The following is a 43,983-nucleotide window of genomic DNA, read 5'->3' on the forward strand; positions in this document are numbered from 1 at the left end:
CGGAAATACGTCCAGTTGGAGAATTGAAGCGCCGCGAGCGCTTGCAGCGTCGACTGCGGCCGCGAAATTTTCTTGGAACTTTTTTCCCATTTGGCGCAAATGCGCTTGAAAGCGTCCGGCAAACTGAATATGAAGCCGCTGACCTGAGACGCGTGCGGGCCATTTGGCCGGTCGGCGTTTCGGTCTAGGGGTATAGCTCAGTTGGTAGAGCGGCGGTCTCCAAAACCGCAGGTCGGGGGTTCGAGCCCCTCTGCCCCTGCCAGTTTCGTCATTCTTGCCTCATCGTCTGAATTCGGCCAGAATGAAAAAAGGGTAGGGCGGCGCGGCCGTCTTTTTATATTCACAGAAAGACTGATTGGCTCTTGTGGTTTTCGGAATCGGTCTTTATGTAGGGTCCAAACAGACACGCGGTGCGTGGGGCTGAATCATCGGCTTTACGCGCCGTAATGGCGTGAGCATTTTATGGCATCCAAAACGAATCCGTTCACGTTTCTGCAGCAAGTTCGCTCCGAAACGTCAAAAGTGACTTGGCCCTCACGGCGCGAGACGATGATCTCGACGCTGATGGTCTTTGTCATGGTCTCTTTTGCCGCCGCCTTTTTCTTTGGTGCGGACCAGTTGATGGGCTGGCTGATGAGCCTCGTCCTCAACGTTGGCGCTTGATTGGGTGGAGAGTAGCATGGCTGCGCGCTGGTATATCGTTCACGCCTATTCGAATTTCGAAAAGAAGGTCGCCGAGTCGATCGAGGAAAAGGCCAAGCAGAAAGGTCTGGATCACCTTTTCGAAAAGATTCTCGTTCCGACGGAAAAGGTCGTCGAGATCCGTCGCGGCCGCAAGGTCGACGCGGAACGCAAGTTTTTTCCGGGCTACGTGCTTGTTCGCGCCAATCTGACCGATGAGGCCTATCACCTCATCAAGAATACGCCGAAGGTCACGGGTTTCCTCGGGACCGATAGCAAGCCCGTTCCGATTCCGGATCATGAGGCCGAGCGGATCCTTGGTCAGGTCCAGGACGGTGTCGATCGTCCGAAGCCGTCAGTTTCTTTCGAGATCGGCGAGCAGGTCCGGGTATCGGATGGTCCGTTCGCATCCTTCAACGGCATCGTCCAGGATGTCGATGAAGAGCGGTCGCGCCTGAAGGTCGAGGTTTCCATCTTTGGTCGCGCGACCCCCGTCGAGCTGGAATATGGCCAGGTCGAAAAGGTCTGAAAACCATAGGTTTTAAAAGGGATGGGCGGGCCGACTGGCCTGTTCCGGCGGAGTGATCCGCATGCGCGTGGGAGGTGTCCGGTCTTAGCCGGGTCGGATTGTCCGCACCACGCAACCGCAGCCGCCGGTCGAGAGACCGGTAAATGGCCGGGCGACCGGCTCAACAGTTCCTCTTCCGGTCTGATCGTGAAGGGGCATTCAGAGGCAGAGAGAAATGGCTAAGAAAGTTGCAGGCCAGCTCAAGCTGCAGGTGAAGGCCGGCTCGGCGAATCCGTCGCCGCCGATCGGTCCTGCGCTTGGTCAGCGTGGCATTAACATCATGGAATTCTGCAAGGCGTTCAATGCCGCCACGCAGGAAATGGAAAAGGGTATGCCGATTCCGGTCGTCATCACCTATTACCAGGACAAGTCCTTCACTTTCGTCATGAAGCAGCCGCCGGTCAGCTACTTCCTGAAGCGTGAAGCAAAGATCCAGTCGGGCTCGAAGACCCCGGGCAAGGCCAGGGCCGGCTCGATCTCCAAGGCTCAGATCCGTACGATCGCAGAGGCCAAGATGAAGGACCTCAACGCGGCCGATATCGAAGGCGCAATGGCAATGGTCGAGGGCTCTGCCCGCTCCATGGGCCTGGAAGTGACGGGCTAAGACCATGGCGAAGATTGCAAAGCGTGTACAGAAGTCCCGCGAGGGCATCGATCCGGCAAAGATCTACGGCCTCGGTGAAGCCGTAACGCTGGTCAAGGAGCGTGCGACGGCAAAGTTCGATGAAACCATCGAAGTCGCCATGAACCTCGGCGTCGATCCGCGCCACGCCGACCAGATGGTCCGCGGCGTTGTCAACCTGCCGAACGGCACCGGCCGCTCGGTTCGCGTTGCCGTTTTCGCGCGCGGCGCGAAGGCTGACGAAGCCAAGGCTGCCGGTGCTGACGTCGTCGGTGCCGAAGACCTCGTCGAGATCGTCCAGGGCGGCAAGATCGACTTCGATCGCTGCATCGCCACCCCGGACATGATGCCGCTCGTCGGCCGTCTCGGTAAGGTACTCGGCCCGCGTGGCATGATGCCGAACCCGAAGGTCGGCACGGTCACCATGGACGTAGCCGCTGCCGTCAAGGCCTCCAAGGGTGGTGCGGTCGAGTTCCGCGTCGAAAAGGCCGGTATCGTTCACGCCGGCGTCGGCAAGGCGTCCTTCGATGCCAAGGCGCTGGAAGAAAACATCCGCGCCTTCGCTGATGCCGTGATCAAGGCCAAGCCGGCTGGCGCCAAGGGCAACTACGTCAAGCGCGTAGCGATCTCCTCGACCATGGGTCCGGGCCTCAAGATCGACCCGGCAACGCTCAGCGTTGCCTGACAAATTCCGGGCTTCGGCCCGAAACTGAATTTCCGGCCTTTCGAGGCCGGAAATAACCGGACTTCGGTCCGGAACTCCTGTCCGAGATTGCGGGTGGTTTTACCTTAATCACCATTGCCCGCATGAGACGGGTAAGATCTGAATTTTGAACAACGCCTTCGGCGTCGAAATTCGGTTCGAACCTCGCTTGCCTTGTGTCAGACCCGGCTCTTCCGGGAACGCCAAGGGACAGGATCCTTAAGCGTTGCTTGGGATCGAGCATGATCCCGGGTGACAAAGGCAAACCCGGCAGGGCTGCGTGAAGCAACCCTGTCAACTGGAGACAGACAGTGGAAAGAGCGGAAAAACGCGAATTCGTCACGGAGCTGAACGAAGTCTTCAAGGCTTCCGGTTCGGTTGTCGTGGCCCACTATGCTGGTGTCACAGTCGCGCAGATGAACGACTTCCGTTCGAAGATGCGCGCTGCTGGCGGCACCGTCAGAGTCGCGAAAAACCGCCTGGCCAAGATCGCTCTTCAGGGCACGGAGTCTGAAGGGATGACCGATCTCTTCAAGGGGCAGACGCTGATTGCATACAGCACTGACCCTGTAACGGCTCCGAAGGTCGTCGTGGATTTCGCCAAGACCAACGACAAGCTCGTTGTGCTCGGCGGCGCCATGGGGACAACCACGCTCAACGCCGAAGGTGTCAAGTCGCTTGCGACCCTGCCTTCGCTCGACGAGCTGCGCGCGAAGCTGCTGGGCCTTCTCAATGCCCCGGCAACCCGCGTCGCGACGGTTGTCGCAGCACCGGCAAGTCAGCTTGCTCGCGTGTTCTCGGCCTATGCCAAGAAGGACGAAGCCGCCTGAGGCGGAATTTCGCTGTTGTATTTAAAACCAGTTCGAACCGAACAAAGGAAAAGTAAAATGGCTGATCTCGCAAAGATCGTTGAAGACCTCTCCTCGCTGACCGTTCTGGAAGCTGCAGAACTTTCGAAGCTTCTCGAAGAAAAGTGGGGCGTTTCTGCCGCTGCTCCGGTAGCTGTTGCTGCCGCTGGCGGTGCTGCTGGTGCGGCTGCCCCGGCTGAAGAAGAGAAGACCGAGTTCGACGTCATCCTGACGGATGCCGGCGCGAACAAGATCAACGTCATCAAGGAAGTCCGCGCCATCACCGGCCTCGGCCTCAAGGAAGCCAAGGATCTCGTCGAAGGCGCTCCGAAGGCTGTCAAGGAAGCTGTTTCCAAGGCTGAAGCTGCGGACCTCAAGAAGAAGCTCGAAGACGCTGGCGCCAAGGTTGACGTCAAGTAATTCGACGAAATGCAAAGGAGGGGTGGCCGTTTGGCCGCCTCTCTTTGACCGTTTTTAGAACATATTACCCAAAAGCCTGTCGAAAACGGCTTTTGGGTAATGGGTTCTTCAAGAGGATGGTCTCAACGGAAGACAGCACAGCAATCCGCGCTGGGCGTTTTCCGGAAGTTGGACGAGATTGAACTACCCATTGATTGACGGGGTCGACTGGCCATCGGTTCCCGTCCGTTGCAGGCCCGGATGCAAGATTGACAAGGAGCGACGATGGCTCAGACCCTTTCGTTTAACGGTCGCAGGCGCGTACGCAAGTTTTTTGGTAAGATTCCAGAAGTCGCGGAGATGCCGAACCTGATCGAGGTTCAAAAGGCATCTTACGACCAGTTCCTCATGGTGGACGAGCCCCGCGGGGGGCGCCCCGACGAGGGACTTCAAGCAGTTTTCAAGTCGGTATTTCCGATCAAGGATTTCTCGGGCGCTTCCATGCTCGAATTCGTCTCCTATGAATTCGAGCCGCCGAAGTTCGACGTCGAAGAATGCCGCCAGCGTGACCTGACCTATGCGGCGCCGCTGAAGGTGACGCTGCGCCTGATCGTGTTCGATATTGACGAAGATACGGGCGCGAAGTCGATCAAGGACATCAAGGAACAGAACGTCTACATGGGCGACATGCCGCTCATGACGGACAACGGTACCTTCATCGTCAACGGCACCGAGCGCGTCATCGTCTCGCAGATGCACCGGTCCCCAGGCGTGTTCTTCGATCACGACAAGGGCAAGAGCCACTCGTCCGGCAAGCTGCTCTTCGCAGCGCGCGTCATTCCGTATCGCGGTTCGTGGCTCGACATCGAATTCGACGCCAAGGACATCGTGCACGCCCGCATCGACCGGCGCCGCAAGATTCCGGTGACGTCGCTGTTGATGGCGCTCGGCATGGACGGCGAAGAGATCCTCGACACCTTCTACACGAAGTCGCTCTACCAGCGCGACGGCGAAGGCTGGCGCGTGCCGTTCCAGCCGGACGCCCTCAAGGGTCAGAAGGCGATCACCGACATGGTCGACGCCGATACCGGTGAAGTCGTTGTCGAAGCCGGCAAGAAGCTCACCCCGCGTCTGTTGCGTCAGTTGCAGGACAAGGGCCTGAAGGCACTCAAGGCGACCGACGACGATCTCTACGGCAATTATCTTGCCGAAGACGTCGTCAACTACGGAACCGGTGAAATCTACCTGGAAGCCGGCGACGAGATCGACGAGAAGACGCTTCCCGTCATTCTCTCGGCCGGTTTCGAAGAGATCCCGGTTCTCGACATCGACCACATCAACGTCGGCGCCTATATCCGCAACACGCTTGCCGCCGACAAGAACGAAAACCGCCAGGACGCGCTGTTCGACATCTACCGTGTCATGCGCCCGGGCGAACCGCCGACCATGGATTCTGCCGAAGCCATGTTCAACACGCTGTTCTTCGACGCCGAGCGCTACGATCTCTCGGCCGTTGGTCGCGTGAAGATGAACATGCGTCTCGACCTGGACGTTCCGGATACCGTTCGCACGCTCCGCAAGGAAGACATCCTCGCTGTCGTCAAGATGCTCGTCGAGCTGCGTGACGGCAAGGGCGAGATCGACGACATCGACAACCTCGGCAACCGCCGTGTGCGGTCGGTCGGCGAACTCATGGAGAACCAGTATCGGCTGGGTCTCTTGCGCATGGAGCGTGCGATCAAGGAACGTATGTCCTCGATCGAAATCGACACGGTCATGCCGCAGGATCTGATCAACGCGAAGCCGGCCGCAGCCGCCGTTCGCGAGTTCTTCGGTTCCTCGCAGCTGTCGCAGTTCATGGACCAGGTGAACCCGCTTTCGGAAATCACCCACAAGCGCCGTCTTTCGGCTCTTGGCCCGGGTGGTCTGACCCGCGAGCGTGCGGGCTTCGAAGTCCGCGACGTTCATCCGACCCACTACGGCCGTATCTGCCCGATCGAGACGCCGGAAGGTCCGAACATCGGTCTGATCAACTCGCTCGCAACCTTCGCCCGCGTCAACAAGTACGGCTTCATCGAGAGCCCGTACCGCAAGATCGTCGACGGCAAGGTCACGAGCGACGTGGTCTATCTGTCGGCGATGGAAGAAGCGAAGTACCACGTCGCGCAGGCGAACTCGGTACTGAACGACGACGGCTCCTTCGCGGAGGAATTCGTCGTTTGCCGTCACTCCGGTGAAGTCATGCTGGCGCCGCGCGACAACATCAACCTGATGGACGTTTCGCCGAAGCAGCTTGTCTCCGTCGCCGCGGCGCTCATTCCGTTCCTCGAGAACGACGACGCCAACCGCGCGCTGATGGGCTCGAACATGCAGCGTCAGGCCGTGCCGCTGCTGCGTGCGGAAGCCCCGTTCGTCGGCACCGGCATGGAGCCGGTGGTCGCCCGCGACTCCGGTGCTGCGATCGCTGCCCGCCGCGGCGGTGTCGTCGACCAGGTCGATGCGACACGTATCGTTATCCGCGCCACGGAAGACCTCGATCCTTCGAAGTCCGGCGTCGATATCTATCGCCTGCAGAAGTTCCAGCGTTCGAACCAGAACACCTGCGTCAACCAGCGCCCGCTGGTCACCGTCGGTGACGTTCTCAACAAGGGCGACATCATCGCGGACGGTCCTTCGACCGACCTCGGCGATCTGGCTCTCGGCCGCAACGCGCTCGTCGCGTTCATGCCCTGGAACGGCTACAACTACGAAGACTCGATCCTGCTTTCCGAACGGATCGTGCGCGACGACGTGTTCACCTCCATCCACATCGAAGAATTCGAAGTGATGGCGCGCGACACCAAGCTTGGTCCGGAAGAAATCACCCGCGATATTCCCAACGTTTCGGAAGAAGCGCTGAAGAATCTCGACGAAGCCGGTATCGTCTACATTGGTGCCGAAGTTCAGCCGGGCGATATCCTCGTCGGCAAGATCACGCCGAAGGGCGAAAGCCCGATGACGCCAGAAGAAAAGCTTCTGCGCGCGATCTTCGGTGAGAAGGCCTCGGATGTCCGTGACACGTCCATGCGCATGCCTCCGGGCACCTTCGGCACGGTTGTCGAAGTGCGCGTCTTCAACCGCCACGGCGTGGAGAAGGACGAGCGCGCGATGGCGATCGAGCGCGAGGAAATCGAACGGCTCGCCAAGGACCGCGACGACGAACAGGCGATCCTCGATCGTAACGTCTATGCGCGTCTGGTCGATATGCTGCGCGGTCACGTCGCGGTGGCCGGTCCGAAGGGCTTCAAGAAGGGCACCGAGCTTTCAAACGCCGTCGTCAGCGAATATCCGCGCTCGCAGTGGTGGATGTTCGCCATCGAGGACGAGAAGGCTCAGGGCGAAATCGAAGCGCTCCGCGGCCAGTACGACGAATCCAAGTCGCGCCTTGAACAGCGCTTCATGGACAAAGTCGAGAAGGTCCAGCGCGGCGACGAAATGCCTCCGGGCGTCATGAAGATGGTCAAGGTCTTCGTCGCTGTGAAGCGCAAGATCCAGCCGGGCGACAAGATGGCCGGCCGTCACGGCAACAAGGGTGTCGTGTCGCGCATCGTGCCGATCGAAGACATGCCGTTCCTCGAGGACGGTACGCATGTCGACGTGGTGCTGAACCCGCTCGGCGTGCCGTCGCGCATGAACGTCGGTCAGATCCTCGAAACCCATCTCGGCTGGGCTTGCGCCGGCATGGGCAAGAAGATCGGCGCGATGCTCGATGCATACCGTGATAACGGTGACATCAAGCCGCTGCGTGCAACGATTGACGACGTGATTGGATCCGGTCCGAAGGGCGAGCCGATCAAGCAGTACGACGACGAGTCGGTGGTTCGGTTGGCCGAGCAGACCCGCCGTGGCGTTTCGATCGCGACGCCGGTCTTCGACGGCGCTGTTGAGGCCGACGTGAACGAGATGCTGAATAAGGCAGGTCTCAAGGTGACCGGTCAGTCGACCCTCTTCGACGGCCGCACCGGCGAACCGTTCGACCGTCAGGTGACCGTGGGCTACATCTACATGCTGAAGCTCAACCACCTGGTCGACGACAAGATCCACGCCCGTTCGATCGGTCCTTACTCGCTCGTTACCCAGCAGCCGTTGGGCGGCAAGGCGCAGTTCGGCGGTCAGCGTTTCGGGGAAATGGAGGTCTGGGCGCTGGAAGCTTACGGCGCGGCCTACACGCTCCAGGAAATGCTGACGGTCAAGTCGGACGACGTTGCTGGCCGTACCAAGGTCTACGAGGCGATCGTCCGGGGCGACGACACGTTCGAGGCGGGCATTCCCGAGAGCTTCAACGTTCTCGTCAAGGAAATGCGCTCGCTGGGCCTCAGCGTCGAGCTCGAAAACTCGAAGGTCGACGACCTCGGCGCCACGGCACAACTGCCGGACGCAGCAGAGTAAGACGACATCAGGTGCGTGCCGTATCGCGGCACGCACCGTTTCCGCCGCAGGGCAGCGTGTTGTCCGCGGTAGGAACAGGGCCGCACCCGATGCGGTTTTAGCTGTTTATAGGGCAGGGGCCGGCGCCCGGGATTTGCCGGCACCCCCGCCAAGCTCAGGGCGTAATGCCCGCAAAGGAGACAGGCATGAACCAAGAGGTCATGAATCTTTTCAATCCGCAGGTGCCTGCACAGACTTTCGATTCCATCCGGATTTCGATCGCCTCGCCGGAGAAGATTCTTTCCTGGTCTTACGGTGAGATCAAGAAACCGGAGACGATCAATTACCGTACTTTCAAGCCGGAACGCGACGGCCTGTTCTGCGCCCGCATCTTCGGTCCGATCAAGGATTACGAATGCTTGTGCGGCAAGTACAAGCGCATGAAGTACAAGGGCATCATCTGCGAAAAGTGCGGCGTCGAAGTCACGTTGTCGCGCGTTCGTCGCGAGCGCATGGGCCACATCGAGCTCGCCGCGCCCGTTGCCCATATCTGGTTCCTGAAGTCGTTGCCGAGCCGTATCGCCACGCTGCTCGACATGACGCTGAAGGATATCGAGCGCGTTCTCTATTTCGAAAACTACATCGTCACCGAACCGGGCCTGACTTCGCTCAAGGAGAACCAACTCCTCAGCGAAGAAGAATACATGCTCGCCGTTGACGAGTTCGGCGAAGACCAGTTCACGGCGATGATCGGCGCAGAGGCGATCTACGAGATGCTCGCTTCGATGAATCTCGAGAAGATCGCTGGCGATCTGCGCTCGGAAATGGCCGAGACGACCTCGGATCTGAAGCAGAAGAAGCTGATGAAGCGGCTGAAGATCGTCGAGAACTTCATGGAATCCGGCAACCGTCCGGAATGGATGATCATGAAGGTCGTTCCGGTGATCCCGCCGGATCTGCGCCCGCTCGTTCCGCTCGACGGCGGCCGTTTCGCGACGTCTGACCTAAACGATCTCTATCGCCGCGTGATCAACCGTAACAACCGTCTGAAGCGGCTGATCGAGCTGCGCGCGCCGGGCATCATCATCCGCAACGAAAAGCGCATGCTGCAGGAATCCGTCGATGCGCTGTTCGACAACGGCCGCCGCGGCCGCGTCATCACCGGCGCCAACAAGCGTCCGCTGAAGTCGCTCTCCGACATGCTGAAGGGCAAGCAGGGCCGGTTCCGTCAGAACCTGCTCGGCAAGCGCGTCGACTATTCCGGCCGCTCGGTCATCGTGACCGGTCCGGAACTCAAGCTGCATCAGTGCGGCCTGCCGAAAAAGATGGCGCTCGAGCTCTTCAAGCCGTTCATCTACGCCCGCCTCGACGCCAAGGGTTACTCCTCGACCGTCAAGCAGGCCAAGAAGCTGGTCGAAAAGGAAAAGCCGGAAGTCTGGGATATCCTCGACGAGGTCATCCGCGAGCATCCGGTTCTCCTGAACCGCGCGCCGACGCTGCACCGCCTGGGCATCCAGGCCTTCGAACCGATTCTGGTCGAAGGCAAGGCGATCCAGTTGCATCCGCTCGTCTGCACCGCCTTCAACGCCGACTTCGACGGCGACCAGATGGCCGTTCACGTGCCGCTGTCGCTCGAAGCTCAGCTTGAAGCACGCGTTCTGATGATGTCGACGAACAACATCCTGCATCCGGCAAACGGTGCGCCGATCATCGTTCCGTCGCAGGACATGGTTCTCGGCCTTTACTACCTGTCGATCATGAACCAGAACGAGCCGGGCGAAGGCATGGCTTTCTCCGACATGGGCGAACTGCACCATGCTCTGGAAACCAAGGCCGTAACGCTGCATGCCAAGATCCGCGGTCGCTACAAGACCGTCGATGCCGAGGGCAACCCGGTTTCGAAGATCTATGAAACGACACCCGGTCGTATGATCATCGGCGAACTCCTGCCGAAGAATCCGAACATTCCTTTCGATATCTGCAACCAGGAGATGACCAAGAAGAACATCTCGAAGATGATCGACACGGTTTACCGCCACTGCGGTCAGAAGGACACGGTGATCTTCTGCGACCGGATCATGCAGCTCGGTTTCTCGCATGCCTGCCGCGCCGGCATTTCGTTCGGCAAGGACGACATGGTGATCCCGGATACCAAGGTGAAGATCGTCGGCGATACCGAAGCGCTCGTGAAGGAATACGAGCAGCAGTACAATGACGGCCTCATTACCCAGGGCGAGAAGTACAACAAGGTTGTCGACGCCTGGGGGAAGGCGACGGAAAAGGTCGCCGAAGAAATGATGGCGCGCATCAAGGCGGTCGAGTTCGACGACAACGGTCGCCAGAAGCCGATGAACTCGATCTACATGATGTCTCACTCGGGCGCCCGCGGTTCGCCGAACCAGATGCGCCAGCTGGGCGGTATGCGCGGCCTCATGGCGAAGCCGTCGGGCGAGATCATCGAAACGCCGATCATCTCGAACTTCAAGGAAGGCCTGACCGTGAACGAGTACTTCAACTCGACGCACGGTGCCCGTAAGGGTCTGGCGGATACCGCCTTGAAGACTGCGAACTCCGGTTACCTGACCCGTCGTCTCGTCGACGTGGCGCAGGACTGCATCGTCACGCACACGGATTGCGGCACCGACAAGGGCCTCACCATGACGGCGATCGTTGACGCCGGTCAGGTCGTTGCTTCGCTCGGCCAGCGCATCCTTGGTCGTACCGCGCTCGACAACATCGACAACCCGGTCACCGGTGAGCGTATCGTCGACGCCGGCAAGATGATCCTGGAAGCCGATGTGGTCGAGATCGAGAAGGCCGGTATCCAGTCGGTCCGCATCCGCTCGGCGCTGACCTGCGAGATCCAGACCGGCGTCTGCGGCGTCTGCTACGGTCGCGACCTTGCTCGCGGTACGCCCGTCAACATGGGCGAGGCCGTCGGCGTCATCGCGGCGCAGTCGATCGGCGAGCCGGGCACGCAGTTGACCATGCGTACGTTCCACCTGGGTGGCACGGCAACCGTGGTCGACCAGTCGTTCCTCGAAGCGTCCTATGAGGGCACGGTTCAGATCAAGAACCGCAACATGCTGCGCAACTCCGAAGGCACACTCGTTGCCATGGGCCGCAACATGGCGATCCAGATCCTGGACGAGCGCGGCGTCGAGCGGTCCTCGCAGCGCGTCGCCTATGGTTCGAAGATCTTCGTTGACGACGGTGACAAAGTGAAGCGCGGCCAGCGTCTCGCCGAATGGGACCCTTACACCCGTCCGATGATGACGGAAGTGGAAGGTACCGTTCACTTCGAGGACGTGGTCGACGGCATCTCGGTGCTCGAAGCGACGGACGAGTCAACCGGCATCACCAAGCGCCAGGTTATCGACTGGCGTTCGACGCCGCGCGGGACCGACCTCAAGCCGGCGATCGTCATCAAGGACAAGAACGGCGCCATCGCCAAGCTGTCGCGTGGTGGTGAAGCTCGCTTCATGCTGTCGGTTGATGCGATCCTCTCGGTCGAGCCGGGACAGAAGGTCAGCCAGGGCGACGTGCTTGCGCGTTCGCCGCTCGAGAGCGCCAAGACCAAGGACATCACCGGTGGTCTGCCGCGCGTTGCCGAGCTGTTCGAGGCTCGTCGTCCGAAGGACCACGCCATCATTGCAGAGATCGATGGTACGGTTCGTTTCGGCCGCGACTACAAGAACAAGCGTCGCGTGCTGATTGAGCCGGCGGAAGACGGTGTCGAGCCGGTCGAATACCTGATCCCGAAGGGCAAGCCCTTCCATCTTCAGGATGGCGACTACATCGAGAAGGGCGACTATATCCTCGATGGCAACCCGGCGCCGCACGACATTCTGGCGATCAAGGGCGTGGAAGCGCTTGCTTCCTATCTCGTGAACGAGATCCAGGAAGTCTATCGTCTGCAGGGCGTTGTCATCAACGACAAGCACATCGAAGTCATCGTTCGGCAGATGCTGCAGAAGGTTGAAATCACCGACGCCGGTGACTCGACCTATATCGTCGGCGACAACGTCGACCGCATCGAGCTCGAGGATGTCAACGATGCGCTGCTCGCGGAAGGCAAGAAGCCGGCCGTTGGCGATCCGGTTCTGCTCGGCATCACCAAGGCATCGCTGCAGACGCCGTCCTTCATCTCGGCCGCTTCGTTCCAGGAAACCACCAAGGTCCTGACCGAGGCCGCTGTTGCGGGCAAGATGGACGGTCTGCAGGGTCTCAAGGAAAACGTCATTGTCGGCCGCCTCATCCCGGCCGGTACCGGCGGTACCATGACGCAGATCCGCCGCATCGCAACCGCGCGCGACGAGATGATCCTCGAGGAGCGCCGCAAGGGCACCGGGGCGGATGCTGCGACTCCGATGCTCGCCGACATGGCGAACGAGAACGCCGCGGCCGAATGATCGCAAGGGGAGGGCGACCAGCGCCCGTTCCTCCAGAGAATAAAGAAGCCGCCCGGAGCGATCCGGGCGGCTTTGTCATTCCGTCTGTGCAGACAATACGAGCCGCGCAGTGCCGTTATGCGAAGCGGATGATCGCTACCTCACCCTCCAGTGCGCCCTGGTAGGCAGAGGCGTGCGGCTCTTCATCCGGGATATCCGTCAAGGTTCCGATCTGATCGAGATCCGCCTGGAGGAAGCCTTCCTCGGCCAGCGCATTGAGTGCCTCGCGCACGGCGGTATCGTCGTCGGGCGCCCGCAGCATCACATGGATGTCGATACCCTCGTCGTCGCCGTCGGCTTCGTAGGCCTTGCCGATGATGATGAAAACCAGCGGTTCGTCTGGCACATTGTCGTTGTCCGGCGTAACGGGCATGGGATGTCCTTTCGAGTTTTGCTGAGATCTTAGCGCGCTTTTCGACAGCACGCGAAAAAAATAGGGAAAATAGAAATGGCCGTGAGAATCAGTCGACCGGCGTCGCCGACGCATGATCGTGGAAAAGATTCAGAAAGAAGTTGCTGATTCCTTAATTGCGAAGGACAATACCGGCGTTAAGGCGCTACCTTTGCGACCGCCACCGGACCGAACTGCCGCCAAAGCCTTGTTTTCCAGGCAGGGCAGGGCTGCGCAAGCCAGAATATTTCTTAATTGCCCTTGACGGATGGCCCCGAAATCAGTACACCCCGCCGCATCGGAGCCCATGTGAGGCTGGCTGGTTCGGAACGTCGCGTTCTGGAGTTCGCCTCAAACAAGGTTCGAAACGCACGCTGAAGACAAAAATGCTGCACGCAAGACGCGCGAGATAGTGCGTCCTCTGCTTTTGGTGGGGCCATCTGCGGAAAAGCGGATCGGCCCTCCTTTTGCGCATTTCATAGGCGTTCGAGACCGCCGGCGACGGCAACGATCCGCCCGAAAGGGTAACGAGACAAGATTTTGCAAGGGATGGTTACATGCCTACCGTAAACCAGCTGATCCGCAAGCCGCGTCAGGCACAGGTAAAGCGCAACAAGGTTCCTGCTCTGCAGGAAAACCCGCAGAAGCGCGGCGTTTGCACCCGCGTCTACACGACGACCCCGAAGAAGCCGAACTCGGCTCTGCGTAAGGTTGCAAAGATCCGCCTGACGAACGGCTTCGAAGTTATCGGCTACATTCCGGGCGAAGGTCACAACCTGCAGGAGCACTCCGTGGTTATGATCCGCGGCGGCCGCGTAAGGGACCTTCCCGGTGTTCGTTACCACATCATCCGTGGCGTTCTCGATACGCAGGGTGTGAAGAACCGCAAGCAGCGCCGCTCCAAGTACGGCGCGAAGCGTCCGAAATAACATCGCAACCGGCGCCATTTCGCTGGTCAAGTTTTTAAAAGTTGAGAGACGAGAAGTATGTCCCGACGTCACAGAGCAGAAAAGCGTGAGATCAACCCGGATCCGAAGTTCGGTGATCTGGTCGTCACGAAGTTCATGAACGCAATCATGCTGCACGGCAAAAAGTCCGTTGCCGAAAGCATCGTCTATGGTGCTTTCGATGCGGTCCAGTCGAAGCTGAAGCAGGAGCCGATCGCCGTGTTCCATTCCGCGCTCGACAACATTGCTCCGCATGTCGAAGTGCGTTCGCGCCGCGTCGGTGGTGCTACCTATCAGGTTCCGGTCGATGTCCGTCCGGAGCGTCGCCAGGCCCTCGCCATCCGCTGGCTGATCGCGGCCGCACGCAAGCGCAATGAAACGACCATGGTTGATCGCCTCTGCGGCGAACTCATGGATGCAGCGAACAACCGTGGTAGCGCCGTGAAGAAGCGCGAAGACACGCACAAGATGGCGGATGCCAACCGTGCGTTCTCGCACTATCGCTGGTAACCCGAACACGTCTCGAAAGGCAGTCTCTCATGGCTCGCGAATATAAAATCGAAGACTACCGCAATTTCGGTATCATGGCGCATATCGATGCGGGTAAGACGACGACGACCGAACGCATCCTTTACTACACCGGCAAGTCCCACAAGATCGGCGAAGTCCATGACGGCGCCGCAACGATGGACTGGATGGAGCAGGAGCAGGAGCGCGGGATCACGATCACGTCTGCTGCCACCACGACCTTCTGGAAGGGCCGTGACGGCAAGACGCGCCGCTTCAACATCATCGACACCCCCGGCCACGTTGACTTCACCATCGAAGTCGAGCGTTCGCTGCGCGTTCTCGACGGCGCCATCGCGCTGCTCGATGCCAACGCCGGTGTCGAGCCGCAGACCGAAACCGTCTGGCGTCAGGCCGAGAAGTATCATGTTCCGCGCATGATCTTCTGCAACAAGATGGACAAGACCGGCGCGGACTTCTACCGCTCCGTCGAGATGATCAAGACCCGTCTCGGTGCAACGGCCGTCGTCATGCAACTCCCGATCGGCGCCGAAAGCGACTTCAAGGGCGTTGTCGACCTGATCGAGATGAACGCTCTTGTCTGGCGCGATGAGTCGCTCGGCGCCCAGTGGGACGTCGTCGAGATTCCGGCCGACATGAAGGAAAAGGCTGAAGAATACCGCGAAAAGCTGATCGAGACCGTTGTCGAGATCGACGAAGCGGCTATGGAAGCCTACCTGGAAGGTACCTATCCGGAAAACGACAAGATCCGTGAGCTGGTTCGTCGCGGCACGATCGACGTGAAGTTCCACCCGATGTTCTGCGGCACGGCCTTCAAGAACAAGGGCGTTCAGCCGCTGCTCGATGCCGTCGTCGACTACCTGCCGTCCCCGGTCGATATCCCGGCGATCAAGGGCATCGACGTCAAGACCGAGGGTGAAATCACCCGTAAGGCCGACGACAACGAGCCGCTCTCGATGCTGGCGTTCAAGATCATGAACGACCCCTTCGTCGGTTCGCTGACCTTCGCCCGCATCTATTCCGGCAAGCTCGAAAAGGGCACGTCGGTCATGAACACGGTCAAGGAAAAGCGCGAGCGCGTCGGCCGCATGCTGCAGATGCACTCGAACTCCCGTGAAGACATCGAAGAAGCCTTCGCTGGCGACATCGTCGCTCTGGCTGGCCTCAAGGAGACCACCACCGGCGATACGCTCTGCGATCCGCTGAAGCCGGTTATCCTCGAGCGCATGGAATTCCCCGAGCCGGTCATCCAGATCGCGATCGAGCCGAAGACCAAGGGCGACCAGGAAAAGATGGGCCTCGCGCTCAACCGCCTGGCAGCAGAAGATCCGTCCTTCCGCGTCAAGACCGACGAGGAATCCGGCCAGACGATCATCGCCGGCATGGGCGAACTTCATCTCGACATCATCGTCGACCGCATGCGTCGCGAGTTCAAGGTCGAAGCTTCGGTTGGTGCTCCGCAGGTTGCTTACCGTGAAACCATCACGCGTCAGCACGAAGAAGACTACACGCACAAGAAGCAGTCCGGTGGTACCGGTCAGTTCGCGCGCGTCAAGATCGTCTTCGAACCGAACCCGGAAGGCGAAGATTTCGTGTTCGAATCCAAGATCGTCGGCGGTGCTGTTCCGAAGGAATACATCCCAGGCGTTCAGAAGGGTATCGAAAGCGTTCTGTCCTCGGGTCCGCTCGCTGGCTTCCCGATGCTGGGCGTCAAGGCGACGCTCATCGACGGTGCCTTCCACGACGTCGACTCGTCGGTGCTGGCGTTCGAAATCGCGTCGCGTGCCTGCTTCCGTGAAGCTGCAAAGAAGGCCGGTGCTCAGCTCCTCGAGCCGATCATGAAGGTCGAGGTCGTCACGCCGGAAGATTACGTCGGTGACGTGATCGGTGACCTGAACTCTCGCCGTGGCCAGATCCAGGGCCAGGAAGCGCGCGGCGTGGCCGTGGTGATCAATGCCCACGTGCCGCTCGCGAATATGTTCAAGTACGTGGATAACCTGCGCTCGATGTCGCAGGGCCGCGCTCAGTACACGATGCTGTTCGATCACTACGCGCCGGTTCCGTCGAACGTCGCGCAAGAAATCCAGGCGAAGTATTCCGGTCAGAAGTGACCGGAATAGCCTCGCGCTGAAACAGAATGAAAAGATTTCCCCTCTAGGGGGCAGAAAACGGAGAGCCGGAAATGGCAAAGAGCAAATTTGAGCGCAACAAGCCGCACGTTAACATTGGCACGATTGGCCACGTTGACCATGGCAAGACGTCGCTGACGGCAGCGATCACGAAGTATTTCGGCGAGTTCAAGGCGTATGACCAGATCGACGCTGCGCCGGAAGAAAAGGCCCGTGGTATCACCATTTCGACGGCGCACGTCGAGTATGAGACGCCGAACCGTCACTATGCGCACGTCGACTGCCCCGGCCACGCCGACTACGTCAAGAACATGATCACCGGCGCGGCGCAGATGGACGGTGCGATCCTGGTTGTTTCGGCTGCCGACGGCCCGATGCCGCAGACCCGCGAGCACATCCTGCTCGCCCGCCAGGTCGGCGTTCCGGCAATCGTCGTGTTCCTGAACAAGGTCGACCAGGTCGACGACGCCGAGCTGCTCGAGCTCGTCGAGCTGGAAGTGCGTGAACTGCTGTCGTCCTACGAATTCCCGGGCGACGACATCCCGATCGTCAAGGGCTCGGCGCTCGCCGCGCTTGAAGATTCGGACAAGAAGATCGGCGAAGACGCGATCCGCGAGCTGATGGCAGCGGTTGACGCCTACATCCCGACGCCGGAGCGTCCGATCGACCTGCCGTTCCTGATGCCGATCGAAGACGTGTTCTCGATCTCGGGCCGCGGTACGGTTGTGACCGGTCGCGTCGAGCGCGGCATCGTCAAGGTCGGTGAGGAAGTCGAGATCGTCGGCATCCGTCCGACGACGAAGACGACCTGCACGGGCGTTGAAATGTTCCGCAAGCTGCTCGACCAAGGCCAGGCCGGCGACAACATCGGTGCGCTCTTGCGCGGTGTCGACCGCACCGGCGTCGAGCGTGGCCAGATCCTGTGCAAGCCGGGTTCGGTCAAGCCGCACAAGAAGTTCAAGGCGGAAGCCTACATCCTGACGAAGGAAGAGGGTGGCCGTCATACGCCGTTCTTCACCAACTACCGTCCGCAGTTCTACTTCCGCACGACCGACGTGACCGGCATCGTGACGCTGCCGGAAGGCACGGAAATGGTGATGCCGGGCGACAACGTCACGGTTGACGTCGAGCTGATCGTGCCGATCGCGATGGAAGAAAAGCTGCGCTTCGCCATCCGCGAAGGCGGCCGCACCGTCGGCGCAGGCATCGTCGCCTCGATCATCGAGTAACAAGAAAACGGCTTTGCCGTTTCGGCAGGGACATGGTCGCCCATGTCCCTGCGATTTTTGAAAGAAGCGGCAGAGCGTAACGAATTCAGAAGTTTAAGTGTGTGCCTTAAGAGGCATACCGGAAACACGAGCAAGGACAAGTCGAATGAACGGCCAGAATATCCGCATCCGCCTTAAGGCGTTTGATCACCGGATCCTCGATGCCTCCACGCGCGAAATCGTGTCGACGGCCAAGCGCACCGGTGCGAGTGTGCGCGGGCCCGTGCCGCTTCCGACCCGGATTGAAAAATTCACGGTCAACCGGTCGCCGCACGTCGACAAGAAGAGCCGCGAACAGTTTGAGATGCGCACGCACAAGCGCCTTCTCGATATCGTTGATCCGACCCCGCAGACGGTTGATGCGCTGATGAAGCTCGATCTGGCCGCTGGTGTCGACGTCGAGATCAAGCTCTAAGGTCCGGCGCAAGCCGAAATAACAAGGAAGGTACGTGGAGTTTTCCAACGGCTTCCAGGAACAGGAAACCGGAAGGTGCAAGAGGCACCGGACGGGAACCCTAAACAAGAGGCGTGAACCGATGCGTTCAGGTGTGATTGCACAGAAGGTGGGAATGACCCGCGTCTACAACGACGCCGGCGAGCATATCCCGGTAACAGTATTGCGGCTGGAGAACTGCCAGGTAGTGGCCCACCGCACGGAAGAGAAGAACGGCTATACCGCAGTTCAGCTGGGTGCCGGCCGTTCCAAGGTCAAGAATACGCCGAAGGCGATGCGCGGCCATTTTGCCGCTGCAAACGTTGAGCCGAAGGCAAAGCTCGTGGAGTTCCGCGTTTCCGCGGACAACATGATCGACGTCGGCTCCGAGCTGACGGCCAGCCACTTCGTCGCGGGCCAGCTCGTCGACGTGACCGGGACGACGATCGGTAAGGGTTTTGCCGGCGCCATCAAGCGCCATAACTTCGGCGGTCTGCGCGCCACCCACGGCGTTTCTGTGTCGCACCGCTCGCATGGTTCTACCGGTTCCAACCAGGATCCGGGCCGTGTTTGGAAGGGCAAGCGCATGGCCGGCCACATGGGCCAGACCCGCGTTACCACCCAGAACCTGGAAGTCGTATCGACGGACGAAGACCGTGGCCTGATCCTGGTCAAGGGTGCAGTCCCCGGCTCCAAGGGTGCCTGGATCGTCGTTCGCGACGCAATCAAGTCAGGCATTCCGGAAAGCGCTCCGCGCCCCGCCGGCGTGCGCGCCGAAGCATCGAAGTAAGGGAGCCGAATTATGGATCTCACCGTCAAAACCCTCGAGGGCAAGGACGCGGGAAAGGTTTCCCTTTCTGACGCCATTTTCGGCCTCGAACCCCGTGAAGACATCATCGCCCGCGTCGTTCGCTGGCAGCTCGCCAAGAAGCAGCAGGGCACGCACAAGGCAAAGGGCCGCGCAGAAGTTTCGCGCACCGGCGCCAAGATGTACAAGCAGAAGGGTACGGGCCGCGCCCGCCACCACTCCGCTCGTGCTCCGCAGTTCCGCGGCGGCGGCAAGGCTCATGGCCCGGTTGTCCGCAGCCACGCCCATGACCTTCCGAAGAAGGTCCGTGCGCTCGGCCTGCGCCATGCGCTATCGGCCAAGCTGAAGGCTGAAGAGATCATCGTCGTCGACGATCTCGTCGCCAAGGAAGCAAAGACGAAGGCTCTCGCCGGCGTATTCGCGTCGCTCGGCCTCACCAATGCTCTGATCATCGGCGGCGCCGAAATCGAGAGCAACTTCAAGCTCGCCGCCCAGAACATCCCCAACGTGGACGTTCTGCCGGTTCAGGGCATCAACGTTTACGACATTCTGCGCCGCGGCAAGCTCGTGCTTTCCAAGGCTGCCGTAGAAGCTCTGGAGGAGCGGTTCAAATGACGGATCTTCGCCACTACGACGTGATCGTGTCTCCCTCGATCACTGAAAAGTCGACGCTGGTTTCCGAACAGAACCAAGTCGTCTTCAACGTCGCCAAGGGTGCTTCGAAGCCTGAAATCAAGGCCGCTGTCGAAGCGCTGTTCGGCGTCAAGGTCACGGCCGTGAACACGCTCCTCCGCAAGGGTAAGCTGAAGCGTTTCCGCGGTTTTGCCGGGAAGCAGAAGGACGTGAAGAAGGCGATCGTTACGCTCGCCGAAGGTCAGTCCATCGACGTCTCCACCGGTCTCTAACGGATAGGCCCATTAGGGTAAAAACCCAAAAGGGAACAAGAAAATGGCATTGAAAAGTTTCAATCCGACGACCCCGAGCCAGCGTCAGCTGGTCATCGTAGATCGGTCCGGCCTCTACAAGGGCAAGCCGGTCAAGGCGTTGACCGAGGGCCTGTCCTCCAAGGGCGGTCGCAACAACCTGGGCCGCATCACCGTCCGCTTCCAGGGCGGCGGTCACAAGCGGTCCTACCGTCTGGTCGACTTCAAGCGTCGCAAGTTCGACGTTGAAGGCACGGTCGAGCGTCTGGAATATGACCCGAACCGCACCGCCTTCATCGCGCTTGTCAACTATGCTGACGGCGAACAGGCCTACATCCTCGCTCCGCAGCGCCTTGCCGCCGGGGACAAGGTCATCGCTTCGGAGAAGGCCGTTGACGTCAAGCCCGGCAACACGATGCCGCTGCAGTTCATTCCGGTTGGTTCCATCATCCACAACGTGGAGATGAAGCCGGGCAAGGGCGGCCAGATGGCCCGCTCCGCCGGAACCTACGCGCAGCTCGTCGGCCGCGACCAGGGCATGGCGATCCTTCGCCTCAACTCGGGCGAGCAGCGCTTGGTGCACGGCTCTTGCCTTGCTTCGATCGGCGCTGTATCGAACCCCGATCACGGCAACATCAATGACGGCAAGGCTGGTCGTTCGCGCTGGCGCGGTAAGAAGCCGCACGTTCGCGGCGTCGTCATGAACCCGGTTGACCACCCGCACGGCGGTGGTGAAGGCCGCACCTCCGGTGGCCGTCACCCGGTTACCCCGTGGGGTAAGCCGACGAAGGGTAAGCGCACGCGCTCCAACAAGTCGACCGACAAGTTCATCATGCGCTCGCGTCACCAGAAGAAGAAGTAAGAGAGGAAGTCTCGAATGACTCGTTCAGTATGGAAAGGTCCGTTCGTTGACGGTTATCTTCTCAAGAAGGCTGAGAAGGTCCGGGAAGGCGGTCGTAACGAAGTGATCAAGATTTGGAGCCGGCGCTCCACGATCCTTCCGCAGTTTGTCGGCCTCACCTTCGGCGTCTACAACGGCAGCAAGCACGTCCCGGTCAGCGTCAACGAAGACATGGTCGGACATAAGTTTGGTGAATTCTCTCCGACCCGGACCTACTACGGTCATGGCGCGGACAAGAAGGCAAAGAGGAAGTAACAATGGGCAAGGCAAAAGCCGAACGCCGGCTGAAGGATAATGAGGCGCAGGCAATTGCGCGCACGATCCGCGTCAGCCCCCAGAAGCTCAACCTCGTTGCTGCGATGATCCGCGGCAAGAAGGTTGACCGCGCTCTGGCCGAACTCGAGTTCTCGCGCAAGCGCATAGCAGATACCGTTAAAAAGACGCTTGAATCTGCGATCGCAAACGCTGAGAACAACCACGATCTCGACGTTGATTCGCTCATCGTCGCAGAAGCTTACGTTGGCAAGTCGATCGTGATGAAGCGCTTCCACGCCCGTGGTCGCGGCCGTGCATCGCGTATCGAAAAGCCGTTCGCTCACTTGACGATCGTTGTTCGTGAAGTGGAAGCCAAAGGGGAGGCCGCATAATGGGCCAGAAGATTAATCCGATCGGTTTCCGACTCGGCATCAACCGGACCTGGGATAGCCGTTGGTTCGCGGACAACGCGGAATACGGTCAGCTGCTTCACGAAGACCTGAAGATCCGTGCATACCTGATGGAAGAGCTGAAGGCTGCCGGTATCGCCAAGGTCGTGATCGAGCGCCCTCACAAGAAGTGCCGCGTCACGATCCACTCGGCTCGTCCGGGCCTGATCATCGGCAAGAAGGGCGCCGACATCGAAAAGCTGCGCAGGAAGCTTTCCGAGATGACCAACTCCGAAACGCACCTCAACATCGTTGAAGTTCGCAAGCCGGAAGTTGACGCAACCCTCGTTGCCCAGTCGATCGCTCAGCAGCTCGAGCGCCGTGTGGCTTTCCGCCGTGCGATGAAGCGTGCTGTTCAGTCGGCCATGCGGCTTGGCGCCGAAGGCATCAAGATCACCTGCGCCGGTCGTCTCGGCGGTGCGGAAATCGCACGTACCGAATGGTACCGCGAAGGCCGCGTTCCGCTGCACACTCTGCGTGCGGACATCGACTATGGCACGGCCGAAGCGGAAACCGCTTTCGGTATCTGCGGAATCAAGGTCTGGATCTTCAAGGGCGAAATCCTTGAGCACGATCCGATGGCTTCCGAGCGTCGCGCGACCGAGAGTGACAACCAGGGCCCTGGCAGCCGTGATCGCGACCGCGATCGTGACCGCCGTCGTGAAAACGCGTAACATTCGCGTTTGGCAGCCAATATCGGAGAAGTAAAAAAATGTTGCAGCCAAAGCGTACGAAGTATCGCAAGCAGTTCAAGGGCCGCATCAAGGGCGTAGCCAAGGGCGGTTCTGATCTCGCCTTCGGCGAATTCGGCCTGAAGGCTCAGGAACCGAACCGCGTCAACGCCCGTGAGATCGAAGCGGCCCGCCGCGCGATCACCCGCCACATGAAGCGCGCCGGCCGCGTTTGGATACGTGTGTTCCCGGATGTTCCGGTCACCGCCAAGCCGACCGAAGTCCGCATGGGTAAGGGTAAGGGTTCGGTCGAATACTGGGCATGCAAGGTCAAGCCCGGCCGTATGATGTTCGAGATCGATGGTGTCAGCGAAGAACTCGCCCGTGAGGCACTTCGTCTTGGCGCTGCCAAGCTCTCTGTCAAGACGCGCTTCGTGCAGCGTATCGCAGAGTAAGGAGTGAAGCTCATGAAAGCCGCAGATGTTCGCGCTCTGAGCGCCGATCAACTCAATGAAGAGCTTGCCAAGCTGAAGAAGGAGCAGTTCAACCTGCGCTTCCAGAAGGCAACCGGCCAGCTCGAGAAGTCTTCGCGTGTCAACGAAGTCCGCAAGGACATCGCACGCATCAAAACAATTGCCCGCCAGAAGGCGGCAGAAGCCAAGGCCTAAGGACCACAAAATATGCCGAAACGCATTCTGCAGGGCACCGTCGTAAGCGACAAGAACGACAAGACCATCGTCGTCAGGGTCGAGCGCCGCTTTGCGCACCCGATCCTCCAGAAGACCGTCCGTCGTTCCAAGAAGTACAAGGCCCACGACGAGAACAACCAGTACAAGGTCGGCGATGTCGTTTCCATCGAGGAATGCGCGCCGATCTCGAAGGATAAGCGCTGGACGGTCGTTTCCGCCCAGGCTTGATTTCTGCAGGTTTTGTCCCCGAGACCCTTGCGTCTCGGGCAAATATCTGTATGAAGCACGCAATTGAAGCAGAGGAACGCTCGAGTCCGGGCGTTCTTTTTGCTTTGAGATGAGCACAATAAGCCGGGCGAGGGGGTTTCGACCCAACCGGCCTGGTAACAACAAGAAGGCGACCTGACATGATTCAGATGCAAACAAACCTCGACGTGGCGGATAATTCCGGCGCACGTCGTGTCATGTGCATCAAGGTGCTGGGCGGCTCCAAGCGCAAGTATGCGTCGATCGGCGACATCATTGTCGTTTCGATCAAGGAAGCCATTCCGCGCGGCCGCGTGAAGAAGGGTGACGTCATGAAGGCTGTTGTCGTTCGCACTGCGAAGGACATCCGCCGTCCGGATGGCAGTGTCATCCGCTTCGACACCAACGCAGCCGTTCTTATCGATAACAAGAAAGAGCCGATCGGCACCCGTATCTTCGGACCGGTTCCGCGCGAACTCCGCGCCAAGAACCACATGAAGATCATCTCGCTGGCTCCGGAAGTACTCTAAGGGAGCGTTGAGAGATGCAAAAGATTCGCAAAGGCGACAAGGTCGTCGTTCTCACCGGTAAGGACAAGGGCCGTACCGGCGAAGTAATTCAGGTCATGCCGAAGGAAGACCGGGCTGTCGTGCGTGGCGTCAACATGGTGAAGCGTCACCAGCGCCAGACCCAGAGCCAGGAAGCCGGCATCATCAACAAGGAAGCCCCGATTCACCTTTCGAACATCGCGGTCGCCGATCCGAAGGACGGCAAGCCGACCCGCGTCGGTTTCAAGATCGATGGTGACAAGAAGGTCCGCGTGGCCAAGCGTTCGGGAGAAGTGATCGATGGCTAAGACCGCTTATGAGCCGCGGCTCAAGAAGGAATACGTAGAGCGCATCCGCAAGGCGATGCAGGAGAAGTTCTCCTACGCCAACGAAATGCAGATCCCGCGTCTCGACAAGATCGTCATCAACATGGGTGTTGGCGAAGCAACGGGCGACTCGAAGAAGCCGTCCGTAGCAGCTGCCGACCTCGCCGCGATTGCTGGCCAGAAGCCGGTGATCACCCGCGCTCGCAACTCCATCGCCGGCTTCAAGCTGCGCGAAGGCATGCCGATTGGCGCCAAGGTTACCCTGCGCGGCGTTCGGATGTACGAGTTCCTGGATCGTCTCGTGAACATCGCTCTTCCGCGTGTTCGCGACTTCCGCGGCCTCAATCCGAAGTCCTTCGATGGTCGTGGCAACTTTGCCATGGGCGTCAAGGAGCACATTGTGTTCCCTGAGATCAACTACGACAAGGTTGATCAGATGTGGGGCATGGACATCATCGTTTGCACGACGGCAACTAACGACGACGAAGCACGCGCTCTGCTTACAGAGTTCAACTTCCCGTTCCGTCAGTAATCCGTAACGACAAGCGTAAAGAAGGATAACTGTTATGGCGAAAACGAGCGCAGTTGAAAAGAACAAGCGCCGCCGCAAACTGGTTGCCGGGCAGGCCTCCAAGCGTGCCGCTCTCAAGGCAATCATCATGAACCAGTCTCTGCCGATCGAAGAGCGGTTCAAGGCAACCCTCAAGCTGGCAGAACTGCCACGTGATGGCTCCAAGACCCGCATCCGCAACCGCTGCGAAGTGACCGGCCGCCCGCGTGCCTATTATCGCAAACTTCGTATGTCGCGTATTGCGCTTCGCGAACTGGGCAATCTCGGCAAGGTGCCGGGCATCGTCAAGTCGAGCTGGTAAGGAGACGGGCACATGGCAATGACTGATCCCTTGGGCGATATGCTCACCCGTATCCGTAACGGCGCTGCTCGCCGCAAGTCCAGCGTTTCGACGCCGGCTTCCAAGCTTCGCGCACGCGTTCTGGATGTTCTTCAGGCTGAAGGCTACATCCGCGGATACTCCGAAGTCGAATTCGGCAACGGCAAGTCCGAGCTGAACATCGAACTGAAATACTACGAAGGCTCGTCCGTGATCCGCGAGATCGCACGCGTCTCCAAGCCGGGCCGCCGGGTGTATGTCTCGGTCAAGTCCATTCCGCAGGTCGCGAACGGCCTCGGCATCACCATCCTTTCGACCCCGAAGGGCGTGATGGCCGATCATCAGGCACGCGAACAGAATGTTGGTGGCGAGGTTCTTTGCTCGGTCTTCTAAGGCCGAGCAGGATCTCCATAGCGAACAGACAGGTATAAAAATGTCTCGTATCGGTAAGAAACCCGTTCAAGTTCCGGCAGGCGTCACGGCTAGCGTTGATGGCCAGAAGGTAACGGCGAAGGGTCCGAAGGGCGAACTGTTCTTCGTCGCAAACGACGAAGTTTCGGTGAAGCTCGAAAACAATGCGGTTCTCGTTCAGCCGCTCAATGAGAGCAAGGATGCTCGTTCGAAGTGGGGCATGTCCCGCACGATGATCGAGAACATCTTCAAGGGCGTGAAGGACGGTTACGAGCGGAAGCTCGAGATCAACGGCGTCGGTTACCGCGCGTCCATGCAGGGCAAGAACCTGCAGCTGGCGCTCGGTTTCAGCCACGACGTGGTCTACCAGACGCCGGAAGGCATCACGATCGCTGTTCCGAAGCCGACGGAAATCGTCGTCTCCGGCATCAACAAGCAGCAGGTCGGCCAGGTAGCTGCGGAAATCCGCGAATACCGTGGCCCCGAGCCCTACAAGGGCAAGGGTGTCAAGTATGCCGAAGAGCGGATTGTCCGCAAAGAAGGCAAGAAGAAGTAAGGATCACGCGAAATGGCTAGCAGGAAAGATACTCTTGTGCGTCGCGCCAGCCGCGTGCGCCGTCAAATCAAGGCGGTCGCCAACGGCCGTCCGCGCCTGTCGGTTCATCGCTCGTCGAAGAACATCTACGCGCAGATCATCGATGATGTTGCCGGCAAGACCATTGCCTCCGCATCGACCCTCGACACGGATCTGCGGTCTTCGCTGAAGACCGGCGCTGATACTGCGGCAGCTACGGCTGTCGGCAAGCTCCTTGCGGAGCGCGCATCCGAGGCGGGCGTCAAGGACGTTGTCTTTGACCGCGGCGCCTTCATCTACCACGGCCGCATCAAGGCGCTGGCCGAGGCAGCTCGCGAAGGCGGCCTGAACTTCTAAGGTTCATCGCCCGGGCAGTCATGTCCGGGCGAAGACCCGGCTTCGCAAATCTACCAGCCGCTTCGATTTCCAAGGAAGTGAGGCGGCTTTCGTCAATCTGCCGATTGCACCCGGAAAAGAAAAAGGAAGAGGACAATGGCACAAGAAAAAAGAGGTTCTCGCGAAGATCGCCAGAGCCGCGAAGAGCGCGACAGCGAATTTGTCGATAAGCTCGTCGCAATCAACCGCGTCGCCAAGGTGGTGAAGGGCGGTCGTCGTTTCGGTTTCGCAGCCCTCGTCGTCGTTGGCGACCAGAAGGGCCGTGTTGGCTTCGGTCATGGCAAGGCGCGTGAAGTGCCGGAAGCCATCCGCAAGGCGACGGAAGCTGCAAAGCGCGACCTGATCTTCGTGCCCCTTCGTGGTGGCCGCACCCTGCATCACGACGTCCATGGCCGTCACGGCGCCGGCAAGGTGCTTCTGCGGTCGGCCAAGGCCGGTACCGGTATCATCGCCGGTGGCCCGATGCGCGCCGTCTTTGAAACGCTCGGCGTTCACGACGTCGTCGCCAAGTCGACCGGTTCGTCGAACCCCTACAACATGGTTCGCGCGACTTTCGACGCGCTCAAGAACCAGATGCACCCGAAGGACATCGCGGCGCAGCGCGGCATGAAGTACGCCACGCTCCAGTCTCGTCGCGTTGCCGCCGGCGCTGCTTCCGAAGAATAAGGGAGCTGACAGATGGCTAAGAAAGAAGTTGCCAAGAAGACGATTACCGTCGAACAGATCGGTAGCCCCATTCGCCGCCCGGCCGTACAGCGTCAGACGCTCATCGGCCTGGGCCTCAACAAGATGCACCGGGTTCGCACGCTGGAAGACACTCCGGCCGTTCGCGGCATGATCCGGGCCGTCCAGCACCTCGTTCGCGTCGTCGACGAGAAGTGAGGGGGATCCAGAAATGAAACTGAATGAAATCAAGGACAACGAAGGCTCGACAAAGAACCGCAAGCGTCTTGGTCGCGGTATCGGTTCCGGCTCAGGCAAGACCGGCGGCCGTGGTGTGAAGGGTCAGAAGGCTCGCTCGGGCGTTGCCATCAACGGCTTCGAAGGCGGCCAGATGCCCATCTACCGTCGTCTGCCGAAGCGCGGCTTCAACAACATCTTCGCTTCGGAGTTCGTTGTTGTGTCGCTCGGTCGCATCCAGGCAGCCGTCGACGCCAAGAAGCTCGACGCGTCGAAGACGGTCGATGCGGCTGCGCTCAAGGCTGCCGGCGTTATCCGTCGTGCCAAGGACGGCGTCCGCGTTCTCGCCGACGGTGAACTGAAGGCCAAGGTCTCGCTCGAAGTTGCCGGCGCTTCCAAGTCGGCGATGGAGAAAATCGAGAAGGCCGGTGGTTCGATCAAGCTGCTCGCAGCAGCCGCGGAATAATATGACTGATGAACCGCCCGGGGTGCTTCACTCCGGGCGGTTTTGCTCCCATATGTGAGCCTCACGTTCGAAGCGGCGAATCGCTCGCCGCGGCGGGCATAGCGGAAACCACGGTGAGGCATCCGATTGCAGCGACAATCGCCTCGCGTCCGGTTTTCCAAGACGAAAACTTACTCTTTCCGGAACTGACCGGGTTTTCCCGCTGATTCCGAAATTTGGTACGCGGAGAATCGCATGGCTTCTGCAGCGGAACAGCTCGCCTCGAACCTGAATTTTTCGACTTTCGCCAAAGCGGAAGATCTGAAAAAGCGCCTCTGGTTCACGCTTGGTGCCCTTCTGGTTTACCGTCTCGGCACCTATATCCCGCTGCCCGGCCTCAACCCGGAAGCGTTTGCGCAGGCCTTCCAGGGGCAGAGCGGCGGCATTCTGGGGCTCTTCAACATGTTCTCGGGCGGTGCAGTAGAGCGCATGGCGATCTTCGCGCTCGGCATCATGCCCTACATTTCCGCCTCGATCATCGTACAGCTGATGACGTCGGTAGTTCCGGCGCTCGAGCAATTGAAGAAAGAAGGCGAGCAGGGCCGCAAGATCATCAACCAGTACACCCGCTACGGCACGGTGCTTCTTGGCGCGATGCAGGCGTATGGCATTGCCATCGGCCTCGAGAGCGGCAGTGGCCTAGTGGGCGATCCGGGTTGGTTTTTCCGGATCTCCACCGTGATTTCGCTTCTCGGCGGTACGATGTTCCTGATGTGGCTCGGTGAGCAGATCACTTCGCGCGGCATCGGCAACGGCATCTCGCTTATCATCTTTGCCGGTATCGTTGCGGCGCTTCCGTCGGCGCTGGCCGGTACGCTCGAACTTGGCCGCACAGGCGCACTCTCGACCCCGCTCATTCTCGCGATCATCGTCATGGTCGTGGCTGTGATCGCGCTGATCGTGTTCGTCGAGCGCGCGCAGCGTCGCCTGCTGATCCAGTATCCGAAGCGCCAGGTCGGCAACCGGATGTTCCAGGGCGATACGTCGCACCTGCCGCTGAAGCTCAACACCTCGGGCGTCATCCCGGCGATCTTTGCTTCCTCGCTGCTGCTTCTGCCGGCGACGCTGGCTGGTTTTGCCAACACGGCAACGCTGCCCGGCTGGGCGACGGCGATCGTCACTGCGCTTGGTCACGGCCAGCCGCTCTATATGCTGCTCTACGGCGCAATGATTGCCTTCTTCGCCTTCTTCTACACCGCGATCGTGTTCAATCCGAAGGACACGGCGGACAATCTGAAGAAGCATGGCGGCTTCATTCCGGGCATTCGCCCGGGTGAGCGCACGGCCGAATACATCGATTTTGTGTTGACGCGCATCACGGTCATCGGCGCGATCTATCTGATCTTCGTATGCATCCTGCCCGAAATCCTCATCTCGCAGACCGGCGTGCCGTTCTACCTTGGTGGTACGTCGCTTTTGATTGTTGTCAGCGTGACCCTTGATACGGTAGCACAGATCCAGGGTCACCTTATTGCTCAGCAATATGAGGGGCTGATCAAGAAGTCGAAGCTGCGCGGAGGAAAGAGGGGACGATGAGACTGATTTTTTTGGGACCGCCGGGTGCTGGCAAAGGAACACAGGCCAAGCTTCTGACGGAGAGATACGGCATTCCGCAGCTTTCCACAGGCGACATGCTGCGGGCGGCCGTGGCTCAGGCGACTGAAGTGGGCAAGCGGGCAAAGGCGGTCATGGATGCCGGCCAGCTCGTTTCCGACGAAATCGTCAATGAAATCGTCTCTGATCGTATCGATGCGCCGGACTGCGCCAAGGGGTTCATCCTCGACGGTTATCCGCGCACCGTGCCGCAGGCCGTGGCGCTGGACCTGATGCTTGAAAGCAAGGGCCTGAAACTCGATGCCGTCATCGAGCTGAAAGTCGATGAGGCAGCTCTTGTGCGGCGGATGGAGAATCGCGTAGCGGAAACTGTCGCGGCGGGCGGAACCGTTCGCTCCGACGACAATCCGGAAGCCTTCAAGCGCCGCCTGACGGAATACCGCGAAAAGACGGCTCCGCTGTCGGAATACTATGCCGGTACAGGCCAGTTGAAGACTGTGGACGGCATGGCGGACGTGAATACGGTAACCGCCGAAATCGAGAAGATTCTGGCTTAGACATTTGTCTTTGCCAAAATGGAACCACCGGGGGAGTTGACTTTTCCGGCCGATTCCTCCAAAGACAGCGTCAACTCGCGACATGAGAAGCGATCGGCGCGGTCTTCAAAGCAATGAAGTCCGGGTACGGTCGTTTTTGACGTGTCTCGAACCTCAATTAACGTGCGGCTCTTCGAGGTCGCGTAACGAAGCACCTATTGCCGGATGGCAACTGGAACGCAAGGAGAATAGACGTGGCACGTATCGCTGGCGTCAACATCCCGACCGCAAAGCGCGTCGTCATCGCGCTGACGTATATTCACGGGATCGGCACGAAATTCGCACAGGAAATCATCGAGAAGGTCGGTATTCCGGCTGATCGCCGCGTGCATCAGTTGACGGATGCTGAGGTCCTTCAGATCCGTGAAACGATCGACCGTGACTACCAGGTCGAGGGCGATCTGCGTCGCGAAACCTCGATGAACATCAAGCGCCTGATGGATCTCGGCTGCTACCGTGGCCTTCGCCATCGTCGCGGTCTGCCGGTGCGCGGTCAGCGCACGCACACCAACGCCCGCACCCGCAAGGGTCCGGCAAAGGCGATCGCCGGCAAGAAGAAGTAATTTCCCGAAAAGGGAAGGCGGGAGGCTGGCGTCGTGCGCCGGCCTCCTTTTGCAGTTTGGGAGGGCGATCTGCCCGACCGTCGCGGGCCGGTATCGGCGTCGCGAAAAATCCGTCGAGCCGGCGCGCCGGTTCGGCAAGAAGTGAAGATGCAGGGCAGGGGACGAACAATCCTTTTCCCGGTGGAGCCGCTGGAATTACGGCGGTGCAGAGATCTAAGAAAGGGATCCAATGGCCAAGGAAGCCACCCGCGTTCGCCGCCGCGAGCGCAAGAACATCACGTCTGGCGTCGCACACGTCAATTCGTCGTTCAACAACACGATGATCACCATCACCGACGCACAGGGCAATGCAATTGCCTGGTCGTCCGCCGGTGCAAAGGGTTTCAAGGGTTCGCGTAAGTCGACCCCGTTTGCCGCTCAGATCGCGGCTGAAGACTGCGCCAAGAAGGCTCAGGAGCACGGCATGAAGTCGCTGGAAGTGGAAGTTTGCGGTCCGGGTTCGGGTCGTGAGTCCGCACTTCGCGCGCTCCAGGCTGCGGGCTTCATGATCACGTCGATCCGCGATGTGACCCCGATCCCGCACAACGGCTGCCGCCCGCGCAAGAAGCGCCGCGTCTGATCATATGCATTCAACATCCCGGTGAGGGCGTTCAGGCGCTCTCCCGGACTTCGGGGCTCGGTTGTCACGATTGGATGGTGGCAACGAACGGAAGGCAGAAAACATGATCCAGAAAAATTGGCAGGAATTGATCAAGCCGAACAAGGTGGAGTTCGCCTCCTCCGGCCGCACCAAGGCAACGTTGGTCGCGGAGCCGCTTGAGCGCGGCTTTGGCCTGACGCTTGGTAACGCGCTTCGCCGCGTGCTTCTGTCGTCGCTGCGCGGTGCTGCTGTTACCGCGGTGCAGATCGACGGCGTGCTGCACGAGTTCTCCTCGATCCCGGGCGTCCGGGAAGACGTGACCGACATCGTGCTCAATATCAAGGAAATCGCCATCAAGATGGATGGCGACGACGCAAAGCGCATGGTCGTGCGCAAGCAGGGCCCGGGCGTCGTTACGGCCGGTGACATTCAGACGGTTGGCGACATCGAGATCCTCAACCCGAACCATGTGATCTGCACCCTCGACGAGGGCGCGGAAATCCGCATGGAGTTCACCGTAAACAACGGCAAGGGCTATGTGCCGGCTGACCGCAACCGCTCGGAAGATGCGCCGATTGGCCTCATTCCGGTCGACAGCCTGTACTCTCCGGTCAAGAAGGTCTCTTACAAGGTGGAAAACACCCGTGAAGGCCAGGTTCTCGACTATGACAAGCTGACGATGTCCATCGAAACCGATGGCTCTGTCACCGGTGAAGATGCGATCGCCTTTGCGGCGCGCATCCTTCAGGACCAGCTGTCGGTCTTCGTCAACTTCGAAGAGCCGCACAAGGAAGCAGAGGAAGAGGCAGTCACCGAACTCGCCTTCAACCCGGCGCTTCTCAAGAAGGTCGACGAACTGGAACTCTCCGTCCGTTCGGCCAACTGCCTGAAGAACGACAACATCGTCTATATCGGCGACCTCATTCAGAAGACCGAAGCAGAAATGCTCCGCACACCGAATTTTGGTCGCAAGTCGCTGAACGAAATCAAAGAAGTTCTCGCTTCCATGGGCCTGCACCTCGGCATGGAAGTGCCGTCCTGGCCGCCTGAGAACATCGAAGATCTCGCCAAGCGTTACGAAGACCAGTACTAAGGCCGCACGCGTTCGAGAGAACGCGTGAAGCTGGCCTTAGAGAGTTTAACTGCGTATTTATCGCTTCAAGCCTTCGGCTCTCAGCGGGATATACGCGCCGTTTTAGACTGCGGGCGGATGCCTGCAAGTAAAGGAGAATAGCCATGCGCCACGGTAAAGCCGGCCGCAAGCTGAATAGAACCGCCAGCCACCGCAAGGCGATGTTTGCCAACATGGCAGCTTCGCTGATCGAACACGAACAGATCGTCACGACCCTGCCGAAGGCAAAGGAAATCCGTCCGATCGTCGAAAAGCTTGTCACGCTCGGCAAGCGCGGCGACCTGCATGCCCGCCGTCAGGCGATCTCGCAGATCCGCGACGCCGCCGTCGTCTCGAAGCTGTTCGACACGATCGCATCGCGTTACGCCACCCGCAACGGCGGCTACCTGCGCATCATGAAGGCAGGCTTCCGTCATGGCGACAACGCCGCTCTCGCCGTCATCGAATTCGTTGACCGCGATGTCGATGCCAAGGGTGCGAAGGACCGTGCTCGCGTTGCAGCCGAAGCCGAGGCGGCCGAAGCAGCCTGATCGCTACCGCATGTTCCTTAGATCGGAGCCGATAAAAGGATAAAAACATGCAGCAATTCAAAATGCTACAGAACCTTTTGCGCGCCCGGTAAGACGCGTGGCGCTGCAGGAAGCGATCGAAGAAACTGAGCGGCCGGGTGATTGTCACCCGGCCGCTTTTTCCATTGCGGAACGAGTTGGGACTGCCTGCTGACGCTTCCAGCGAAGGAAACGCGTTCGCACCGCCCGCCACCCAAGGAGCAGGGTGACGAGGGCGAGATAAAGCACCTGCTCCGGCCCCACCACCTTCACAGCCATGGCGAAATGAAGAGCGCCGGCAGCCGCTATCACATAGGCCAGTCGATGAAGCTTGTTCCATCGTGGTCCGAGCCTGCGGATCGACCAATTGTTCGACGTGAGCGCAAGGGGAAGCAACATCGCGAGCGCAGCCATGCCTATGGTTATGAAAGGCCGGCGAGCTATATCGGCGATGATCGGCTGAATTCGCAGCGTCTGGTCCAGCACCATATAGGCCAGAAAGTGCATCAGAGCATAGTAGAAGGCGAGCAGGCCGAGCGCGCGACGGTATCGCAGCCAGTTTATGCCGAAAAGATCACGGATCGGCGTGATCGTCAGCGTCGCGACCAGGAAGCGAAGCGCCCAAAGGCCCAGCAGATGCTCGAACTCCTTGACGGCGTTGCCGGGCAGCTGTCCTGTTGCGCCAAGATAGAAGGCCGATATCGCCGGACCGAAGCCGAGCGCGTAGAGCACCCAGACGGACGGACCATGGAAGCGCTTCGGCAGGGCGGGGAGGATGGCCATCGTCAGAAATTCGCTCCTAGATCCATACCGGAATAGAGGCTGGCGACTTCCTCTCCATACCCGTTGAAGGGGAGCGTGTCGCGCCGATTGGCGCCGAAGAAGCCGCCTTCGCCGATGCGATTCTCCGTTGCCTGGCTCCAGCGCGGGTGATCGACGGCAGGGTTCACATTGGCGTAGAAGCCGTACTCGGTCGGAGCGCTGAGATTCCACGTGCAGGGCGGCGCCGTCTCGGTCAGTGAGATTCGAACGATCGACTTGATCCCCTTGAAGCCGTACTTCCACGGCACCACCAGCCGGATCGGCGCGCCATTCTGGTTCGGCAGGGTCTTGCCATAAAGTCCGACCGAAAGGATCGTCAGCGGGTGTCGTGCCTCGTCCAGCCGCAGGCCTTCGCGATAGGGCCATTCCAGCGGCTGGAAATAGCCGGCCTGGCCGGGCATTTCCTCAGGCCTTACGACGGTCTCGAAGGCGACGTATTTGGCGCTCCCGAGCGGTTCGACCTTGTCGAGAAGTGCCGCCAGCGGAAAGCCGATCCACGGGATGACCATCGACCAGGCCTCGACACAGCGCATGCGATAGATCCGCTCTTCAAGGGGGAAGGCCAGAAGCTCCTCAAGCCCGAATTCCTTCGGCTTGCCAACCAGGCCGTCGACTTTCACCGCCCAGGGCGACGGCTTGAACGCCCCGGCATTGGCGGCTGGATCACCTTTGCCAGTGCCGAATTCGTAGTAGTTGTTGTAGCTCGTTACGTCTTCCTCAGGCGTCATGGCCTCATCGATCTTGTACGGGCTCGCCGAGGCCTTGAGCGCGGCCGCACCCGCGGCCGTCGCCCCACCCAGGACCAACCCGCCGGCTGCGGCCGTAAGAAATGTCCTTCGATTGAGGAAGAAGCGTTCGGGCGTTATCTCTGACGCAGCGATACACGGCGGGCGGTAGGCAGGCATGGTACTTCCTCGATAACGATGGCTGACATAAGATATTAGGTCCTGAACCCAGATGATCAGAGTTTCAATCACTGGAAAAGGTCCGCGGGACCACGTTTTCGTGCGTTGGCCGTGAGTGTTACCCCGTTCAGCCGTTTGCCTTTTTTCTCACGAAATCCTATCTGAACGTAGCGGCAACGAAAGGGAGAAGTGCTACATGATCTTTGGCCGTCGAGCATTGGTTCCGCTTGTCCTTGCGGTTGGACTGTCCGTTCCGGCGGTGGCGCAGGACGCGAAGGTCGTGCCCGAATCCCGCGCCGAGATGCAGCTTTCCTTTGCGCCTCTGGTCAAGCAGACGGCGAATGCCGTGGTGAACGTCTATGCCGAACGGGTCGTCGAGCGGCGGTCGGTTTTTGCCGGTGATCCCTTCTTCGAAGAGTTCTTCGGCCAACGCATGCCGAACAGGACCGAAAAACAGTCGTCGCTCGGGTCGGGCGTGATCGTCGGTCGGAACGGCGTCGTCGTCACGAACAACCACGTTATCGAGGGCGCTGACGACATCAAGGTCGCGCTTGCCGACGGTCGTGAATTTCCCTGCAAGATCATGCTCAAGGATGACCGGCTGGACCTGGCCGTTCTGAAGATCCAGTCGGACGGGCCGTTCGACATCATTCCCATCGGCGATTCCGACGCCGTCGAGGTGGGCGATCTGGTTCTCGCGATGGGCAATCCGTTCGGCGTCGGCCAGACGGTCACGAGCGGCATCGTATCGGCGCTCGCCCGTAACCAGATTACCTCCGGTGACTTCGGCTTCTTTATTCAGACGGACGCCGCCATCAATCCAGGCAATTCCGGCGGTGGTCTGATCGACATGAACGGGCAACTGATCGGCATCAATACGGCGATCTTTTCGAGGGGCGGTGGCTCCAACGGCGTCGGCTTCGCTATTCCCGCCAATCTGGTCAAGGTCTTTGTCGCGTCCGCGGAGGGCGGCGGCGGCTCCTTCATCCGTCCCTTCCTCGGCGCGACCTTTGAACCTGTCACGTCCGAGGTGGCCGAGGCGCTCGGGCTCGACCGGGCACGCGGCGCACTGGTCACTGCCGTCGCCGCGGACGGTCCGGCCGCAGCCGCTGGCATCGAGTCCGGGCAAGTGGTTACCGCGGTCAACGGCATTGCCGTCGAGCACCCCGACGCGCTCGGTTATCGCCTGACGACCGTCGGCATCGGTCACGAAGCGCGCGTGACGATTTCCGACAACGGAGACACGCGCGACGTCGTCCTGAAGCTCGAGCAGGCACCGGAGACCTCGCCGCGTGATGAGCGCTTGATCGAGGGGCGCAATCCTTTCGCTGGTGCAGTGGTGGCAAATCTCTCACCCCGGCTGGCGGAAGAGTTGCGCATGCCGACTTCCCTACAAGGTGTCGTCGTAACCGAGATCAACCGTGGCTCACCGGCGGCCCGTATTGGCCTCGAACCGAAGGACATCGTCCGCTCGGTCAACGGAACGGTCATCGACAGTTCGGAGACGCTGGAGACCGTGATGGCTGAGGACGCATCCGTCTGGCGCGTCGAAATTGAGCGCGACGGCCAGATCATCCGACAGTTCTTCCGATGAGCGACCTGTTTTCTCCAGTTGAACCACCGGAAATGGCGTCGGCGAGGCCGCTCGCCGATCGGCTGCGGCCGCGGACGCTTGCCGAAGTCACGGGGCAGGAGCACCTGACCGGCGAAGATGGTACCCTTACGCGCATGATAGCATCCGGTTCGCTGGGCTCTATGATCTTTTGGGGGCCGCCAGGCACTGGCAAGACGACGGTCGCCCGCCTGCTCTCCGGGGAGGCTGGCCTTGCCTTCGAGCAGATTTCAGCGATCTTCTCCGGCGTCGCTGACCTCAAGAAAGTGTTCGACTCTGCGCGCGCCAGACGGATGTCGGGCCGGCAGACCCTGCTGTTCGTAGACGAGATCCACCGCTTCAACCGGGCCCAGCAGGATAGCTTTCTGCCTGTGATGGAAGACGGAACGGTGATCCTCGTCGGCGCGACGACGGAGAACCCGTCCTTCGAGCTCAATGCAGCACTCCTGTCACGGGCGCGTGTCTTGACTTTCAAGCCGCATGACGCAGCGAGCCTGGAGGAACTCTTGCGGCGCGCCGAGCAGGCGGAGGGCAAGCCGCTGCCGCTCGACGAGGATGCCCGCGCCAGCCTCTTGCGGATGGCGGACGGCGATGGGCGCGCCGCGCTGACGCTCGCCGAAGAAGTCTGGCGGGCGGCGCGTCGGGATGAAATCTTCGATGCCAATGCTCTGCAGAACATCGTCCAGCGTCGTGCCCCTGTCTACGACAAGGGCCAGGATGGGCATTACAATCTGATCTCGGCGCTCCACAAGTCCGTTCGTGGCTCCGATCCCGATGCTGCGCTCTATTATCTCTGCCGCATGTTCGACGCCGGCGAGGACCCGCTTTATCTCGGCAGGCGGCTGGTCCGCATGGCCGTCGAAGACATCGGTCTCGCGGATCCTCAGGCGCTCGTCATCTGCAACGCCGCCAAGGATGCCTATGATTATCTCGGCTCGCCAGAAGGCGAGCTTGCGCTGGCCGAGGCCTGTGTCTATCTCGCGACGGCACCGAAGTCGAACGCGGTCTACACGGCCTACAAGGCGGCAATGCGTGCGGCGAAGGAAAACGGTTCGCTGCTTCCGCCGAAACATATTCTGAATGCTCCGACGAAGCTGATGAAGGGCGAGGGCTACGGCGAGGGATATCGTTACGACCACGACGAGCCGGACGCATTTTCGGGGCAGGACTATTTTCCGGAGAAGATGGGGCGCAAGACCTTCTACGACCCGCCTGAGCGCGGCTTCGAGCGCGAGCTTCGCAAGCGACTGGAGTGGTGGCAAAAACTTCGGCGCGAGCGAAATTCTTAGAACAGCCCAGGAAAAGCGCGTAGCGGTTTTCGTCCAGAATTACGTAATCTCAAGGAGTTAGATCATCTCACTATTTCATTGAAACAATGAAACGATCTAAGGCGACATCTGCCCCGCGCGCAGGGCAGGCTTGCCGGCAGGTGCCTTGCTCCCCGCAAGTCGCCGTGGCATAGAGCGCCTATGCAGACGGCTGCACGGGTTCGATATGTATCGTCCCGAACATCCGCGGGGACGGCCTCGCTCCAGACAAGGGAGTTTGAAATGGCCTGGTTCACCCTTCTGCTTGCCGGCATTCTCGAAATCGGCTGGGCGATCGGTCTTAAATATACCGACGGTTTTACAAGGGTTACGCCCACGGTGCTGACAGTCGGATCGATGATCCTGAGTGTCGCGCTCCTTGGGATTGCTGTTCGTTCACTGCCGCTTGGCACCGCCTATGCCGTATGGACCGGCATTGGGACTGTCGGCACCGTCGTGTTGGGCATCTTCCTGTTTGCCGAGCCGGCGACGTTCATTCGTCTCGGCTGCATAGGCCTGATTGTCGCCGGTATCGCCGGTCTCAAATTTTTCGCCTAGCTTTCTGCATGTTTCCGTAAATCGGAGCCGATTTACGGATAAAACATGCAGCAATTCAAAGTGCTACAGCGTCTTTGGCGCATCTGACAAGACACGCGGGCGCTGTAGGGTGAGTTGTCTGTCGTAACGGCAGGCGACGCCGTGCTCGAGGCTATTTCAAGGCGTCGAGCGCCGTCGCGGCCGCCTGCATCTCCTGCCAGCGGTTCTCGCGGCGCCGGAAGGCCTCATCATCGGTTCCCCAATGTTCGATCTGCCAGTCCTCGTCGACATGGGCGGCGGTCCAGGCTTCCTCCGCTGTCAGCCGCCCCATGGCAAAGGCGAGCGCGAGCAGCGCTGATCCGGTGAGTGTCGTCAGCGTATGCAGGCAAGCGAGTCCGAGCGGCGTCGCAAACGCACGCAGGCCTTCGGCATAGGCCGAGATTGCTTCTGGAGGCTGTTCCTGGTGGATCACGCCCTCGATCAGAATGAAACGGGCGCCGAGCGATTGCGCTGCCCAGTCGAGGACTGGATTCCAGAGATCGTTCTGTCGTGCGACGAGCCCTTCCGGACTGTCGGCGCGATAGCAGAGAAGATCGCTGCCGGCGAAGCGCAGAATGTCGTCGAACACGGCGCGATGATCGACCGCGACGCCGTCGATCGCCGTGTTGACGATGCGCGTGATCGGCATTGCCGCCGGGTCGATGACCTCGGCTTGCGCATCCCACTCGGCCGCCAACAGGTCAGCAAGCTTGCGTGTCGGAACCGCAAGAGGGTGTCTTGCCGGCGTGCGCACCGTGCGGCCGTCAAGAAGCACGGCATGAGCGCCGTCGTCCGCGGGACCGATGCTCACGTCATTGTAGAAGCGCTTCGCTAGCGGCTTTTGCATCTGGATTTGTGCACGCCGCACCGGGTCTTCATGGCTCAGCGCGCCGCTCAACTCGTCGCGTATATCAGGCATGGTTGCGCTCCATCCATTCGATTATGTCTCCCGGTACGTGGGCAATGTGGTCGGCGCCAGCTTCGATCAGGTTCGGCACGGTTGCATAGCCCCAGGCGACCCCGAGAGCATCCGCGCCGGCCGCCTTCGCCATCTGCATATCGAAGATAGCGTCACCGATGACGATCGTGTCTTTCGCATCTATGCCCGCCTCCGCACAGCATTCCACGACCATGGCGGGGTGCGGTTTCGACGGGCAATCGTCTGCGGTCCGGGAAACGAAGAAGATCTTGTCTAGCCCATGGGTGGCCGAGATGTGTGTCAGGCCCCGGCGCGATTTTCCCGTTACGGCGCCGATCAGCAATTCATTACGCGTGGCGAGCGTCTGCAACATTTCGGCAATGCCGGGAAACAGCTGCTCCTGAAAGCCCGCTTCACCCCGCACCGAAGCAAAGATCTCCTTGTAATGTGCCGTCATTATGGTCGCTTGATCGTCGACGTGTTGCCGGCCCAACAGCCGGGCGATCGCTATGTCGAGCGTCAGGCCGATGATCGCCTTGGTCGCTTCGGTCGTCGGCCGCGGATGGTCAAAGGCTTCGAAGGTGCGGGCCATCACTTCGTGGATCAACCCGACGCTGTCGACCAGCGTCCCATCGCAATCGAACAGGACGAGTTTCATCAGTCTTCCCCGTCGGCCGTGTTTTCGTCGAAGCCGAGCAGGTTCCAGCTCTGCACCATGTGCGGGGGCAGGGGAGCAGTGACCTTCAGGCGCCCGCCATTCGGATGCGGAATATCGATATGCCGGGCGTGCAAATGCAGCCGATTCTGCATCCCGCCTGGGAAGGTCCAGTTGATGTCCGCCTCGAAGTATTTCGGATCCCCGATGATCGGATGGCCGATGTGCGCGGCATGGACGCGGAGCTGGTGCGTGCGGCCCGTATAGGGTTCCATTTCGAGCCAGGCGAGGTTCTGCCCGGCTTGCTCGACGATACGGTAATAGGAAATCGCATGATCGGCGCCTTCGTCGCCGTGTTTGGCAATCCGCATGCGGTCCCCGTCCGGCGTCTGCTCCTTGACGAGCCAGCTCGAAATACGGTCCTCGCGCTTGCGCGGCACACCTTTGACCAAGGCCCAATAGGTCTTCTTGGTGTCACGCTCGCGGAAGGCGGCGGTCAATTGCTGTGCTGCGCCGCGCGTACGGGCGACGACGAGGACGCCCGACGTGTCGCGGTCGAGACGATGCACCAGTCGCGGCTTTTCACCCTTCTGGCTCGTCCACGCTTCAAGCATCTTATCGACATGGCGGCTGACGCCGGAACCGCCCTGCACGGCAAGCCCGGCGGGCTTATTGAGCACGATCACCTTGGCGTCTTCGTGGAGCACCATGCGCGACAGCAACTCGCCATCGGGTGAGTGGCGCAGGTCACGACCGCCGATCGGACCCGTCTTGGTGTCCTTCGCATCAACACCGAGAGGCGGAATGCGTATCGTCTGGCCCGGCTGAACGCGCGTGTCGGATTTCGCGCGGGCGCCGTCCACACGGATCTGACCGGAGCGCAGCAGCTTCTGCAGCGGTCCGAAGCCGAGTCCGGGAAAATGCACCTTGAACCAGCGGTCGAGGCGCATTCCCGCCTCGTCGCCGTCCACCTGCCTGTGTTCTATGCCTGCCATCTGCAAAAATCCTGTTCTTCTACGGCACCGCGCGTCTTATCAGACGCGCAAAGGACGCTGTAGCACTTTGAATTGCTGGCTTTAGACCATTGCGCGCATCAGGGCCAGTCCGGCGAAGACGGCAAGGATGGAAAGAGTGACACTTGCGATGATATAGGCGACACCGAGCGTCTGCTGGCCGTGTTCCAGCAGCGTTATCGCATCCAGCGAGAAGGCGGAGAAGGTGGTGTAACCCCCAAGCACGCCGGTGATCAGGAACACGCGCATCTCCGCAGACGCCCCCATCTTGCGCATGATGAACTCCGTCAGGAAGCCGATCAGGAACGAGCCACTGACGTTTACGCACAAGGTGCCCAAGGGGAAGGCGGGACCGAACCGATGGAGCGTCCAGAGGCCGACGAGATAGCGTAGCACGGAGCCCAGCGCGCCACCGGCGCCGACGAGCAGGATATGGAACATGGAGCCGATTTCCGGGGCTGAGATGTGGACGACGATCGCTGGGCAAGAGCGCCCCGCGGCGGGGTGCAAAACCATTCGTTAAGTGGCACTGGCTAGCATTGTGAGAAATTTCTCATGCAGGTTTCCGGTCCAGGTTGGCGATGACAAAACGAGCAGTGAACTATACGCACTACGACCTCAAGGAACAAAGGGCCGGCACAACGATCGAAGTGACGCTGTCCGCCGTCGCCAACGTGCGGCTAATGACCGACGATAACTTCACGCGGTACCGGGAGACGTTGAAGCATCAGTTTCTTGGCGGCGTCGCGCGAAAATCGCCGCTGCGCATGACCATCCCTGAGGCCGCCCATTGGCACCTCGTCATCGACATGGAAGGTCACCACGGTCTTGCCGAGTCAAGTGTCCGCCTGGTCGAAACGGCTGGCCAGCCACGCTTTCAATCCATGTCGTGACTACAGCGCCGCGCGACTTATCAGACGCGCAAAGGACGCTGTAGCACTTAGAATTGCTGCACGTTTTCATCCTTAAATCGGCTACGATTTAAGGAAACATGCAGAAGCGCTGCCGTGGGCGTTGACGCCCACGGGATCGCATGGCCGTTCCTCAGCCGAGCCGCTCGGCGTGCCATTTCAGATGATCGTCCATGAAGGTCGAAATGAAGTAATAGGAATGGTCGTAACGCTCATGCATCCGCAGCGTCAGCCCTGTTCCGGTTCCCTTTATCGCCTCCTCAAACAACCAGGGTCGCAAGCCGTTCTCGAGAAATCCGTCCGCCTTACCCTGGTCGATCAGGAACTCCGGGAAGCGTGCCCCGTCCCTGACCAATGCGCAGGCATCGTACTGGCGCCAGGTCGTCTTGTCCGAGCCGAGATACTTTTCGAAAGCACCGATCGACCAATCGGCGGTCGAGGGTTCCACGATCGGCGCAAAGGCCGAACAGCTCCTGAAACGCTGAGGATTCTTGAGGGCGATGGTCATTGCGCCGTGCCCACCCATCGAATGGCCGAAAATGCCCTGTCGGCTCATGTCCATGCGAAAATGCTGGCTGACGAAGGCGGGCAGTTCCTCCGTGATGTACGTGTACATCTGATAATGCTCGGCCCAGGGCATTTCCGTCGCGTCGAGATAGAAGCCGGCGCCCTTGCCCATCTGCCAGTTGGTCACTTCGTCCGGCACATCGTTGCCGCGCGGACTGGTGTCCGGGCAGACGATGATGAGGCCAAGCTCCGAGGCCATGCGCCGATACTCGCCCTTTTCCATCACGTTCGCGTGGGTACAGGTAAGCCCGGACAGATACCAGAGGACTGGGCGCGGCTCGCTGATCGCCTGCGGCGGCACATAGACGGCAAAGGTCATTTCGCCCTTGCAGGCGGCCGAATCATGGGAAAAGACGCCCTGCATGCCGCCAAAGGCAGTATTTTGCGAGATGATTTTCATGACATACTCCTTGAAGTAGGACAGGCGTCAGCCGGCCAGCTGGACAGCGGCGTTGACCGCCGCGGCGACCAGCACGGTGTTGAAGAAGAACGAAACCACGGCATGCGCCAGATTGATGCGGCGCATCGCCGTTGTCGTGATCGCCACGTCCGATGTTTGCGCAGTCATGCCGATGACGAAGGCGAAATAGAGAAAGTCATAGCCGCCGGGCATGTCCGTTTCCGGAAACATAAGTCCGCGTGCCGGCTCGATCGGATCACGGCTCTCATCGTCCACCCAATAGACGTGCGCGTAGTGCATTGCCGCCATGGTGTGGATCGTCGCCCAGCCGAGTCCCACGGAAGCAAAGGCGAGGGGCAGTTCGAAGCCATAGCCCTGATCTTGCCGATTGAGCGCCGGGAAAAGTGACAGCAGCGAGACGGCAGCCGCAGCAAGCGTAACCAGAAAAATGACCGCTTCAGGTTCGTCGGTGCTATGCGCATGGTGTTCGAGATAACTTCCGGTCAAGCGCCTGAGCCGCACGGCCGCCTTGATGAGATAAACGCAGAAGAATGTGATGGCGGTGATCTCCAGCGCAAAGCGTGGAGCAAGGACCAGGGAGATCGGTAGGCTCAGCAAGGCGCAGCCAAGCGCGGCATAGAATGGCCAGTGTCGCAGCCTTGTCGTCCGTTTCATCGTGCGGCCCAGCGTCCTTCCGCGTTCATCTTTTGGCTTGGCGGCACAGCCGGTCAAGTGTCTCCAGGAAGGCTGAGCGGTCCCTTGCCGTGAAGGCTGCATTGTAGCCTTTGCTTTCGCCGGTTTCCCTTAAGTGCGCGCCGAGGTCGCGCATTGCGGAGGCCATGCCTATGTTGCTTTTGTCGAAGAGCCGACCGGACGGTCCGGTGACGAGCGCGCCAGCGGCGACACAGCGTGCGGCGAGCGGGACGTCCGCCGTAACCACGATGTCGCCTTCTCCTGCGCGTTCGGCGATCCAGTCGTCGGCTGCATCGAAGCCCGCCGATACGATGACGTTGTGCACCATCGGGTCTCGTGACGGACGCAGGCCGGAATTGGCGACCAAAGTCACCTTGAAACCGTGACGCTCCGCCACCTTCAGGATTTCCGCCTTCACGGGACAGGCGTCGGCATCGACATAGATCATGTTTGAACGCACTTCCGAACAGTCAAGAAGCGCCGGAATTCAATCGATTCCGGCGCTCTGTGATTCAGTTTGACAACTTAGTAGAGGACGACGCTGCGGATGCTTTCGCCGGAATGCATCAGTTCGAAGCCCTTGTTGATGTCGTCGAGCGGCATGGTGTGGGTGATCATCGGATCGATCTCGATCTTGCCCTCCATGTACCAGTCGACGATCTTCGGCACGTCGGTGCGCCCGCGCGCGCCGCCGAAGGCGGTG

The 43,983-nt window shown here is 60.1% G+C and carries 54 protein-coding genes, 1 tRNA gene and 1 pseudogene (1 of these 56 only partly in view); 45 read left to right on the top strand and 11 right to left on the bottom strand.

Translation table 11 applies throughout. From position 1 onward, the window contains the following. From QN219_RS04165 to rpoC, 10 genes are all read left to right on the top strand, one after another. Positions 1–27: the end of an NAD(P)-dependent oxidoreductase gene (locus QN219_RS04165; RefSeq protein ID WP_283998161.1), read on the top strand. 867 nt of this gene lie to the left of the window's left edge; only the last 27 of its 894 coding nucleotides appear in the window; its start codon lies off the left edge, out of view; it ends in the stop codon at positions 25–27. A gap of 159 nt (positions 28–186) precedes the next feature. Further along, positions 187–262, top strand: a tRNA-Trp gene (locus tag QN219_RS04170). 200 nt (positions 263–462) lie between these two features. Next, positions 463–663 (top strand): preprotein translocase subunit SecE, encoded by a 201-nt coding sequence (gene secE / locus QN219_RS04175; protein ID WP_136504339.1) that lies wholly within the window; start codon positions 463–465, stop codon positions 661–663. Between the two features lie 16 nt (positions 664–679). Further along, the gene (gene nusG / locus QN219_RS04180) at positions 680–1,210 is read left to right on the top strand and encodes a transcription termination/antitermination protein NusG (protein ID WP_173512599.1); all 531 of its coding nucleotides are present in this window, start codon (positions 680–682) and stop codon (positions 1,208–1,210) included. Positions 1,211–1,424: 214 nt separating this feature from the next. Continuing rightward, a complete protein-coding gene (rplK, locus tag QN219_RS04185) occupies positions 1,425–1,853 on the top strand; it encodes a 50S ribosomal protein L11 (RefSeq protein ID WP_173512600.1) in 429 nt (142 codons plus the stop codon). Between the two features lie 4 nt (positions 1,854–1,857). Then, positions 1,858–2,556 (top strand): 50S ribosomal protein L1, encoded by a 699-nt coding sequence (gene rplA, locus QN219_RS04190; RefSeq protein ID WP_283998163.1) that lies wholly within the window; start codon positions 1,858–1,860, stop codon positions 2,554–2,556. Positions 2,557–2,885: 329 nt separating this feature from the next. Continuing rightward, positions 2,886–3,404, top strand: a complete 519-nt coding sequence (gene rplJ, locus QN219_RS04195) for a 50S ribosomal protein L10 (RefSeq protein WP_173512602.1) — start codon at positions 2,886–2,888, stop codon at positions 3,402–3,404. Between the two features lie 57 nt (positions 3,405–3,461). Beyond that, a complete protein-coding gene (gene rplL, locus QN219_RS04200; RefSeq protein ID WP_014328058.1) occupies positions 3,462–3,842 on the top strand; it encodes a 50S ribosomal protein L7/L12 in 381 nt (126 codons plus the stop codon). Between the two features lie 264 nt (positions 3,843–4,106). After that, positions 4,107–8,249: a DNA-directed RNA polymerase subunit beta gene (rpoB, locus tag QN219_RS04205; RefSeq protein WP_283998166.1), complete on the top strand. Its 4,143-nt coding sequence runs from the start codon at positions 4,107–4,109 to the stop codon at positions 8,247–8,249. A gap of 185 nt (positions 8,250–8,434) precedes the next feature. Next, positions 8,435–12,640: a DNA-directed RNA polymerase subunit beta' gene (gene rpoC, locus QN219_RS04210; RefSeq protein ID WP_283998168.1), complete on the top strand. Its 4,206-nt coding sequence runs from the start codon at positions 8,435–8,437 to the stop codon at positions 12,638–12,640. 115 nt (positions 12,641–12,755) lie between these two features. Here rpoC and QN219_RS04215 read toward each other — a convergent pair whose 3' ends face one another. After that, positions 12,756–13,052: a transcriptional regulator gene (locus QN219_RS04215; RefSeq protein WP_136504346.1), complete on the bottom strand. Its 297-nt coding sequence runs from the start codon at positions 13,050–13,052 to the stop codon at positions 12,756–12,758. Between the two features lie 575 nt (positions 13,053–13,627). Between QN219_RS04215 and rpsL the strand changes: the two genes are divergently transcribed. From rpsL to rplQ, 31 genes are all read left to right on the top strand, one after another. Beyond that, positions 13,628–13,999, top strand: a complete 372-nt coding sequence (rpsL, locus tag QN219_RS04220; protein WP_028006299.1) for a 30S ribosomal protein S12 — start codon at positions 13,628–13,630, stop codon at positions 13,997–13,999. A 57-nt stretch (positions 14,000–14,056) separates the two neighbouring features. Continuing rightward, positions 14,057–14,527: a 30S ribosomal protein S7 gene (gene rpsG / locus QN219_RS04225; protein ID WP_153439690.1), complete on the top strand. Its 471-nt coding sequence runs from the start codon at positions 14,057–14,059 to the stop codon at positions 14,525–14,527. A 29-nt stretch (positions 14,528–14,556) separates the two neighbouring features. Further along, positions 14,557–16,656: an elongation factor G gene (gene fusA, locus QN219_RS04230; protein WP_283998171.1), complete on the top strand. Its 2,100-nt coding sequence runs from the start codon at positions 14,557–14,559 to the stop codon at positions 16,654–16,656. Between the two features lie 71 nt (positions 16,657–16,727). Further along, complete coding sequence (gene tuf, locus QN219_RS04235) at positions 16,728–17,903, top strand: elongation factor Tu (protein WP_173512596.1); 1,176 nt, start codon at positions 16,728–16,730, stop codon at positions 17,901–17,903. A gap of 145 nt (positions 17,904–18,048) precedes the next feature. After that, positions 18,049–18,357, top strand: coding sequence for a 30S ribosomal protein S10 (rpsJ, locus tag QN219_RS04240; protein WP_003507767.1), 309 nt, complete (start codon positions 18,049–18,051; stop codon positions 18,355–18,357). A 121-nt stretch (positions 18,358–18,478) separates the two neighbouring features. Further along, on the top strand, positions 18,479–19,165 hold the full coding sequence (gene rplC / locus QN219_RS04245; RefSeq protein WP_283998173.1) for a 50S ribosomal protein L3: 687 nt from the start codon (positions 18,479–18,481) through the stop codon (positions 19,163–19,165). 12 nt (positions 19,166–19,177) lie between these two features. Next, entirely contained in the window at positions 19,178–19,798 is a 621-nt protein-coding gene (gene rplD, locus QN219_RS04250) for a 50S ribosomal protein L4 (RefSeq protein WP_283963205.1), read from the top strand. Next, positions 19,795–20,088 carry a 50S ribosomal protein L23 gene (locus QN219_RS04255; RefSeq protein WP_066875657.1) on the top strand — a complete coding sequence of 98 codons (294 nt, stop codon included), beginning with the start codon at positions 19,795–19,797 and terminating at the stop codon, positions 20,086–20,088. Before rplD ends, QN219_RS04255 begins: the two co-directional genes overlap by 4 nt. Positions 20,089–20,131: 43 nt before the next feature. Continuing rightward, positions 20,132–20,968 carry a 50S ribosomal protein L2 gene (rplB, locus tag QN219_RS04260; RefSeq protein WP_283998176.1) on the top strand — a complete coding sequence of 279 codons (837 nt, stop codon included), beginning with the start codon at positions 20,132–20,134 and terminating at the stop codon, positions 20,966–20,968. Positions 20,969–20,983: 15 nt separating this feature from the next. Beyond that, on the top strand, positions 20,984–21,262 hold the full coding sequence (rpsS, locus tag QN219_RS04265; protein ID WP_018239488.1) for a 30S ribosomal protein S19: 279 nt from the start codon (positions 20,984–20,986) through the stop codon (positions 21,260–21,262). Positions 21,263–21,264: 2 nt separating this feature from the next. Next, positions 21,265–21,654 (top strand): 50S ribosomal protein L22, encoded by a 390-nt coding sequence (gene rplV / locus QN219_RS04270; RefSeq protein ID WP_283998177.1) that lies wholly within the window; start codon positions 21,265–21,267, stop codon positions 21,652–21,654. Next, the gene (gene rpsC / locus QN219_RS04275; RefSeq protein WP_180940843.1) at positions 21,654–22,385 is read left to right on the top strand and encodes a 30S ribosomal protein S3; all 732 of its coding nucleotides are present in this window, start codon (positions 21,654–21,656) and stop codon (positions 22,383–22,385) included. The genes rplV and rpsC overlap by 1 nt, the downstream gene beginning before the upstream one ends. 38 nt (positions 22,386–22,423) lie before the next feature. Next, positions 22,424–22,837 carry a 50S ribosomal protein L16 gene (rplP, locus tag QN219_RS04280; RefSeq protein ID WP_011975175.1) on the top strand — a complete coding sequence of 138 codons (414 nt, stop codon included), beginning with the start codon at positions 22,424–22,426 and terminating at the stop codon, positions 22,835–22,837. Between the two features lie 12 nt (positions 22,838–22,849). Beyond that, positions 22,850–23,050, top strand: a complete 201-nt coding sequence (gene rpmC / locus QN219_RS04285) for a 50S ribosomal protein L29 (RefSeq protein ID WP_173512613.1) — start codon at positions 22,850–22,852, stop codon at positions 23,048–23,050. 12 nt (positions 23,051–23,062) lie between these two features. Further along, positions 23,063–23,299: a 30S ribosomal protein S17 gene (rpsQ, locus tag QN219_RS04290; protein WP_173512614.1), complete on the top strand. Its 237-nt coding sequence runs from the start codon at positions 23,063–23,065 to the stop codon at positions 23,297–23,299. Between the two features lie 179 nt (positions 23,300–23,478). Next, a complete protein-coding gene (gene rplN / locus QN219_RS04295) occupies positions 23,479–23,847 on the top strand; it encodes a 50S ribosomal protein L14 (RefSeq protein ID WP_012707761.1) in 369 nt (122 codons plus the stop codon). Positions 23,848–23,861: 14 nt separating this feature from the next. Next, positions 23,862–24,173, top strand: a complete 312-nt coding sequence (gene rplX / locus QN219_RS04300; RefSeq protein ID WP_283998178.1) for a 50S ribosomal protein L24 — start codon at positions 23,862–23,864, stop codon at positions 24,171–24,173. Further along, positions 24,166–24,723, top strand: coding sequence for a 50S ribosomal protein L5 (rplE, locus tag QN219_RS04305; protein WP_283998180.1), 558 nt, complete (start codon positions 24,166–24,168; stop codon positions 24,721–24,723). Before rplX ends, rplE begins: the two co-directional genes overlap by 8 nt. A 34-nt stretch (positions 24,724–24,757) precedes the next feature. After that, the gene (gene rpsN, locus QN219_RS04310; protein ID WP_280659418.1) at positions 24,758–25,063 is read left to right on the top strand and encodes a 30S ribosomal protein S14; all 306 of its coding nucleotides are present in this window, start codon (positions 24,758–24,760) and stop codon (positions 25,061–25,063) included. A gap of 12 nt (positions 25,064–25,075) precedes the next feature. Beyond that, complete coding sequence (gene rpsH, locus QN219_RS04315; RefSeq protein WP_136504358.1) at positions 25,076–25,474, top strand: 30S ribosomal protein S8; 399 nt, start codon at positions 25,076–25,078, stop codon at positions 25,472–25,474. A gap of 40 nt (positions 25,475–25,514) precedes the next feature. Continuing rightward, entirely contained in the window at positions 25,515–26,048 is a 534-nt protein-coding gene (gene rplF / locus QN219_RS04320) for a 50S ribosomal protein L6 (RefSeq protein WP_173512616.1), read from the top strand. Positions 26,049–26,060: 12 nt separating this feature from the next. Next, on the top strand, positions 26,061–26,423 hold the full coding sequence (gene rplR / locus QN219_RS04325; RefSeq protein WP_283998182.1) for a 50S ribosomal protein L18: 363 nt from the start codon (positions 26,061–26,063) through the stop codon (positions 26,421–26,423). Positions 26,424–26,558: 135 nt separating this feature from the next. Beyond that, positions 26,559–27,128: a 30S ribosomal protein S5 gene (gene rpsE, locus QN219_RS04330; protein ID WP_173512618.1), complete on the top strand. Its 570-nt coding sequence runs from the start codon at positions 26,559–26,561 to the stop codon at positions 27,126–27,128. Between the two features lie 12 nt (positions 27,129–27,140). Further along, the gene (gene rpmD / locus QN219_RS04335) at positions 27,141–27,344 is read left to right on the top strand and encodes a 50S ribosomal protein L30 (RefSeq protein WP_283998183.1); all 204 of its coding nucleotides are present in this window, start codon (positions 27,141–27,143) and stop codon (positions 27,342–27,344) included. 13 nt (positions 27,345–27,357) lie between these two features. After that, positions 27,358–27,828 (top strand): 50S ribosomal protein L15, encoded by a 471-nt coding sequence (gene rplO, locus QN219_RS04340; RefSeq protein ID WP_283998185.1) that lies wholly within the window; start codon positions 27,358–27,360, stop codon positions 27,826–27,828. A gap of 234 nt (positions 27,829–28,062) precedes the next feature. Further along, a complete protein-coding gene (secY, locus tag QN219_RS04345) occupies positions 28,063–29,403 on the top strand; it encodes a preprotein translocase subunit SecY (RefSeq protein WP_283998187.1) in 1,341 nt (446 codons plus the stop codon). After that, the gene (locus QN219_RS04350) at positions 29,400–29,978 is read left to right on the top strand and encodes an adenylate kinase (RefSeq protein ID WP_283998189.1); all 579 of its coding nucleotides are present in this window, start codon (positions 29,400–29,402) and stop codon (positions 29,976–29,978) included. The genes secY and QN219_RS04350 overlap by 4 nt, the downstream gene beginning before the upstream one ends. 233 nt (positions 29,979–30,211) lie before the next feature. Continuing rightward, positions 30,212–30,580, top strand: coding sequence for a 30S ribosomal protein S13 (rpsM, locus tag QN219_RS04355; protein WP_014328076.1), 369 nt, complete (start codon positions 30,212–30,214; stop codon positions 30,578–30,580). Positions 30,581–30,809: 229 nt separating this feature from the next. Continuing rightward, complete coding sequence (rpsK, locus tag QN219_RS04360; protein ID WP_003536496.1) at positions 30,810–31,199, top strand: 30S ribosomal protein S11; 390 nt, start codon at positions 30,810–30,812, stop codon at positions 31,197–31,199. A gap of 103 nt (positions 31,200–31,302) precedes the next feature. Then, positions 31,303–32,313, top strand: coding sequence for a DNA-directed RNA polymerase subunit alpha (locus tag QN219_RS04365; RefSeq protein ID WP_136504366.1), 1,011 nt, complete (start codon positions 31,303–31,305; stop codon positions 32,311–32,313). A 143-nt stretch (positions 32,314–32,456) separates the two neighbouring features. Then, positions 32,457–32,882, top strand: coding sequence for a 50S ribosomal protein L17 (gene rplQ / locus QN219_RS04370; protein ID WP_173512622.1), 426 nt, complete (start codon positions 32,457–32,459; stop codon positions 32,880–32,882). Between the two features lie 144 nt (positions 32,883–33,026). Here rplQ and msrQ read toward each other — a convergent pair whose 3' ends face one another. Both msrQ and msrP read right to left on the bottom strand, forming a co-directional pair. Continuing rightward, positions 33,027–33,683 (bottom strand): protein-methionine-sulfoxide reductase heme-binding subunit MsrQ, encoded by a 657-nt coding sequence (gene msrQ, locus QN219_RS04375; RefSeq protein WP_283998191.1) that lies wholly within the window; start codon positions 33,681–33,683, stop codon positions 33,027–33,029. A 2-nt stretch (positions 33,684–33,685) separates the two neighbouring features. Next, positions 33,686–34,627 (bottom strand): protein-methionine-sulfoxide reductase catalytic subunit MsrP, encoded by a 942-nt coding sequence (gene msrP, locus QN219_RS04380; RefSeq protein WP_283998193.1) that lies wholly within the window; start codon positions 34,625–34,627, stop codon positions 33,686–33,688. Between the two features lie 196 nt (positions 34,628–34,823). Between msrP and QN219_RS04385 the strand changes: the two genes are divergently transcribed. The 3 genes from QN219_RS04385 to sugE all read left to right on the top strand — a co-directional run bounded on the left by QN219_RS04385 (position 34,824) and on the right by sugE (position 38,104). Next, complete coding sequence (locus QN219_RS04385) at positions 34,824–36,221, top strand: DegQ family serine endoprotease (RefSeq protein WP_283998195.1); 1,398 nt, start codon at positions 34,824–34,826, stop codon at positions 36,219–36,221. After that, on the top strand, positions 36,218–37,528 hold the full coding sequence (locus tag QN219_RS04390) for a replication-associated recombination protein A (protein ID WP_283998197.1): 1,311 nt from the start codon (positions 36,218–36,220) through the stop codon (positions 37,526–37,528). Before QN219_RS04385 ends, QN219_RS04390 begins: the two co-directional genes overlap by 4 nt. A 261-nt stretch (positions 37,529–37,789) precedes the next feature. Further along, entirely contained in the window at positions 37,790–38,104 is a 315-nt protein-coding gene (gene sugE, locus QN219_RS04395; RefSeq protein ID WP_283998199.1) for a quaternary ammonium compound efflux SMR transporter SugE, read from the top strand. 151 nt (positions 38,105–38,255) lie between these two features. On the opposite strand, the gene QN219_RS04400 is transcribed toward sugE, so the two are convergent. From QN219_RS04400 to crcB, 4 genes are all read right to left on the bottom strand, one after another. Then, positions 38,256–39,041, bottom strand: coding sequence for an ATP12 family chaperone protein (locus QN219_RS04400; RefSeq protein WP_283998201.1), 786 nt, complete (start codon positions 39,039–39,041; stop codon positions 38,256–38,258). Further along, the gene (locus tag QN219_RS04405; protein WP_283998203.1) at positions 39,034–39,699 is read right to left on the bottom strand and encodes an HAD-IA family hydrolase; all 666 of its coding nucleotides are present in this window, start codon (positions 39,697–39,699) and stop codon (positions 39,034–39,036) included. The genes QN219_RS04400 and QN219_RS04405 overlap by 8 nt, the downstream gene beginning before the upstream one ends. Further along, positions 39,699–40,691 carry an RluA family pseudouridine synthase gene (locus QN219_RS04410; protein WP_283998205.1) on the bottom strand — a complete coding sequence of 331 codons (993 nt, stop codon included), beginning with the start codon at positions 40,689–40,691 and terminating at the stop codon, positions 39,699–39,701. Before QN219_RS04410 ends, QN219_RS04405 begins: the two co-directional genes overlap by 1 nt. A gap of 81 nt (positions 40,692–40,772) precedes the next feature. Further along, on the bottom strand, positions 40,773–41,150 hold the full coding sequence (crcB, locus tag QN219_RS04415) for a fluoride efflux transporter CrcB (RefSeq protein ID WP_283998206.1): 378 nt from the start codon (positions 41,148–41,150) through the stop codon (positions 40,773–40,775). A gap of 140 nt (positions 41,151–41,290) precedes the next feature. On the opposite strand from crcB, the gene QN219_RS04420 reads away from it, so the two are divergent. Then, positions 41,291–41,602: a DUF1883 domain-containing protein gene (locus tag QN219_RS04420; RefSeq protein ID WP_283998207.1), complete on the top strand. Its 312-nt coding sequence runs from the start codon at positions 41,291–41,293 to the stop codon at positions 41,600–41,602. Positions 41,603–41,753: 151 nt separating this feature from the next. Here the strand turns inward: QN219_RS04420 and fghA are convergent, their stop codons facing one another. The 4 genes and pseudogenes from fghA to QN219_RS04440 all read right to left on the bottom strand — a co-directional run. Next, entirely contained in the window at positions 41,754–42,587 is an 834-nt protein-coding gene (gene fghA, locus QN219_RS04425; protein ID WP_283998209.1) for an S-formylglutathione hydrolase, read from the bottom strand. 27 nt (positions 42,588–42,614) lie between these two features. Beyond that, positions 42,615–43,262 (bottom strand): DUF1345 domain-containing protein, encoded by a 648-nt coding sequence (locus QN219_RS04430; RefSeq protein ID WP_283998211.1) that lies wholly within the window; start codon positions 43,260–43,262, stop codon positions 42,615–42,617. A gap of 25 nt (positions 43,263–43,287) precedes the next feature. Further along, positions 43,288–43,728: a YaiI/YqxD family protein gene (locus tag QN219_RS04435; protein WP_283998213.1), complete on the bottom strand. Its 441-nt coding sequence runs from the start codon at positions 43,726–43,728 to the stop codon at positions 43,288–43,290. Between the two features lie 77 nt (positions 43,729–43,805). Next, a pseudogene (locus QN219_RS04440) lies at positions 43,806–43,983 on the bottom strand (S-(hydroxymethyl)glutathione dehydrogenase); the annotation flags it as partial.

This window comes from Sinorhizobium sp. 8-89 (assembly GCF_030124325.1).
Lineage (GTDB): Bacteria > Pseudomonadota > Alphaproteobacteria > Rhizobiales > Rhizobiaceae > Sinorhizobium.

What these genes read in the sequence shown, in the direction of transcription:
- secE (WP_136504339.1), top strand. Translation starts at nt 463, where the DNA reads ATGGCATCCAAAACGAATCCGTTCACGTTTCTGCAGCAAGTTCGCTCC.
- nusG (WP_173512599.1), top strand. Translation starts at nt 680, where the DNA reads ATGGCTGCGCGCTGGTATATCGTTCACGCCTATTCGAATTTCGAAAAG.
- rplK (WP_173512600.1), top strand. Translation starts at nt 1,425, where the DNA reads ATGGCTAAGAAAGTTGCAGGCCAGCTCAAGCTGCAGGTGAAGGCCGGC.
- rplA (WP_283998163.1), top strand. Translation starts at nt 1,858, where the DNA reads ATGGCGAAGATTGCAAAGCGTGTACAGAAGTCCCGCGAGGGCATCGAT.
- rplL (WP_014328058.1), top strand. Translation starts at nt 3,462, where the DNA reads ATGGCTGATCTCGCAAAGATCGTTGAAGACCTCTCCTCGCTGACCGTT.
- rpoB (WP_283998166.1), top strand. Translation starts at nt 4,107, where the DNA reads ATGGCTCAGACCCTTTCGTTTAACGGTCGCAGGCGCGTACGCAAGTTT.
- rpoC (WP_283998168.1), top strand. Translation starts at nt 8,435, where the DNA reads ATGAACCAAGAGGTCATGAATCTTTTCAATCCGCAGGTGCCTGCACAG.
- QN219_RS04215 (WP_136504346.1), bottom strand. Translation starts at nt 13,052, where the DNA reads ATGCCCGTTACGCCGGACAACGACAATGTGCCAGACGAACCGCTGGTT.
- rpsL (WP_028006299.1), top strand. Translation starts at nt 13,628, where the DNA reads ATGCCTACCGTAAACCAGCTGATCCGCAAGCCGCGTCAGGCACAGGTA.
- rpsG (WP_153439690.1), top strand. Translation starts at nt 14,057, where the DNA reads ATGTCCCGACGTCACAGAGCAGAAAAGCGTGAGATCAACCCGGATCCG.
- fusA (WP_283998171.1), top strand. Translation starts at nt 14,557, where the DNA reads ATGGCTCGCGAATATAAAATCGAAGACTACCGCAATTTCGGTATCATG.
- tuf (WP_173512596.1), top strand. Translation starts at nt 16,728, where the DNA reads ATGGCAAAGAGCAAATTTGAGCGCAACAAGCCGCACGTTAACATTGGC.
- rpsJ (WP_003507767.1), top strand. Translation starts at nt 18,049, where the DNA reads ATGAACGGCCAGAATATCCGCATCCGCCTTAAGGCGTTTGATCACCGG.
- rplC (WP_283998173.1), top strand. Translation starts at nt 18,479, where the DNA reads ATGCGTTCAGGTGTGATTGCACAGAAGGTGGGAATGACCCGCGTCTAC.
- rplD (WP_283963205.1), top strand. Translation starts at nt 19,178, where the DNA reads ATGGATCTCACCGTCAAAACCCTCGAGGGCAAGGACGCGGGAAAGGTT.
- QN219_RS04255 (WP_066875657.1), top strand. Translation starts at nt 19,795, where the DNA reads ATGACGGATCTTCGCCACTACGACGTGATCGTGTCTCCCTCGATCACT.
- rplB (WP_283998176.1), top strand. Translation starts at nt 20,132, where the DNA reads ATGGCATTGAAAAGTTTCAATCCGACGACCCCGAGCCAGCGTCAGCTG.
- rpsS (WP_018239488.1), top strand. Translation starts at nt 20,984, where the DNA reads ATGACTCGTTCAGTATGGAAAGGTCCGTTCGTTGACGGTTATCTTCTC.
- rplV (WP_283998177.1), top strand. Translation starts at nt 21,265, where the DNA reads ATGGGCAAGGCAAAAGCCGAACGCCGGCTGAAGGATAATGAGGCGCAG.
- rpsC (WP_180940843.1), top strand. Translation starts at nt 21,654, where the DNA reads ATGGGCCAGAAGATTAATCCGATCGGTTTCCGACTCGGCATCAACCGG.
- rplP (WP_011975175.1), top strand. Translation starts at nt 22,424, where the DNA reads ATGTTGCAGCCAAAGCGTACGAAGTATCGCAAGCAGTTCAAGGGCCGC.
- rpmC (WP_173512613.1), top strand. Translation starts at nt 22,850, where the DNA reads ATGAAAGCCGCAGATGTTCGCGCTCTGAGCGCCGATCAACTCAATGAA.
- rpsQ (WP_173512614.1), top strand. Translation starts at nt 23,063, where the DNA reads ATGCCGAAACGCATTCTGCAGGGCACCGTCGTAAGCGACAAGAACGAC.
- rplN (WP_012707761.1), top strand. Translation starts at nt 23,479, where the DNA reads ATGATTCAGATGCAAACAAACCTCGACGTGGCGGATAATTCCGGCGCA.
- rplX (WP_283998178.1), top strand. Translation starts at nt 23,862, where the DNA reads ATGCAAAAGATTCGCAAAGGCGACAAGGTCGTCGTTCTCACCGGTAAG.
- rplE (WP_283998180.1), top strand. Translation starts at nt 24,166, where the DNA reads ATGGCTAAGACCGCTTATGAGCCGCGGCTCAAGAAGGAATACGTAGAG.
- rpsN (WP_280659418.1), top strand. Translation starts at nt 24,758, where the DNA reads ATGGCGAAAACGAGCGCAGTTGAAAAGAACAAGCGCCGCCGCAAACTG.
- rpsH (WP_136504358.1), top strand. Translation starts at nt 25,076, where the DNA reads ATGGCAATGACTGATCCCTTGGGCGATATGCTCACCCGTATCCGTAAC.
- rplF (WP_173512616.1), top strand. Translation starts at nt 25,515, where the DNA reads ATGTCTCGTATCGGTAAGAAACCCGTTCAAGTTCCGGCAGGCGTCACG.
- rplR (WP_283998182.1), top strand. Translation starts at nt 26,061, where the DNA reads ATGGCTAGCAGGAAAGATACTCTTGTGCGTCGCGCCAGCCGCGTGCGC.
- rpsE (WP_173512618.1), top strand. Translation starts at nt 26,559, where the DNA reads ATGGCACAAGAAAAAAGAGGTTCTCGCGAAGATCGCCAGAGCCGCGAA.
- rpmD (WP_283998183.1), top strand. Translation starts at nt 27,141, where the DNA reads ATGGCTAAGAAAGAAGTTGCCAAGAAGACGATTACCGTCGAACAGATC.
- rplO (WP_283998185.1), top strand. Translation starts at nt 27,358, where the DNA reads ATGAAACTGAATGAAATCAAGGACAACGAAGGCTCGACAAAGAACCGC.
- secY (WP_283998187.1), top strand. Translation starts at nt 28,063, where the DNA reads ATGGCTTCTGCAGCGGAACAGCTCGCCTCGAACCTGAATTTTTCGACT.
- QN219_RS04350 (WP_283998189.1), top strand. Translation starts at nt 29,400, where the DNA reads ATGAGACTGATTTTTTTGGGACCGCCGGGTGCTGGCAAAGGAACACAG.
- rpsK (WP_003536496.1), top strand. Translation starts at nt 30,810, where the DNA reads ATGGCCAAGGAAGCCACCCGCGTTCGCCGCCGCGAGCGCAAGAACATC.
- QN219_RS04365 (WP_136504366.1), top strand. Translation starts at nt 31,303, where the DNA reads ATGATCCAGAAAAATTGGCAGGAATTGATCAAGCCGAACAAGGTGGAG.
- rplQ (WP_173512622.1), top strand. Translation starts at nt 32,457, where the DNA reads ATGCGCCACGGTAAAGCCGGCCGCAAGCTGAATAGAACCGCCAGCCAC.
- msrQ (WP_283998191.1), bottom strand. Translation starts at nt 33,683, where the DNA reads ATGGCCATCCTCCCCGCCCTGCCGAAGCGCTTCCATGGTCCGTCCGTC.
- msrP (WP_283998193.1), bottom strand. Translation starts at nt 34,627, where the DNA reads ATGCCTGCCTACCGCCCGCCGTGTATCGCTGCGTCAGAGATAACGCCC.
- QN219_RS04385 (WP_283998195.1), top strand. Translation starts at nt 34,824, where the DNA reads ATGATCTTTGGCCGTCGAGCATTGGTTCCGCTTGTCCTTGCGGTTGGA.
- QN219_RS04390 (WP_283998197.1), top strand. Translation starts at nt 36,218, where the DNA reads ATGAGCGACCTGTTTTCTCCAGTTGAACCACCGGAAATGGCGTCGGCG.
- sugE (WP_283998199.1), top strand. Translation starts at nt 37,790, where the DNA reads ATGGCCTGGTTCACCCTTCTGCTTGCCGGCATTCTCGAAATCGGCTGG.
- QN219_RS04400 (WP_283998201.1), bottom strand. Translation starts at nt 39,041, where the DNA reads ATGCCTGATATACGCGACGAGTTGAGCGGCGCGCTGAGCCATGAAGAC.
- QN219_RS04405 (WP_283998203.1), bottom strand. Translation starts at nt 39,699, where the DNA reads ATGAAACTCGTCCTGTTCGATTGCGATGGGACGCTGGTCGACAGCGTC.
- QN219_RS04410 (WP_283998205.1), bottom strand. Translation starts at nt 40,691, where the DNA reads ATGGCAGGCATAGAACACAGGCAGGTGGACGGCGACGAGGCGGGAATG.
- crcB (WP_283998206.1), bottom strand. Translation starts at nt 41,150, where the DNA reads ATGTTCCATATCCTGCTCGTCGGCGCCGGTGGCGCGCTGGGCTCCGTG.
- QN219_RS04420 (WP_283998207.1), top strand. Translation starts at nt 41,291, where the DNA reads ATGACAAAACGAGCAGTGAACTATACGCACTACGACCTCAAGGAACAA.
- fghA (WP_283998209.1), bottom strand. Translation starts at nt 42,587, where the DNA reads ATGAAAATCATCTCGCAAAATACTGCCTTTGGCGGCATGCAGGGCGTC.
- QN219_RS04430 (WP_283998211.1), bottom strand. Translation starts at nt 43,262, where the DNA reads ATGAAACGGACGACAAGGCTGCGACACTGGCCATTCTATGCCGCGCTT.
- QN219_RS04435 (WP_283998213.1), bottom strand. Translation starts at nt 43,728, where the DNA reads ATGATCTATGTCGATGCCGACGCCTGTCCCGTGAAGGCGGAAATCCTG.